Source organism: Amycolatopsis dongchuanensis (assembly GCF_039542405.1).
GTDB classification, from domain to species: Bacteria; Actinomycetota; Actinomycetes; order Mycobacteriales; family Pseudonocardiaceae; genus Amycolatopsis_E; species Amycolatopsis_E sacchari.
In genome coordinates, this window is sequence record NZ_BAABIB010000108.1 from 1 (window position 1) to 55,883 (window position 55,883).

Consider the following 55,883-nt stretch of genomic DNA (forward strand, 5'->3'; position numbering starts at 1 on the left):
CGACACACCCGGAAGCATCCCAGCCAACAACCGAAATCATTGTCAGACACGCCCTAGGTGGAGCCTGTCATCGACCACGGCCGCAAGGGTCTGCGCTAACCTGTAAGGCAGCCAAGCAGCCTTACACCTCGCGGGCAGGGGATTTCATGGCACCACCAGGCCGTTCGGGCCCGTCCGCCACGGTTCAGGCCACTCCCATCGCCCGGCTGCCGGTCGCCGAAGCGGTGGTCAACGCGATCAGGCAGGACATCGAGAGCGGGGCCTACGCGGTCGGGGACAAGCTGCAGTCCGAGGCGACGCTCGCCGCCCAGTACGGCGTGAGCCGTCCGGTCGTCCGCGAGGCGCTCCGGGCGTGTGCCGCACTCGGCCTCACCGAAACGAAAACCGGCAGGGGAACGTTCGTGGTCGCATCGTCGGTCGCCGGCGGGCTCCGGTTCGGGAAGTACTCGCTGCGCGACCTCGTGGAAGCGCGGCCTCACGTCGAAATCCCCGCCGCCGGCCTGGCCGCGCAACGCCGCTCAGCGGACGACCTCCGGCAGCTCGGGGCGCTCGTCACCGCGATGACGGCGGAAACCGGTACGGAAACCTGGGTCCTGCACGACGCGGATTTCCACGTGGCGATCGCTCGTGCCAGCGGCAACAAGGTTTTCGAGAGCATCGTCGTCGAGATGAGGGACGCGCTGGCCCGCCAGTCCGGAGCGCTGAGCGTGGTGCCGGACCGGCAACGCCGCTCGGACGAGGAACACCGCCGGATACTCGAAGCGATCCAACGCGGGGACGCCCGCGACGCCACTGCCGCCATGGCAGACCACCTGTCCGCCGTCGATGCCGCGCTCGACACGATCCTCAAGAGGAAGTAACGCCTTCGATGGCCTCTCCCAGCACCACCTCGGCGTCCTCCGGACGGCTGCGTACGCCGCGCCACGTGCCCGTCGCCGAGACGACACGCGGTGGATTGGTCGAATGCGTCCACTACGGCTCGGCGGTCGCGACCTCCCCGGACGGCACGCCCTCTCTGGCCATCGGCGACCCGGAAGCGCCCGTGTACCCGCGTTCGTCGCTGAAACCGTTGCAGGCGGTGGCGATGGCCCGCGCCGGGCTGTCCCTGCCGGCCGACCTCCTCGCGCTCAGCGCGTCGAGCCATTCGGGTGCCGCGGAGCACCAGGACGGCGCCGCCCGGATCCTCGCCAGGTACGGACTGGACGAGTCGGCGTTGGAGAACACCCCGGACCTGCCCTACGGTGCGGCCGAACGAGAGCGGTGGCTCAGCTCGGGCCACCCGCCGACCCGGCTCGCGCAGAACTGCTCGGGCAAACACGCCGCCATGGCCGCCACCTGCGTCGTCAACGGCTGGCCGGTGGCCGGTTACCTCGATCCCGCGCACCCGCTCCAGCGGCTCGTCGAGGACACCCTCACCGAACTCGTGGGAGAAGAGCCGTTCGCGGTGAGCACGGACGGATGCGGCACCCCGCTCTTCGCCTACTCGCTCACCGCGATGGCCCGCGCGTACGGGCGCTTGGCCGCGGCGGCCGCGGACACCCCCGAGGGCACCGTCGCCGCTGCGATGCGGGCGCACCCCGGGATGGTCGCGGGCGACCGGCGCGACGTCACCGTCCTCATGCGTGCCGTGCCCGGGCTGCTGGCCAAGGACGGAGCCGAAGCCGTCCAGGTCGTGGGGCTGCCCGACGGGCGCGGCGTGGCCGTCAAGATCGCCGACGGGGGCGACCGGGCGCGGATGCCGGTCACCGTCCGCGTGTTGCGAGAACTGGGTTTCGGCGCGCGATCGCTCGACGGGCTGGCCACCAGCCCTGTGCTCGGCGGGGGACGGCCGGTGGGACTCGTGCGTGCGGCAGAGGCCTGACTCACCTCCTGCGGACCAGCTCGCCTGCCGCGGTGATCGCGTCCTCGAAGGGCTCGTCCAGAACCGGTAGCAGCACGACGGACTCGCTGCCCGTCTCGTGCAGGGCGTCGACGGCGGCGGCGCAGCGTTCGAGCGGGCCGCTGATCGTGAGCCGGTCGAACCACTCGTCACGCAGTTCGTCCGTCCGGCCCGCGCGCATGAGGTCGAGGAGTTCCCCGCCGAACGGCAGCGGGCGCAGGTGCGGTTCGGTGCTGGGCGTGAGCGCCGCGACGAGGTCCTTGCGGACGCGTGCCCTGGCGCGGTCGGCGTCCTCGTCGAGGGCGAACCAGTTGTAGGTGACGATGGTGTGCTCCTCGCCGACGATCTCGCGCGTGGCGCGCACGTACTCCGGCGTCGCGGGCTCCGCGAGGATCGTGCCGTCGGCGCGTTTCCCGCCCACCGCAAGGGATTTCGGGCCGCGGACCCCCACCAGCAACGGCGGCGCGACCGCGGGCGGGAACTCCAGCCGCACGTCGTCGAGGTGCACGTGCCTGCCGTCCATCGAGACCCGCTCGCCCGCCAGCAGGCGCCGCACGGCGGTGAGGGTCTCGTCGAGCGCGGCCAGCGGGGACGACGGGTACGCGCCGATCTGCTTCATCCACGCGGGAACGCCGTGCCCGAAGCCGGGGAGCAGCCGCCCGGGGTGCAGCTCGGCGAGTGCGGCCAGCTCCATCGCCGCGATCGCCGGGTTGCGGGCGACGGTGGGCAGCACGCCGATGCCGACGGCGATGGACTCGGTCGCCGCGAGGACCGTGGCGGCGGTGGCGATCGCCCCGGCGTAGAAGCAGTCCTCGACGACCCACACCTCGTCGAGCCCGGCCCGCTCCGCCCGCTGCGCCAGGTCGACGAGCCGGGCGGGCGGGGCCTCCCGCGGGATGCGAATGCCGAGACGGGTCACGAAGTCCTCCTGGAGTGGTAGTTCACGCGGGCACGAGCCCGTCGCCGGGACCGGTGGTCCACGCGACGACCTCGCTGCCCCGTTCGACGAACGTGCCGGGGGCGGGCCGCTGCCTCAGCACGGGACGGTCCTCCGGCTCCGGCTCGATGACCTTCACCACCAGCCCCGCGCGCAGCCCGGCAGCGAAGGCCTTGGCGACGTGCAGGCCCAGCAGACCGGGCACCTCCACCAGTCCGCCCCCACGAGCCTGCTCGGCCTTCGCCCTGCCCCGTGCCATCACCCCGACGCTAGCAGGGCGCGCCAGGCATTTTGCGAAACCGGCAAAGATATTTGTCAAGGTCCTCCCGCCTCCGGATAGTGCGCGGTGGAAGGGAGTGACAGGCATGGAAGACAAGTACGACGTGGTGGTCATCGGCGGGGGAGCGGCCGGGCTGGCCGGGGCGCTGGCGCTCACCAGGGCGCGGCGCTCGGTGCTCGTGGTGGATTCGGGCGAACCGCGCAACGCCCCCGCCGGGCACATCCACAACTACCTCGGCCGCGAGGGCACCCCGCCCCGCGAACTGCTCACCATCGGCCGGGAGGAGGTCGCCGGGTACGGCGGCGAGTTCGCCGACGCGAAGGTGACCGCGGCGGAAGCGTTGTCGCACAACCACTTCCGCGTCACGCTCGACACCGGGCAGGCGGTGGTGGCACGCCGTCTGCTGATCACGACGGGGCTCGTCGACGAACTGCCCGCGATCCCCGGCGTCGCCGAGCGGTTCGGCGACGACGTGCTGCACTGCCCGTACTGCCACGGCTGGGAAGTCCGGGACCAGGCGGTCGGCGTCATCGCGTCCGGGCCGGCTGCGGTGCACCAGGCGTTGCTGTGGCGGCAGTGGACCCGGGACCTGGTGCTGTTCCGGCACACCGCGGCGGACTTCGGTGACGAAGCCCGCGAGCAGCTGGCCGCCCGCGACATCCGCGTGGTCGAGGGCGAGGTCGCCGCGGTCGAGACCAGCGATGACCGCCTGACCGGCGTCCGGCTGGCGACCGGTGAGGTCGTGCCGCGGCAGGCGGTCGTCGTCGGCACGCACATGACGGCCCGCTCCGAGCTGCTCGTGTCGCTGGGCCTGGAAACCGCGGAGCAGTCGGTCTTCGGCCAGGTCATGGGCACCTACGTCCCCGCGGACCCGACCGGGAAGACCGCCGTGCCGGGCGTGTGGGTCGCGGGCAACGTCACCAACCTCGGGGCACAGGTGATCGTGGCGGCCGGAGCCGGCCTCGGCGCGGGAGCGGCGATCAACAACGACCTGATGGTGGAGGACACCACCCGCGCGGTGGAGCAGCGCGCGGCCGCGGCGGTCGAACGGCAGGTCTCCGAGCTCGTCCTCGGCGACCGACGGCACGGGATGTGACGGCGGTGCACGACGACCAGCACTCCTGGGACGAGTGGTACCGCTCCGCCGACACGATCTGGAGCGGCCGCCCCAACCCGCAGCTCGTCGCCGAGGCGGCCGGGCTGCCGCCCGGCACGGCGCTGGACGCGGGCTGCGGCGAAGGCGGGGACGCGCTGTGGCTCGCGCGGCACGGCTGGCGGGTCACGGGCGCCGACATCGCGCCCGTCGCGCTCGAACGCGCCGCCACCCAGGCGAAGGTCGAGGGCCTCGACGTCGAGTGGGTGCACGCCGACCTGACCACGTGGACCCCGCCGTCGCGGTACGACCTGGTCACCACCCATTACCTGCACCTGCCGGGGGACGCGCTGGAGCGGGCGCTCACCCGGCTCGCCGCGGCGGTGGCGCCCGGCGGGACGCTGCTCGTGGTGGGGCACGACCACGAGCACATCGCCCGGCACCACCCCGACGTCGTGGACAGGTACTTCTCGCCCGAGTCGGTCGCGGCCCGGCTCGGCGACGGCTGGGAGATCCAGGTCGCCGAGACGAGACCCCGCACCACCACCGATCCGGGTGGGGAGGAGGTGACGGTGGGCGACGCCGTGCTCCGGGCACGGCGGGCGGACTGAGGAAAATCACCCCTTGCGGGAGTATCCGGGCGACGACCGGGAAGCCTGCGGTCACTTCACCGCCCGGACTCCCCAGGAGGATTTCGATGACCTCGTCAGTCAACGCCCGTACCCGGGCCCCCTCGCAGGTCGCCGCGGCCGTGGTGGGCGTGGTGTTCCTGCTCGTGGGCATCCTGGGGTTCATCCCCGGCGTGACCACGAACTACGACACGATGACGTTCGCGAGCCACCACTCGATGGCGATGCTGCTCGGCGTGTTCGCCGTGTCGGTCCTGCACAACATCGTGCACCTGCTGTTCGGGATCGCGGGCCTCGCGCTGGCCCGCACACCCGGCGGCGCCAGGAACTACCTCGTCGTCGGCGGGGTGATCTACCTGGTCCTGTGGATCTACGGCCTGGTGATCGACCACGACAGCGCCGCGAACTTCGTGCCGGTCAACACCGCCGACAACTGGCTGCACCTCGGCCTGGCCGTCGGGATGATCCTGCTCGGCCTGCTGCTGTCCCCACGACGGGCGGCCACCCGGGCCTGACGTGGCACAAGCGCCCGCTCCGGCCGGAGCGGGCGCGACCGCGTTCAGCGGTCCGTCCACTTCGGACTACGCAACGGGCCGTCGCTACCGGGCGGGCTCCCAGCCCGCCGCCGCGGGGTCGCCCACCGGGGGGCGCCGCTGGAACGGCACAGACTCCCAGCGCCGCACCCCGGCGCCCTGGCTGTAGGACAGGTGCCCGCCGAGCGCGCCGCCCGCCGACACGGCGAGCAGGCCCGCGAGGCTCCAGACCCGGTTCACGGTGCGGTCCTCCGACCGCCACGCGGCGAGGTAGCAGGCCGCGCCCACGGCGTTGCCGAGCGCGTGCAGCGCGCCGGTCCGCCGCTGCGTGGTGTCGAGCCCCGAGTAGTCGGCCAGTCCCAGCAGGACGGTCGGCGGGGTGGCCGCGAGCCCGAGCGCCTGCAGCCGCCGCGCCGTCTGCGGCTGGCCGAACCCGAAGTCGAACACGGCGGCGCTGACCCACGCGCCGATGGGCAGCGTCACGAGTAGCGGGTGCACGGGGTGACCGAGCCACGAGCCCCGCAGCGCGCCGTCGACCCGGGAGTTGCGCAGCAGCTTGCGGAGCCCCTTGGCGACGGCGCCGGCGGGCCGGTCCACCACGCGGGCCCGCTCGGCGGCACTGAGCAGTCGATGCAGGTTCATCGCCTCGAAGTACCCGCCCGCCCGCGTGGCGAATCCCCTCAGCGGTGCGGCAGCGCCACCGTCAGCGAGTACAGCCGGGTGATCTGGGCGGCGTTCTGGTTGTCGTCGCTCACCAGCAGCACCCGCAGCCGCCCGCCGGGCGCGGTGCCGAGGACGGCCATGCCCTCGATGTTGTCCAGCAGCGGGTTGAGCTGCGGCTGCTTGGCGGTCGCGCCGAGTGACGGGCAGTCCTCCAGGTCGGCCAGCGGGGTCTTGCGCACCAGCCGCACGTCCTGACCGGACAGTTCGTCCACGCCGCTGACATCGGTCGCGCCCCGCGGGTCGGCGAGGTAGAGGCGGATGGTGTTGCCGACACCGCTGGTGAAGCCGCGCTCCAGCACGAGCAGCCGCCCGTCGCCGGTGGCGGTCACCTCGGCGACGCCCAGGCCGACATCGACGCGGTAGGCGTACTGGGCGGCCAGCGCGAACTCGCCCCGCGTGCGCTGCCACGTCTGGAAGCGCACCAGGTCGGCCTGGTCGCCGGACAGCGGCTGCTCCATCGACGCCACCAGCGTCCGGCCGCCGGGCTGCAGTGTCAGCCCTTCGAACGTCGCGTTCGAGGTGGCACGCCCGGCCGGGGCCACGCGCAGCGCGTCCGGCACCGGGAGGCGGCCCAGCAGCCTGCCGTCGGGGGCGTACCGGCGCACCGACGGCTCGGTCTCGGACGTGACCAGACGGGTGCCGTCACGGTCGACGGCCAGGCCCTCGGAGTCCAGCGGCTGCCCGTTCTCGTCGGCGAGCGGTACGACGCTCTCCGGCTGCCGCGTCCGGCGGTCGAGCGTGAACAGCGCGGACCGGTCGGACAACGCGGCGAGGTCGCCGTCGCGGTCGACCGCGAGCGCGGACAGGTTGCCGACGAACGTGCCGTCGAAGGTCGTCTTGTCGAGTGCGTCGGAGAACGAGTCGATGTCCACCCAGCGCGAGCAGGAGTGCGCCGGCGTGGCGGCGGCGGCCTGCGGCGCGGCGAGGCCGCACGCCAGCAGCGCGCCGACGGCCAGTGACACAGCGGTACGGGAAGCCATGCCGCGGAATCTAGCGGCCCCCGGCGAACACGGGCCGAACGCGAGCCGACGGATTCAGACCGAGAGCCGGTTGTTGCCGTCGTGGTCCCGATCGGGCACCGCCGGGTCGTCGGTCCACCGGCCACCCTCGGACAGGTAGCGGAACGACACGACACTGCCCTCCGGCAACGTCACCGAGGCGGACTTGCGCCCGTTGGACCGGCGGCGCAGGACGTGGCTGCCCGGCCGCCAGTCGTTGAAGCAGCCCACGACGCTCGTCGTCCCCGGCGGCTGGTCCTTCTCCAGCGAGAAGGTCACCCGGACCTTGCCGAACGGCAGCCTCTTCAGCGTGATCATGTGGTCCTTCCCGGCAGCACGACGCGGAGCGCACACCCTAATGCCTCCGCGCCCGCCGCGACAGCCTCTCACCCGAACCGGGGTTCGTTTCCGTGCGCGTGGGAAGCAGGGAGAACGGGTAGGGTCACAACCCCGAAAGGAGTGGCGATGAGCGGTGGCCTCGGCGCGCTTTTCCCGGGGGACAGCAGGATGGCGGCCAGGATGCGGGACCACGCCTGGGAGTCCTCGCCGCTGGGACCTCCCGCGCGCTGGCCCACGAGCCTGCGCACGGCCGTGCGCATCTGCCTCACCTCGCGGTTCCCCATGGTCCTGTGGTGGGGCGAGGAGCTGCGGGTGTTCTACAACGACGCCTACGCGGCGCTGCTCGGCGCGAAGCACCCGGCGCTGGACCAGCCCGGTGAGCGGGTGTGGCACGAGATCTGGCACATCATCGGCCCGATGCTGCGCGGCGTGCTCGACACGGGTGAGGCCACCTGGTCCGAGGACCTCCTGCTGCCGATGAACCGGCACGGCTACCTGGAGGAGGCGTATTTCACCTACTCCTACAGCCCGCTGCACGACGACGACGGCACGGTGCGGGGTGTGTTCACCGCGGTCAGCGAGACCACCGGGCGGGTGATCGGCGAACGGCGCCTCGGCACGCTGCGGGACCTGGCGGCGCGGGCGGGCGGCGCCAGGACCGTGCCGGAGGCGTGCGCGCAGGTCGCCGACGTGCTGTCCGGCGCCACCGAGGACGTGCCGTTCGCCGAGATCCACCTGCGCGGCCCGGACGAGCGGCTGGAGCGGGCGGCGGTGAGCCCGGCGCCGGTGCGGCCACCGGAAGGCTGGCCGCTGGCGGAAGTGCTCGAGGACGGGGAGGCACGCGTCGTCACCGACGTCGCCGCCCGCTTCGGCGAGCTGCCGTCCGGCGGCTGGGCGCGGCCGCCCGCCGAGGCGGTGGTGCTGCCGCTGCCGGGGGAGACCGGCGCCGGCACGGTGGGCGTCATGGTGCTCGCGGCGAGCGCCCGGCGCCGGCTCGACGAGTCCTACCGCACCTTCCTCGGCCTCGTCGCGCAGCAGACCGCCGCGATGGTCAACTCGGCGGTGGCCTACCAGGAGCAGCAGCGTCGGGCCGAGGAGCTGGCCGCGCTCGACGAAGCCAAGACGCGCTTCTTCGCCAACGTCAGCCACGAGTTCCGCACCCCGCTGACCCTCATCCTCGGCCCGGCGAACGAGCTGCGTGAGCGGCTGACCGACGAGGGCCTCCGCGAGGAGGTCGAGGTGCTGCACCGCAACGGGCTGCGGCTGGGCAGGCTCGTGAACAACCTGCTCGACTTCTCCCGCATCGAGGCGGGCCGGATGCAGGCCCGGTACGAGCCGGTCGACCTGGCGCGCGAGACCGCCGAGCTGGCGAGCCTGTTCCGGGCGGCGGTGGAGAAGGCGGGCCTGGAGTTCGAGGTCGACTGCCGCCCGCTGTCCTCGCCCGTGTACGCCGACCGCGCCATGTGGGAGAAGGTCGTCCTCAACCTGCTGTCCAACGCCGTGAAGTACACCTTCGACGGCGCGATCCGGGTGGCGGTGCGCGAGGAGGCGGGCGAGGCCGTGGTGACGGTCTCGGACACCGGCGTCGGCATCGCGGCGAACGAGCTGCCCCGGCTGTTCGAGCGGTTCCACCGGATCCCCACCGCGCGGGCGCGTTCCAACGAGGGCAGCGGCATCGGGCTGGCGCTCGTGCGGGAACTGGTCCACCTGCACGGCGGCACGATCACCGCCGAGAGCGAACCCGGGGTGGGCACGACGTTCACCATCCGGCTGCGGCCGGGCTCGGCGCACCTGCCGGGCAACCAGGTGGTGACCACGCCCCAGACCGAGCTCTCCCCGCAGTCGGCGGAGGCGTTCGTCCAGGAGGCGCTGCGCTGGCTGCCCGGCGAGACCTCGGGAGACCGTGAGCCCCCGGACGAGCCCGCCGGGCAGGACAGCAGGCACGCGCGGGTCCTCATCGCGGACGACAACGCCGACATGCGCGAGTACCTGGTCCGCCTGCTGCGGCCGCACTACCGGGTGCGGGCCGTGGGCGACGGCGCGGCCGCGCTCGCCGCGGTCCGCGCCGATCCGCCGGACCTGCTCGTCAGCGACGTGATGATGCCGGGGATCGACGGGCTGGGGCTGCTCGCGGCGCTGCGTGCCGACCCGCGCACGGCGGGGGTGCCGGTGCTGCTGCTGTCCGCGCGTGCCGGGCAGGAGGCCGCGATCGAGGGGCTCGCCGCCGGCGCCGACGACTACCTGGTCAAGCCGTTCTCCGCCCGTGAGCTGCTCGCGCGCGTCCGGTCCACTGTGGAGCTGGCGCGGGTGCGCGGGCAGCACGCGCGCTGGCGCTCCGCGTTGATCGACTCCTTGCAGGAGGGGTTCTTCGTCGCCGACGAGGAGGGCACGGTCGTCGAGGTGAACGCGGCGTTCGGCGAACTGCTCGGCTACGGGCCCGAAGGCGTGCCCTACCCCGTCGAGCAGCCGTGGTGGCCCGACGCGGAGCAGGACCCCGGCGGGCACGCCGAAGTGCGCGGCACACTGGAGCGGATGCTCGCCGAGCCCTCGGGCAGCGCCGTGCTGCCGCTGCGGCACCGCGACGGGCACCGCGTGTGGACCGCGGTGAACTACAACGCGGTCCACGACGAGCAGTCCCGCCGCCGCGTGGTGGGCACCGTCCGCGACGTGACGGCCGAGCGGTACGCCGTGCAGCGGGAAAGCGCTCTCTCGGCGCTGAGCCAGCGCCTGGCGGGCGCGGCGGCCGAACCCGAGGTCGTGCAGCAGGCGCTGGAGTTCCTCCGCGCGCAGTGGGGTGCGCGGCGGGTGCTGGCGGTGACCTGGCGCACCGGCGCCGCGCCCTCTGCGGTGTCCACAGAGGACGGTGCCGCGTCGTGGGACGACCTGCCGGGGCCACTGCGCAAGACGGTCGAGGACCTGCGTGCGCTGCCTCCGCTGCACCCCGGGCACGCCACCGGCCCGAAGACGGCCCCCGGCGTGGGCACCACGGTGGACCACCCCGACGGGCAGCTGGCGATCTGGCTGGAACCCGACCCGGCGCGGCCGCTGGGTGAGCAGGACGAGACCTTGTTCGCGCTGCTGTGCGGCACGCTCGCGCAGGCACTGCGCCGCGCGTACGGCTCCGACCAGCAGCGGGCGGTCGCGCTCGCGTTGCAGCGCTCGGTGCTGGGCCCGGCGAAGCTGCCCGCCGGGTACGCCGTGCGCTACGAGCCCGCCACGCCGCCGCTGGAGGTGGGCGGCGACTGGTACGACGTCGTGCCGCTGCCCGACGGGCGCACCGGCATCGTCGTCGGCGACTGCGTGGGCCGGGGCCTGCCCGCGGCCGCGGTCATGGGGCAGCTGCGCAGCGCGTGCCGGGCCCTGCTGCTGGAGGACGGCGGGCCGCGCCACACGCTCACCGCGCTCGACCGGTTCGCCGACCAGCTGCCCGGCGCGTCCTGCACGACGGTGTTCTGCGGGGTGCTCGACCCGGAGGCCGGCACGCTCACCTACAGCAGCGCCGGGCACCTGCCCGGCATCCTCGTCGACGCGACGGGTGCCGTGCGGTGCCTGGAGGAGGCGGGCGGGGTGCCGCTCGCGGTCGGCATCGGGCGGCCGCGGCGCGAGGCGACGGCCGTCGTGCCGCCGGGCGCGGTGCTGCTGTACACCGACGGTCTCGTCGAGCGCCGCCGCCAGTCGCTCGACGAGGGCATCGACCGGGCCGGGGAGATCGCGAAAGCGGGGCGCTCCGCTGAGCTCGAAGACCTGGCGTCGCGGCTGATGAGCGAACTGCGGCCGGAATGCGGCTACGACGACGACGTCGCGCTGCTGCTGTACCGCAGGCCCGTGTCGGACTACGCGCAGACCTTCCCCGCCGAGCCGGAAAGCCTCGCGCTGATGCGTGCCGCCTTGCGGGAGTGGTGCGCCCGCAGCGGGCTGGACCCGCACCTGGTGCAGGACGTGGTCGTGGCCGTGGGCGAGGCGTGCACGAACTCGGTCGAGCACGCCTACCCGGACTCGGCCCGCGAGGTCGGGCTCAGCGCGAAGGTGGACGACGGCCTGCTGACCGTCGTCGTCACCGACAGCGGCCGGTGGCGGATCCCGCCGCCGGACAACCACGTGCTGCGCGGCCGGGGCCTCGACCTGATGCGGGCGCTGGCCAGCGCGGTCACCGTCGACACTTCCGAGGACGGCACGACCGTGACCCTGCAGTGGAGGACCAGGTAAATGCCCACCGCTTTCACGACTTCGCTGAGCGAAGCCCCCGACGGCGGCCGCGTGCTCACCCTCACCGGGGAGATCGACCTGACCAACGCGGAGGAGTTCCGCGCCGCGCTCGCCGCGGCCGTGCGGGGGACCGGTCCGGTCACGGTGGACCTGACCCGGATCGACTACCTGGACAGCTCGGCGCTGTCGACGTTGTTCGCCTGCACCGAGGACCACGACGTGCGGATCGTCGCGCCCTCGCTGCTGTCCAGGGTGCTGCGCGTGTCGGGGCTGACCGAGGTCGCCACGGTGACCATTGTGGACTGATCAGCCGTGCCTGCTCCGGCCGGGGACCTTGATGTCGTAGTGGGCGATCTTGCGGTAGATCGTCGCGCGGCTCATGCCCAGCAGTGACGCCGCCTTGGCGACGCTCGCGCCCGGCTGGGTCAGGCAGCGCACGATCTCGTCGCGCTCGACGGCCTCCATCCGCGTCAGCCGCCGCGTGCCGCCGGTGAACACCTCCGGCGCGAGGTGGCGCGTGTCGATCACGTCCGCGCGGGTCGCCGCCTGCCGCACGACGTCCCGCAGCTGCCGCACGTTCCCCGGCCACTGGTACGCCTGCAAGGCCCGCATCGCCGCCGGGGTGAACCGCGACCGCCCGGCGAAGGACCGCGCCAGCGGCTCCACGTCGTCCGGCCGGTACCGCAGCGCGGGCACTTCGACGACGGTGTCGGCGAGTTCGCCCAGCACGTCCGGAATCGCTGCCGGGTCCTCGGCGGTCAGCGTGAACGGCGCCGGCACCGCCGCGGGCACCGCGGACAGCGCGGCCGCCAGCTCCTCCGCCGCGGACACCGGCAGTGCGTCGACCCCGGAGATGATCACGCACGTGTCGGGCTTGCCGAGTTCGGGCGTCCACAGCGCCAGCCACGCGTCAGCGTCCTGCGGCGCGGGCGGGCGCGCGTTGAGCACCCGCTCCCGCGGCCGCACCGCGCGCCGGGCCGCCGAGGCGAGCACCGTCTTGCCCACGCCCGGTTCCCCGCTCACCACCACGACCCTGCCCCGCGCGATCGCGCCCTCCGCCTCGGCGAGCGCGTCCTGCCACGCCCCGGACAGCCGCGGCTCGGGCAGCCGGTCGCTGTAGACGCGGAACACCTCGCCACGCGGGGCGGGCCGGGCGGCGTGGCCGGAACCCCGCGCCATCATCAGCGCCGCGGTGTTGCCCGCCGCGGCCTGCGCCACCGCGAGCAGCAGCTCCTTCGACGACTGCGACCACGTGGTCAGGTTGACGCTGCCCAGCAACGCGCCCGTCGCCGGGTCGAGCACGGGAGCCGCGGCACACGTGTAACCCCACAGCCCGGAGCAGTAGTGCTGCTCGGCGCTGACGAGGGACGGCGCGCGGTCGGCGAGGGCGAGCCCGAGGCCGTTGGTGCCCGCGTTGCGCTCGGCGTAGGAGAACCCCGGCGCGAGGTGCACGCGGTCCAGTGAGCGCAGGATCGTGCTGTCGCCGCACAACCGGCTGAGCACGAAGCCCTCGCTGTCGGTGAGCATGAGGCTCACCGGCTCGTTGGCGAGCGTCGCGTGCAGGCCGCGCAGCACCTCGCTGCCGCACTCGTAGAACAGCGAGCCCTCGTCGACCGTGCCGGTGAACACGGGCTGCACCTCGTCGGGCGGGACGCCGTAACGCTCGCTGCGCTGCCAGGACGCGCGCAGCCTCGCCGGAACCGCCACGGGGCGTTCGTGAGCCACTTCCCGCACCTCCAAGCTCGCGTCGCTGCGGCCTGCTCCGCCACGGTACCCGGCGGGAGCCGTGGCCCCGGTCACCCACTTGTCTCAAATTGAGACGCCGCCCGCCCCCGCTCGCCGCGGCCGGTGCCTAGCGTCGCCGTCGAACGTGCCACAGCAGTCACGCGACTACGGAGGACCCGTGTACACCAAGGACGGCGAGCAGTACTTCATCGTGGACGCGCACATCGCCCTGTGGGACGCGCGGCCGGAGAACCAGCTGAACATCCACGGCAAGCAGTTCATCGACTGCTTCTACGACTACCACCGCAACCTCAGCCCGGAATCCGAGCTGTGGACGTACGAGGAGTACCTCTACTACGGCGGTGAGCGGCTGATGAAGGACCTCTTCGAGGACGGCTACGTCGACCACGCCGTGTTCCAGCCCGCCCGGCTCGGCGCCTTCTACCGCACGGGTTTCGGCCAGACCGAGGAGGCGTTCGCGCTCGCGCAGGCACATCCGGACAAGCTGACCTACAACCACTACTTCGACCCGCGGTTCGGCGAGGACGGGCTGCGGCAGCTGAGGCGTGACGCGGAACGCTTCGGGCTCAAGGGCGTCAAGCTGTACACCGCCGAGTGGCAGGGGAATTCGCGCGGCTACAAGCTCGACGACCCGTGGACCTACCGGTACCTGGAAGCCTGCCAGGAACTGGGCATCCGCAACATCCACGTGCACAAGGGGCCGACGATCCGGCCGCTGGACCGCGACGCGTTCGACGTCGCGGACGTGGACAAGGTCGCCACGGACTTCACGGACCTGAACTTCGTGGTCGAGCACTGCGGGCTGCCGCGGCTGGAGGACTTCTGCTGGATCGCCACCCAGGAGCCGAACGTGCACGCCGGGCTCGCGGTCGCGATCCCGTTCATCCACACCCGGCCGCGGTACTTCGCGCAGATCATCGGCGAACTGCTGTACTGGCTCGACGAGGACCGCATCCAGTTCTCCAGCGACTACGCGCTGTGGACGCCGCGGTGGCTGGTCGAACGGTTCGTGGACTTCCAGATCCCGGAGGACATGACCGAGTACGCGCCGCTGACCGTGGCGCAGAAGAAGAAGATCCTCGGGCTGAACGCGGCGAAGATGTACGACATCGAAGTGCCGGAAGCGTTGCGGCTGCCCGAGGTCGAGACTCAGGCGGTGTCGGTGGCATGAGTTCGCTTGTCGCCAAGGCGCGTGAGGCGCTGAATTCCGTCTACGACCCGGAGCTCGACGAGCCGATCACCGACCTCGGTTTCGTGCACTCGATCGAGCAAGCCGGGGACGAGCTGATCGTCCACTTGCGACTTCCGTCCTCGTTCTGCTCGCCGAACTTCGCCTACCTGATGGCGTCCGACGCGAAGGACGTGCTGGCGGAACTGGCGCCGCGCGTGACAGTGGTCCTCGACGACCACCACGACTCGGACCTGATCAACCGCGGTCTGGCCGCCGACGCGGGCTACCGCGGCACGTTCGGCGACGAGGCGGACACGAGCCTCGACGAGCTGCGGCTGACGTTCCGGCGCAAGGCGCACGCGGCGGCGATGGAGCGTGCGCTGACGCCGTTCGCCCGCGAGGGCGCGGAACTGCACGGGCTCGTCCTCGGTGACCTGCCGGACACCCCGGCGACGCACGCGCTGCTGCGCCGCCGGGAGGCGCTCGGGTTCGGCACCGGTCCCGCCGAGCCCGTGCTGGTCGACGACCGCGGGCACCCGTACCCGCGCGAGGAAATCCCGCTGCGCCTGAGGTTCGCCCGTTCCATCCGGATTTCGATCGAGGGCAACGCGCACTTCTGCCGGGGCCTGCTGCGCACCCGTTACGACATGAAGGAGCAAGCGTCATGAAAGCCATCCAGGTCGTCGGCTACCACGAGCCGCTGCGGGCGGCCGAGGTGCCCGAGCCCGAGGTGACCGGGCCCTTCGACGTCATCGTGAAGATCGGCGGCGCCGGGGTGTGCCGGACGGACCTGCACATCCTGGAAGGGCAGTGGGCGGAGAAGTCCGGAGTGGCGTTGCCCTACACGATCGGCCACGAGAACGCCGGGTGGGTGCACGCCGTCGGCAGCGCGGTCACCAACGTCGCGGAGGGGGACAAGGTGATCGTGCACCCGTTGATCACCTGCGGGCTGTGCCCGGCGTGCCGCCGCGGCGACGATGTCCACTGTGTACAGAGCCAGTTCCCCGGCATCGACACCCACGGCGGGTACGCGGAGTACCTGAAGACGTCGGCGCGGAGCGTGGTGAAGATCGACGACTCGCTGGAGCCCGCGGACGTCGCCGCGCTCGCCGACGCCGGGCTGACCGCCTACCACGCGGCGGCGAAGGCGGCCAGGACCCTGCCGCCCGGCTCGCGGTGCGTGGTGATCGGCGCGGGCGGGCTGGGGCACATCGGGATCCAGGTGCTGAAGGCGATCACGGCCGCGGAACTGGTGGTGGTGGACCGGAATCCGGAGGCGGTGAAGCTCGCCGTGGCGATCGGGGCGGACCACGGGGTCGTCGCGGACGGGGACCACGTCGAGGAGGTGCTGGACCTCACCGGCGGGCAGGGTGCGGAGGTGGTGCTCGACTTCGTCGGCGAGGGCGGCGCGACGCGGGACGGGGTGGCGATGCTGCGCCGGGCGGGCGACTACCACGTCGTCGGCTATGGCGAGAACCTCGACGTACCGACGATCGACATCATCTCGACGGAGATCAACTTCATCGGCAACCTGGTGGGCAGCTACCCCGACCTGTGCGAGCTGATGGTGCTCGCCGCGCGCGGCCAGGTGAAGCTGCACACGACGAAGTACCCGCTCGACCGCTTCCAGGACGCGATCGACGACCTGGACGCGGGCCGCATCCGCGGCAGGGCGATCCTCGTGCCCTAACCGCGGCCGCCGCCTGTGGGGCTGCCCAGGAGCGCGACGGCGGCGGCGATCACCTCGGCCGTGCTCACGCCGAGCAGTGCCGGATCGGGCTCGGCGGCGAACGGGTCGCCGCGGCGGTCGGCGTCCGCGGACAGCGCGCGGTGCCGGCCGTCCGCCGGCGGTCCCCAGTGCCGGGCCGAAACCGGGCCGAACAGCGTCACCGACGGCGTGCGGTACGCGTACGCCAGGTGCGCGATCCCCGTGTCCCCCGAGACGACCAGGCGTGCGGCGGCCACGAGTGCGGCCAAAGTGGACAGATCCGTGTCCCCGGCGAGCACGTCGTCGTGCGGCAAACCTGTTCTGGTCGCGAGTTCCATGGCCAGCTCGCGCTCCGCCGCCGAGCCCGTCAGCACCACCCGGCAGCCCTCGCCCCGCAGTTCCCGCACCACGTCGGCGTACCGCGACAACGGCCACCGCTTGCTCCCGTACGCCGCACCGGGGTGGACGAGCACGGCCCCGGGAGCGGGGCTGGGCACCGGCGGCGGTCGCAACAGGAAGTCGTCCGGGTCCGCCGGGATGCCGTGTGCGCGCAGCATCCGGCACCAGCGCTCGCGTTCGTGGATGTCGTCGAGCCACTCCGGCCCGGGCCAGCCATGCCCGGAATGCCCGATGCGGCGGCGTGGTTCCAGCGCGTCGAGCACCGCGGTGCTGTGCGGGCCCGTGCCGTGCAGGTTGACCGCGACGTCCGGGTGCGCGTAGCGCTCGTCGAGCGGCTTCATCCCGTGTGTCGGCAGCAGGGTGTCGACACACCCGGCGAGCTCGACGACGGGGCGCAGCCACTCGTTGGTGGCGAACACGAGCTCGTGCTCCGGCCACGCGCGCCGGACCGCCCGCAACGCGGGCACGACGACCAGGAAATCGCCCAGCTTGAGCGGGCGGAACGCGACGACGTGCTTCACGGAACGCTCGTTACCCGGGAAGCTCCTTCTCGAACCAGTGGTGCGCGTACGGCTCGTCGTTGAACGGCGCCACCTCCTCGTAGCCCGCCGCCCGGTACAGCCCCATCGCTTCGCGCAGCGCGCGGTTGGTCTCCAGCCGGGCCCGTCGCGCGCCACCCGCCGCGGCCCGTCGCTCCAGCTCGGCCAGCAGCCGCCGCCCGAGCCCCAGCCCCCGCACGGCCGACGAGACCCACATCCGCTTGAGGTACGCCGAGGCGCCATCGTCCTGGACCACGAAACCGCCGCAGCCCACGGGCTCGCCGTGCAGCGTGGCGACGAGGAACAGCCCGTCCGGCGGGGCCATCACCGTCTCGTCGGGGGTGAGGGACCTGGCGTGCTCGAACCCGTCGTCGAAGCGCTCGCCGATCTCCGCGAAGTACGCCGCCAGGCACTTCTGGGCCGCCGGCCCGCCCGGGTCGACGGCCGCGACTTCGACCGTGGAGGCGGTGAGCAGGCGTTCGACCTCGGCCATCGCGTCGACCAGCCGGGTGCGCTGCCGTTCGCTCAACGGGGCGAGTATCGAGGCCGCGAGTTCGTCCGACCGGGTGTCGAGCGCTTCGCGTTCGGCCCGGCCGCGCCGGGTCAGCCGCGCGGTGCGGGCGCGGCCGTCGCCGTCGCTGGGCCCGACCACCACCAGCCCGGCGTGCTCCAGCGCCCGCAACAGCCTGCTCAGGTAACCGGAGTCGAGGTCGAGCCGTTCCCGCAGGACCCGCACGTCACAGCCGTTCGGCCCGATTTCCCAGAGGACCCGGGCCTGGCCGAGCGGCCGGTCCCGTGACAGGTAGGCGTCGTTGAGGGCACCGACGCGTTGCGTCACCGTCCGGTTGAACCGGCGGACCACGGCGAGCTCGTCCATTTATCTGACCTTAGTCAGCTAGCGGGCGGAACTCCAGGGTCCTAGCATCGGAAAGCGGGTAACGGAAAGGAGCCGGGTGGATGCGGTTGTCGCTCGAAGGCAGGACGGCGCTGGTGACGGGATCGACGCAGGGGATCGGTGCGGCGATCGCGGCGGGCCTGGCCCGCGCCGGCGCGCGGGTCGCCGTCAACGGGCGCACCGAGGCGAGCGTGACGAAGGCCGCGGAGCAGCTGCGGGCCGAGGTGGAGGGCGCCGACGTCATCCCGCTGGCGGCGGACGTCGCGACCGAGGAGGGCGCCCGCGCCGTGACCGAGCGACTGTCCACTGTGGACATCCTCGTGAACAACCTGGGCATCTTCGGCGCCACCCCGCCGCTGGAGATCACCGACGAGGAGTGGCGGCGCTACTTCGAGGTGAACGTGCTCGCGGCCGTCCGGCTGACGCGCGCGTACCTGCCGGGCATGATGACGCGCGGCTGGGGCAGGATCCAGTACATCGCCAGTGATTCGGCCGTGGTGATCCCCGCCGAGATGATCCAGTACGGCGTGTCGAAGACGGCGCTGCTGGGCGTTTCCCGCGGTTTCGCGAAGGCGGCCGCGGGCAGCGGGGTCACGGTGAACGCGGTCATCGCGGGGCCCACGCACACCGGTGGGGTCGAGGAGTTCGTCTACCAGCTGGTCGACAGGAACCTCCCGTGGGACGAGGCACAGCGCGAGTTCATGCGGCGGCACCGGCCGCAGTCGCTGCTGCAGCGCCTGATAGAGCCCGAGGAGATCGCGAACATGGTGGTGTACCTGAGCTCCCCCCAAGCCTCGGCGACGACAGGCGCAGCAGTACGCGTCGACGGCGGGTACGTGGATTCCATCGTCCCGTGACCCGTGGGGGCCGCGCTCCCGGGGACTGTGGGCCGGTGGGGTGTCGCGCTCGCGCCGGGGTCCTGTGGCCCGGTGGGGTGTCGCGCCTCACCGGGGTCCTGTGGCCCGCAGCGGTGTGTCGTGCTCCCGCCGGTGTCCTGTGATCCGCGGGGGTGGTCGTGCTCCCGCCGGGGTCCTGTGATCCGCGGGGGTGGTCGTGCTCCCGCCGGGGTCCTGTGGCCCGGCGGGTGACGTGCCGCAGCGACGGTTCCGTGGCACCTGGCGAGGGCAGGCCCCGCTGACACGTCCGTAGCTTCCGGGGGCGCCCCGACACCAGCTCCATGCCCCTCGGCGGATGTGTCCTGCCCCCGCCGGGCCCGGCGGTCTGTCACGCCCCGCCTGGTCCCCGTGGCCGTGTCAGGACCCACCGTTCCGTGGCCCGCCCACGGGCGCCAGGACGCCGCCGATACCGTCCCGCCCACGCGGACTCCGGCCTGCGCGGAAGTAGCGTGGTTCCGTCGGGCTGCGGCGTGCGCCGGGAGGCCCGTGGCTCGGCCGGGCTGCGGCCTTCCGCCCGGATGGTCCCGTGGCCCGCCGCGGCCTCGGCCGAATGGCCCCGGGCCCCCGGCGGGCTCGGGCCTGCGCCGGGGTGGTCCGTGGCTCGGCTGGGCGGCAGCCTCCGCCCGGATGGCCCCCGCGCCCGCCGCGCTCCGGACCTGCGCCGAAATGGCCCCAGGTCCCCGGCGGGCTTGGGCCTGCGCCGGGGTGGTCCGTGGCTCGGCTGGGCGGCAGCCTCCGCCCGAATGGCCCCCGCGGCCCGCCGCGCTCCCGGCCGCCGCCGAACTGGCCCCACGCCCCCGGCGGGCTCCAACCTCACCGAGCCCCGCCTCGCGCCCCGGGCCGTGGTGCCACGCCAGCCCCACCGCCCGCGCACTACACAATGGTGTCACTCCCCGCCGTCACCCCGACGGGAGGCGTCAAGCCCCCGCCAAGACCAGGTCCGCCAGCTTGGCCAGCGCCTCGTCCAGGCGCTGCGCCACCTCCTCCGCCGGGTGGCCGCCGTGGTTGGCGGGCTGGTCACCGTGGAAGGACAGGTGCAGCGTCGCGTAGCTGCGGCCCTGCTCGGCGGAGGAGACCTGCAGCCAGCCGGTGTAGTCGCCGCTGCCGCGCCTGCCCCACTCCAGCCGCAGCTGGTCACGCCGGGCGGCGAGGATGCCGGGCGCTTCGCGGTCCCCGTCCGGGTCGTGCACGTCCACGTCGAGACCCGGCGGCTCGGCCGGGTGCACACTGATCGTGCCGGGCAGCCACCGGTTCAGCCGGTCGACGTCGGCGGCCACGGCGAACACCTGCTCTGCGGGCGCGGGCATCGCGCGCTCCCGTTCGAATTCGGCCATGCCTCCGACGTACCCACTCGCTGCCGGGCCTACGCCCGTTGGTCGGCGTTCAGGAGCTACTCCACCGCCGACACGTACACCCACTGCCCGTCCACGCGCGTGAACGTGCTGCGCTCGTGCATCGAGCCGGGCCGCCCGTCCTGCCGGTAGTGCGCGCGGAACTCCACTTCGCCCGCCGAGTCGAACAACCCGCCCGAAGCGGACAGCACGTCGAGCCGTGTCCACCGCAGGCCGGGGTCCAGCTCCAGCGTCGCCGGGCGCGTGCGCGGATGCCAAGTCCGCAACAGGTAATCCGTTTCGCCCGCGGCGAAAGCGCTGAACCGCGAGCGCATGAGCTGTTCGGCAGTGCTCGCGCTCGCCTCACCGCGGTGCAGCCTGCCGCAGCACGCCCCGTAGGTCTCCCCGGAACCACACGGGCAGCGCGTCTCGTCGTCGATCACGGGGCCATCCTACGGATTCCACAGTGGACGCGGGTGCGCGGATCCGGCCGAAACTCCCCGAAAACTTCCAGCTCCGCGCAATTCCAGCGGGCACGCGACCACCTTGCCTGACCACCGCTCATCAGCGAGAATGCGGAGTCAGCCCGATGCCGGCAGAAGCGGAAGATAGTGAACCCTGTGTCTTCACGGGCCCGCACCCCCACCGCCCGGAAACTGCAACTCGCCGCGCTGCTGCGCCATCTGCGGGAACGCGGCGGCATCACGCAGCGCGACGCGGGAGCGTCCGTCTGGCCGCGGTCCAGCGCGGGCAGCGTGCAGAACAAGATCGCCAGACTGGAGAGCGGTGACACCGGGATCGAGGTCGACGACCTGAACCGCCTGCTGTCCGTCTACGGCGTGGAGGACGGCGAAATCGCCGAACTCGCACTGCGGCTGCAGGCCGACACCTCCCAGCGCGGCCGCTGGTCCGGGTACCGTTCCATCTACTCCGAGCCGTACCGCCGCTACATCGACCTCGAAGAGGACGCGGCGCTCATCCGGCACGTCGCGACGGAGCAGATCCCCGAACTGCTCCAGTCCCGCGGCTACATGGAGGCCGAGTTCCCGCACGGAGCCGGGACGGCCAGCGCCACCCCGCACGCGATCAAGGCACGGCTCGCGCGGCAGGAGCAGGTGCTGTTCCGCGACGACCCGCCGCAGGTGCACGTCGTGCTCAGCGAGTCGTGCGTACGGCGTGTGCAGGGCAGCAAAGCCGTGATGCGCGACCAGATCGAGCACATCATCTCGTTGTCCAAGAAGTGGCCCAACGTGGTGATCCAGATCGTGCCGTTCCTGCCGCGGCCGCTGCGGTCCACGGCGATCCCGGAAACCGGAATCCTGGAGCGGTTCGTGCTGCTGCGCCTCGCCGCCCCGCCACTGCCCGGGCAGGAACCGGGTCACCTCGACTTCGCCTTCACGCGCAAGGGCAACGAGCTGGCGTGGAGCGACGAGGTGCGGCACTACGAGACGCTGTGGCGACGGGCCACCACCGCGGCGTTGCCCCCGGCCGAGACGCGCTTGTTCCTGCGTGACGCGCTATACAGCTTCGGTTGAAGTCTAGAGTGGACTCATGGACCGTTCCATTCTCGGCAGGCCGGGCCCTGACCCCGACGAAGTCGTCCGGTACGGGGCGAGTCCGGACCAGGCGGCCGACATCTGGCGCCCGCGCGAGGTCCGTCACCCCGCTCTTGTCCTGATCCACGGCGGTTTCTGGCGCCCGCGCTACGACCGCACGCACACCCGGCCGATGGCCGCGGCGTTGCGTGCCGAGGGGTGGCCGGTCGCGTCCCTGGAGTACCGGCGTGAGCCGGGAAACCCCGACGCCTGCACCGAGGACGTCAAGCGAGCGCTGGAGTTCCTGCCCGGCGAGCTGCCGGGGGAGGGTGTCGTGCTCGCAGGGCATTCCGCGGGCGGCCACCTCGCGCTGTGGGTCGCGGTGACATGCCCGCCCGCCGGGCTGCTGGGCACGGTCGCGCTCGCCCCGGTCGCCGACCTGCGGCAGGCGGACGACGCGAACCTGGGCGACGGCGCGGTGCGCGCGTTCCTCGGCGGCCCCGCCGAAACCCGTCCCGACCTCGACCCCGTCCGGCTCGACGAGCCCGCCGCACCCGTGGCGCTGGTTCACGGCACCGAAGACACCGGCGTACCGTCGTCAGTAAGTAAGTCCTATGTAGACTCCCATCCGCGCGTCCGACTGGTGCTGCTGCCGGGCATCGCGCACTTCGAGCTCATCGACCCGGAGAGCGCAGCGTGGCCTCGGGTGCTGCGCGAGCTCGAGGCGGCCGGAAGGCCAGCACGGCGCCCAGGCTGAGCAACGCCACCGCGACCATGTACAGCGAGACCGACAGCGAGGTGCCGGTCGCGTTGCGCAGCGCGGTCGCGATCAGCGGGGCGAACCCGCCGCCCAGCACCGCTCCCACCGCGTAGGAGAACGACGCGCCGCTGTACCGGTGGCGCGGCTCGAACAGCTCCGAGTACAGCGCCGACTGCGGCCCGTACGTCGCGCCGAGCCCGATGTTGAGCACGACGACCGCGACGACGAGCAACACGGGCTGGCGCGTGTCGACGAGCAGGAAGAACGGCACCGGCCACAGCACGAGCAGCACCGAACCCCACAGGTACACGGGCTTTCGCCCCACGCGGTCGGACCACGTCGCCGCCGCCACGATGCTCGCGAGCCACGTGACGCTGCCGATGATCACCACCACGAGCATCGTGGCGTTGCTCAGTTTCAGCACCGACGTTCCGTACGACAACAGGTACGCGAGGAACACGTACCCGATCGCGGTGTTGGCGATGAAACTCCCCGACGCCACCAGCACTTCGCGCGGCTTCTCCCGCAGCACCTCGACGATCGGGCGGCTCGCACGCGCCTGCTCCCGCTCCAGCGCGGCGAACACCGGGGTTTCCTCCAGCCGCAAGCGGATCACCAGTCCGACGGCGACCAGCAGGATGCTGAACAGGAACGGCAGCCGCCAGCCCCAGTCGCGGAACTGCTCCTGGCTGAGCGCGTTCGTGAGCACGAAGAACACCAGCTGCGCCAGTATCAGCCCGGCGGGCACGCCGATCTGGGAGAAGGAGCCGTACCGCCCGCGGTGCCGCTCCGGCGCGTGCTCGACGGCCATCAGGGCGGCGCCGCCCCATTCGCCGCCCGCGGACAGTCCCTGCAGCAGCCGCAGCACGAGCAGCAGCACCGGGGCGAGCACACCGGCCGTGCCGTAGGTAGGCAGCAGACCGACCCCGACCGTCGCGAAACCCATGAGCAGCAGGGAAAGCACGAGCATCGCCTTGCGCCCGACGCGGTCGCCGAAGTGGCCCCACACGATGCCGCCGACGGGCCGGGCGAGGAACCCGACCCCCAGCGTGGCGAACGCGGCCAGCGTGCCGGACGCGGGGGAGAGCGTGCTGAAGAACAGCTTGCCGAAGACGAGCGCCGTGGCCGTGCTGTAAATGAAGTAGTCGTACCACTCGATGGTCGTCCCGATCGCGCTCGCCACCGCGACGCGCCGCAGCTGGTTCATGCTCACCCCCCTCGTGTCACCACCGATGATGGCACGGATGAACCCCCGAGAAAATCTGTCTTTAGTTGGATTGAGTCCGGCCCGGATCAGGAGTTAGCTGAACGACCATGGCGACTTCGAGACGGAAGTTCCTCCGGGCGGCGGCACTGGTGGGGGTGACAGCGGCGGCGGCACCGCTGCCCGCGGTGGCGGGCGCGCAGCCGGGTTCCGCCGCGCCCGGCGGACCTGGCGCGGACACGACGTTCACGCCGGCCGACAAGCTCGGTTTCGGCACGGCGCGGTCGGCGAGCCCGGTGTGGTTCACGTTGCAGGGCGGGCGGCTTTCCGAGGTGTACCACCCGGATCTGAGCACGCCGGCCAGCCGTGAGACGCAGTGGATCGTGACCGATGGGCAGTCCTTCGTCGAGCGCGTGTCCGACGTCGCGCACCGCACCGAGCTGCCCGATCCCCGCGTTCCGGCGTACCGCCAGACCGCGACGGGCAGCGGCTGGACGTTGAGCACGCGGTACGTGACGGATCCCGAGCGGGCGAGTGTGCTGCTGGAGGTGGAGTTCCACGCCACCCGCCCGCTGCACGTGTTCGTGCTGCACGATCCGGCGCTGGGTGGCGAGGGTACGGCGGACAGCGCTTTCCCGCTCGGCGGCGCGCTCGTCGCGACGGATTCGGTCACGGCGAGCGCGGTGCTGGCCGCGGGCGGTTTCGCGGAGTCGACGGTGGGCTACGCCGGGGTCAACGACGGCTGGACGGAGCTGTCCGCCAACCGGGGCAGGCTCGCGCACCACTACGCGACGGCCGGGCCGGGCAACGTCGTGCAGCTCGGGCGCCTGCGCCTGGACGGCCGGGCGCGCACGCGGGAACTCGTCGCGCTCGGGTTCGGTGCGGCACCGGACGAGGCGGTGCGCGCGGCGCGGACGTCGTTGTCGCGGGGTTTTCCCGCTGTGTCGGCCGCGTACGCCGCGGGCTGGCGCCGGTACCTCGCGGGCCTGCCCGCCGCGCCGAAGGAGGCCGACGCGAGGTTGCACAGCGTCTCCGTGCTCGCGCTCGCGTGCAGCGAGGACAAGCGGAACCCGGGAGCGTTCATCGCTTCGCCGAGCATGCCGTGGGCCTTCGGCTTCGATCGGGCGGTGGCGCCGGAATACGGTTCGTACCACCTGGTGTGGCCGCGTGACCTGTACCAGATCGCGACGGGTCTGCTCGCCGCCGGTGACCGTGCCGCCGCCGAGCGCGCGCTGGACTACCTGCTGCGCATCCAGCAGCCGGACGGGCACTGGGCGCAGAACACGACGGTCGCGGGGGAGCCGTTCTGGACGTCCGTCCAGCTGGACGAGACGGCCGCGCCCATGCTGCTGGCGTGGCTGCTCGACCGGCACGACGGGCCGACGCTGGACAAGCTCGCCCGCGGCGGGGATTTCCTGTTGTCCTTCAGCAAGGACGGGCACCACTCGCCGTGGACGGAACAGGAGCGCTGGGAGGAGCAGAACGGGTATTCGCCGTCCACGATCGCGTCGGTGATCGCGGGGTTGGTGTGTCTGGCGGACCTGCTGGAACGGGCGGGCCGCGATGCCACACGCTACCTCTCGGCGGCCGACGAGTGGGCCGCCGCCGTGGACGGCTGGACGGTCACGCACACCGGCCCGTACTCGCCGCGGCCGTACTACACACGCCTGACGAAGGACGGCAACCCGGACGCGGGAACGACGTACAACCTGGGCAACAACAACCCCGGCGAGGTCGACCAGCGAGCGGTCGTGGACGCGGGTTTCCTGGAACTGGTGCGGCTCGGTATCAAGCGAGCGGACGACGTGATCGTGCGCAACTCCCTCGCGGTTGTCGACGCGCAGATCTCGACGCTCACGCCGTCGGGGCGGCACTGGCACCGCTACAGCAGCGACGGCTACGGGGAGCAGGCCGACGGCGGGCCGTGGGACGTGAACCGGCCAGATCTGCAGCGCACGTACGGCCGCCTGTGGCCGATCTTCGCCGGGGAGCGCGGGGAGTACGAATTGCTGCAGGGCCAACGCGCCGCCGCCGCAGGACGGCTCGCCGATATGGCGAAGTGCGCGGGCCCGACGGGGTTGTTGCCGGAGCAGGTGTGGGACACGAACTCGCCGTACCCGCGAGTGCGCCCAGGCACGCCCACAGCGTCGGCGACACCGCTGGCGTGGACCCACGCCCAGTACCTGCGCCTAGCGTGGTCCGTCCACAAGGGACGGCCGGTGGAGTACCCGGAGGTGGTGGCAAGACGATACCTCCGATGACCGTGATCGATGACCGATGCGACGGCGGCTCGGTGGGCTCGGATAGCGGGCGGCCGCGTAGCGTTCCTGGCGGGCTGGTCGTTCCTGGGAATGTCGCCGTCGGCACGGCCACGAACGCCGAGTGCCGCCACAGCAGCCGGGACGAGCTCGATGGCCAGTTGTGGCCGCATCTCTGACGCCAGTGCTTCCACAGCAGCCCGGACGGCTTGGCGGGCACGCTGCCGGTGCGGCCACGACCGGTCAGTGATGCCACGGCAGCTGGACCGGCTCGGCGGGCATCCGGCCGTCGGCGAGGTCGCGGACCAGCGCGGCGAGCCCGAAGGGGTAGACGGGCTCGGAAATCCCCGCCAATTCGTCGATCGGCCACCAGTGGTGCCCGACGAGGTAGCGGCTTTCGCCCGCTTCCCAGCCGCTGGTGTCGACGTCGTGCGCGTCGACGCGGTGGAAGAAGAAGTCGTCGCGGAAGATGCCCCGTGCCCAGTCGAACTCGGCGTAACCCGACGTGTGCGCGACGACCGGGCCGAGCTGGTCCGGTGTGCGGATAAGCCCGGTTTCCTCGCGCAGCTCCCGCGCCGCGGCTTCGGCCGGCGTCTCGCCCCGGTCCACGCCGCCACCGGGCGTGAGCCAGTAGTAGCCGCCGGACGGATCGCGGAAGTTCAGCAGGCCGTGGAACAACAACAGCCGGTCCCGCTCGTCGAGCAACAGCACGCGCGCCGAGCGCCGCCGGTAGCGTTCGATCATGCCGCCAGTCAAGCACGACGTACCCGGCAGCGCGGACAGGGTTGGCCAGGTGGGATCGACGGCCGGTAGTCGGGAAGGGGCTGCTGCCACCGGGCAGCCGACACCGCGGAATGGCGGTCGCCGGGCACGGCAGTCGGTTGGGCGGCACGGTCGGTGGGGGCTGCGGCCGGTTGCGGAGGAGGTCGGTGGGATTCGCGGTTGGTTGCGAGGCGATGGGGTTGCGGGGTGAGGGGGGCGGGGTCTGTGGCCGGTTGCTGCAGCGAGGCGGGTGGGATTCGCGGTTGGTTGCGCGGCGAGGCGGGTGGAGTTGCCGTCGGTAGGGGGCGATGGGCTTCTCGGCTGGTTGAGGGGCGCGGCCGGTGGACGGCGCTTGGTTGCGCTGGCGAGGCCGATGGGACCCGCCATCGGTTCGGGGCGAGCCCGGTCGCTGGCTCCGTTCGCTACGACCTCGCTGCCCCGCTCCGATTCCCGGTACGCCATCCCGCGCCCGCCACGGAACCGTTGCCCTGCTTCCAGCTGCCCTCCGCTGAAGCCTTGTCGCCCCGCCCTCCATGCCGTCCGAGCGCCGGCCACCGAACCGCTGACCCACACGAGCCCGCCACGTAACCGCTGGCCGTGCTTCCGGCCTCGCCGTGCCTATCCGAGCGCTGGCCCTCGCCCCGCCCGGCATGCCATCCGAACCCCGCCTCGCGATGCGATCCGCGCCCTCGCCACGGCATCCACGCCCGCTCCCAGCCCCGTCATGCCATCCAAGCGTCCGCCCCCACCCCGCCCCGGCCCCAGCCCCGCCCCGCCATGCCATCCGTCTGTCCGTCACGTAGCCCACCCCCGCCGCACCGAGAACTGAACCGATGTCACCTGCCTGGAGGTGTGCGGCCGCCGACCGCTGCTCTATGGTCTAGTCCACTGACGCCGGGAGGTGTGCCATGCCACGGAGGCTGGGCGTACTGCTGCTCGCCGCTTTGCTGTCCCTCTTGCTGGGCGGGGTCGCGAGTGCCGAGACGGACTACACGCAGAGCATCACGCAGCTCGACGCCGGCCGGGCGCAGATCTCGTTCACCCCCGTCACCCCGGCGGCCTACGTCGACGTGCACTACCTCGTCAACGGCACGGGCCAGCAGAACGTCCGGATGACCAACAACTCCGGCACGTGGCAGCACACCGTCAGCTCCCTGAGCAGCGGCACCACCCTCGAGTACTGGTTCACCTACGAAAAGAACGGCCCGCAGTACGACTCACCGCACTACACGTACACGCAGGGCTCCGGCACGACCTCCGTGGCGGCACCGGTCTTCAGCCCCGGCGGGGGCACCTTCGCCACGGCGCAAACCGTCACCCTGAGCGTCGCCACCGCCGGGGCGCAGATCCGGTACACAGTGGACGGTTCCACGCCTACCGCCTCCTCGCCGCTGTACAGCGCACCGCTGAGCATCGCGAAGACCACGACCGTGAAGGCCATCGGCGTGAAGAGCGGGCTCGCCGACTCCGCGGTCGTCACCGCGACCTACACGATCGGCCTGGCTTCGGCCACCTGCCCTGCGCAACCCGACGTCCCGAACTTCGGGTCGAACGTGCGCATCTTCGACCCGTCGATGTCGTCGGCGAGCATCCAGTCCCAGCTCGACGCGGACTTCAACGCGCTGAAGGACACCCAGACCGCCCAGTTCTCCAACGGCCGCGTCGCCCACCTGTTCAAGCCCGGCACGTACTCCGTGCACGACAACGTCGGCTACTACACCTCCGTCGCGGGCCTGGGGCAGAACCCGGGTGACGTGACCATCAACGGCGACGTCACCGTGGACGCCTTCAACGCCTCCGACGCCGGGAACGCGACGCAGAACTTCTGGCGCTCCGCCGAGAACCTCGCCATCAACCCGTCGAGCGGATCCGACCGGTGGGCCGTCGCGCAGGCCGCGCCGTTCCGCCGCATCGACGTGCGGGGCGGCCTGCAGCTGTACCCGGCGAGCTACGGCTGGGCCAGCGGCGGCTACGTCGCCGACACGCGCGTCTCCGGCCAGGCGGCCTCGGTTTCGCAACAGCAGTGGTACACGCGGGACAGCAGCCTCGGCAGCTGGTCCGGCGGCGTGTGGAACATGGTCTTCTCCGGCACGACGGGCGCACCGCCGACCACGTTCCCCAACCCGCCCGAAACCACCCTGGCCACCACACCGGTCTCCCGCGACGTGCCGTACCTCTACCTCGACGGCAGCGGCAAGTACCGCGTGTTCCTGCCTTCCCTGCGCACCAACGCCTCCGGACCGAGCTGGGCCAACGGCAGCACGCCGGGCACCTCGCTGCCGATGAGCCAGTTCTACGTCGTCAAACCGGGCGACACCGCCGCGTCGATCAACAACGCGCTCGCCTCGGGCTGCGACCTGTTCTTCACGCCCGGCGTCTACCACCTGAACCAGACGCTCAACGTGACCCGCGCGAACACCGTCGTCCTCGGCATCGGCTACCCGACGCTGGTGCCGGACAACGGGGTCGACGCCATGCACGTGTCCGATGTGGACGGAGTCCGGCTCAAGGGCCTGCTGTTCGACGCCGGCACCGTGAACTCGGCGGCGCTGCTGACGGTGGGCACGCAGGGTTCGGGCACGAGCCACGCCGGCAACCCGGTGAGCATCCAGGACGTGTTCTTCCGCATCGGCGGGCAGCTGGCCGGCAAGGCGACGACGAGCCTGGTGGTCAACAGCAACGACACGATCATCGACCACATCTGGGCGTGGCGGGCCGATCACGGGAACGCGGGCACCGTCGGCTGGACGGTCAACACGGCCGACACCGGCCTGCTCGTCAACGGCGCCAACGTGATCGCCACCGGCCTGTTCGTCGAGCACTACCAGAAGTACGAGGTCGTCTGGAACGGGCAGAACGGCAGGACCATCTTCTTCCAGAACGAAATGCCCTACGACGTGCCGAACCAGGCCTCGTGGAACAGCGGGGTGAACGGGTACGCGGCGTACAAGGTCGCACCCGGAGTCACCAGCCACGAGGCGTGGGGGCTGGGCAGCTACTGCTTCTTCAACACCAACCCGTCGGTCAACGCCTACCACGCGTTCGAGGTGCCGAACACCGCGGGCGTGCGGTTCCACAGCCTCGCCACGGTTTCGCTCAACTACCAGGGCACGATCACACACATCATCAACGACACGGGAGCGGTCACGCCCTCGGGGACGACGCCGAGCAACCTCGTGAGCTACCCCTGACGGCTCCAGATGCGGTGCGGGGTCCCTCCTCCGGGGTGGGGGCCGGGGGAGGGACCCCGCACCGGGGCGTCGCGGCGTGGCCGGCGCCTGATCCGGGATTTCCGGCCGCCCGGGGTTTTCCGCTCCGCCGGCCCGGGTAGGTTCGGGCGGACGCCGACAGGAGGAGGAACCATGGCGGACCTGCCGCTGGCCGACTACGACCAGATCCCGCTCGGCAACCTGCGCCACCGCATCCGTTCGCTCACCGAGCCGCAGCTGCGGGCCGTCGTCGAACACGAGTGCGCCCACGGCAACCGCGTCGCGGTGCTGGAGGTGCTGCGGGCCCGGCTCGCCGAGCTCGAGAGCGGTGCGCAGCCGTCACCCGGCCACCCCGAAAACGCTCCCGGCGCGAGCGCCACGCCCGGCGGTTCCCCCGTGAGCGAAGCGACCGCGGCCGAGGGCAGCACGCCGCTGCGCGAGGGTGTGGCGGGCCTGACCCCGAAGCGCGGCCGGCCCTGATCCTCAGGACGGGTCCGAGCGCTCCTGCGCCACGGCCGCCGGCCCGGTGAAGTGCGTGAGGGTGTTCGTGCGCTGCAGGAGCCTGTTCAGGCCCGGCTGCCGGTTGTCCAGGTGCAGCACGACGTCCGCGTCGCGCAGCTGCCGGTGGATCATCAGCAGCGTGGACAGGCCGTAGGAGTCGCAGAAGCTCAGCCGCGTGCAGTCCAGCCGCACCGCCCGCAGGCCGGGCGCCCCGCCGAGCCGCTCGGTGACCTCGTAGAGCAGCTGGTCCGCGTTGTCGTAGTCGAGGTCGCCGTCGACCGCGACACAGCCGGTGTGCGGATCGAGCAGGGTCCAGGTGCAGGTCAGCGGGCGAGGTGTGCTCATGCGGTCTTTCCGGGTCCGGGGACGGGATCGCCCGAGAGGTACCCACGGGCGCGCTCGATGAATCCGGTCGCGCGGGGGAAGTCGCGCAACTCCGCGCCGAGCAGGTCCAGCGCGGGCAGCAGCGACGCGGCGGGCACGCCTCGTGCGGACAGGATGCGCCCCGTCCACCCGAGGAACCCGGTGAACAGCTCGACGTCACCGGTGTAGAGGGCGGTCGCGAGGAAATCGACGAGGTGCGCGAGGTCCTCGGCCGCGTACTGGCGCTGCTGCTCGGTGTACGTCCGCATCGCCGGAATCCGCTGCTCCAGGCCGGTGTACACCGCCTTCACCAGCCGCGGGGCCGAGCGGCTCAGCAGCGTGTACTCCTGGTCCGCGAGGTGCGGCAGGTCGTCGATGGGCTGGTGCCCGGCACGCGGCTGCGGCAACGGTGCCCGCACCAGGCGGTCGGCCGCGGCCCGTGCATCCGACGCCCACGCCTCCGCACCCAGCAGCCGCGCGTACCGCCCGTCGGGGCCGAACGCCGCGCCGCCCGCGATCACCGGGACGCCCGCCGCCTGGCACGCGGTGATCGTCGCGTGCGCGGCCGGCAGCCGGGTCGGGATCGAACTGGACAGCGCCACCGCGTCCGGGCCGGTGCGGTGCAGGTGGGTGATCAGGTGCGGCGACGGCACCTGCGCGCCGAGGTAGTCCACGCGGAACCCGCGCAGCCGCAGCACTTCCGCGAGGAGCCGGGCGGGCAGCGCGTGCCACTCGCCGTCCACGCACGTCACCGTGACACGGCCCCGGGTCGCCGGAACCCGCTCGGCGGTGTGCGCGAGCGTGCCGATGACCCGTTCGTTGATCGCGGTGGCGGCGTGTTCCTGCGCGACGCTGAGCCGGTTCGCGGCCCATTCCTCGCCGACCTTGCGCTGCACGGCGGCGATCACGTCGAGCAGGACGGTCTCGGCGTCCAGCCCCGCTTCGAGCGCGGCCAGCACGACCTCGCCCGCCGCGTACTCGTCGCCGTCGTGCACCGCTTCCCACAGCCGTCCGGCGTGCACGACTTCGGGCGCCAGGGAGGTGGTCACGCCGTGTACCTGCCCCGTCCATGACCTCCCACGGCGGTCAGGTGCTGCCCCCGCGGGGCGGTGATCGCGAGCACCGCCATGTCGTCGTGCGAGTTGCGGCCGATCCACTGGGTCGCGAGCATCTGGACGCGCTCCACCACGGCCTCGGCGGGCATCCCGCCGCACTCGGTCAGCGCCCGGCGCAGCCGCTCCTCGCCGAACAGTTCGCCGCCGAGGGGACCGCCACGGGCCTCGGTGATCCCGTCCGTGTAGAGCAGGCACGTCTCGCCGGGACCCAGCGTCAGCTCGGCGGTGGTGGTCGTGATCTCGGGAAGCACGCCGACGAGGGTGCCCGCCGTCTCGGCCTCCTCGACCTGCCCGTTCGCGCGCACGACCAGCGGCGGCAGGTGCCCGGCGGCGGTGAGCCGCAGCCGCACCCCGGCGCCGTCCCGCGAGGCCGAAGCCAGCACCAGCGTGACGAAGCGGGTGCTGTGCGAGCTGAGCAGCGCGCCGTTGAGCAGGCTGAGCACCCGGTGGTGGTCACCGGCCATCGGCAGCAGGGCGTGCAGCGTGTTGCGGATCTTCCCGGTGAGCAGGGCGGCCTCCAGGCCCTTGCCGCACACGTCCCCGAGCACGGCGAGCGACTCGCCGTCGGACCCGGGGTGGACGTCGTAGAAGTCGCCGCCGACGTGCTCGCTGTCCTGCGACGGGCGGTAACCGCCGGCGAACTCGACGCCCGCGACGTGCTCCAGCGGCGGCGGCAGCAGGTCCCGCATGAGCGTCTCGGTGATCGACGCCTGCTGCGCGAACACGCGTGCCGCCGACATCGCGGCGCCGGAACGGGAGGCGAACAGCCGCGCGAAGATCTCCTCGTCCTCGCTGAACACGGGCTGCTCCGCCCGGCGCAGCAGGACCAGCGCGCCCGCGGGCACGCCGTGCCCGGGCAGCGGGGTCACCACGATCGCCCCGAGCTCACCGAAGTCCGGCGGGACCAGCCAGTCCGGCGCGGCGGCCGGGTCGATCCAGCGCGAGGGCACCGGCGGGAAGCCCTGCAGCGCCTCGCCGAGGCCGGGCAGCTCGTCGGGTTCGAACTCCAGCTGGGCGTGCACCGGCCGCTCGCCCCGGGCGCAGCGCGTCACGGGGTGGCGGGACCGCTGGGCGGGGGAGATCACGAGTGCGGCGTCCGCGAGGTGCTCGGCGGCGAGCCGGGCCGCGACCTCCATGCACCGCTCCAGGTTCAGCGACCCGAGCAGCGCCGTGGAGGCCTCGCTGAGGAACTCCGCGCGCGTCCGTTCGATCCGCAGCGCTTCGCGGGCCTGGCGGAGTTCGGTGTCCTCGACGAGCCACCAGGTGACGCAACCGTTCCCGTGTGGCGCGGCGTGCCCCTCGAAGCTGCGCTGGCCGACCAGCCCGGCGGCGGTGGCGGCTCCGGCCGCGTGTGCCGCGCCGAGCCACTCGGGCAGGGGGCCGGGCGGGAACAGCAGCCGGGCGCGCTCGTTGGCGGCGAGCGCCAGCCCGCCGCCGTCCACCACGACGGCTGGACAGGGCGCGGAATCCCAGCCGGGATCTCCTACGACGGGGGACGGACGAGCGAGACGCTCGGAATCAGTCAAACCACAGCGGCACGCGGGGCGGCCGCACTCCTTCCAGCGCTGGGGAGACGAGCGAGAACCCATCCAGCATCCCCCAGCGCGGGTACCGGTCGCAACCGGCCGCGCCGCGACCTGCGGGAAGTCGTGACCGGGCCCCGACGGCAGGGGAGACGGCGGGGCCCGGGCCCGAGCAGGAAGATTGGAAGGTCACCCGTCCCGGGCAAGCGAGACACTACTAGTAGATCGATCGGGTCTCTATCTACACGTTCGGGTGAGACAAAGAAAGGGAAGATCACTCGTTCTCACCTTGCGTGACTCAAGGTGACTTATCGCAGGTCACACGTACGCGGGCGCCGCCACCGGAGCCGCCGTGCGCTCCCGGACGTCGTCGAGCGACACGCCGGGAGCGGTGCGCACCAGGCGCAGTCCGGCCGGCGTGACGTCCAGGACGGCGAGATCGGTGATGATCCGGTCCACGACGCCGGCTCCGGTGAGCGGCAGCGTGCACTTCTCGACGATCTTGGGCGTGCCGTCCTTGGCCACGTGGTCGGTGAGCACCACGATCCGCTTCGTGCCCGCCACCAGGTCCATCGCCCCGCCCATGCCCTTGACCAGCGCGCCGGGCACCGTCCAGTTGGCGAGGTCCCCGTTCGCGGCGACCTGCAGGGCGCCGAGGATCGCCAGGTCGACGTGCCCACCGCGGATCATCGCGAACGACGTGGCGGAGTCGAAGAAACTGGCGCCCGGCACGACCGTCACGGTCTGCTTGCCCGCGTTGATCAGGTCGGGGTCCTCGTCGCCCTCGAAGGGGAACGGGCCCAGGCCGAGGATGCCGTTCTCGCTCTGCAGCGTCACGTGCACGTCGTCGGGGATGTGGTTGGCTACCAGCGTCGGGATGCCGATGCCGAGGTTGACGTAGTCGCCGTCGGACAGCTCGCGCGCGGCCAGCGCCGCCATCTCGTCCCTGCTCCAGCCCATGCTCACGCCTCCGCCCCGGCCCGCGGGCGGACCGTCAGCTTCTCGATCTCCTTGACCCGCTCGCGGGCCACCACCAGCCGGTCCACGAACACGCCGGGCGTGATCACCAGGTCCGGGTCCACGTAGCCGTCGAGCAGCACCTCCGTCTCCGCCACGCAGACCCGCCCGCACGTCGCGACCAGCGGGTTGAAGTTGCGCGAGGTCTTGCGGTAGACGAGGTTGCCCGCCCGGTCGGCGGTGTGGGCGTGCACCAGCGCGAGGTCCGCGACGATGCCCCGCTCCTGCACGTAGGTGCGGCCGTCGAACTCGGCGTGCGGCTTGCCCTCGGCGACCGGGGTGCCGACGCCGGTCGCGGTGTAGAACGCGGGGATGCCTGCCCCGCCCGCGCGCATCCGCTCGGCGAGCGTGCCCTGCGGGGCGAACTCGACCTCCAGTTCGCCGTCGAGGTACTGCTGCGCGAACAGCTTGTTCTCGCCCACGTACGAGGCGATCACCTTGCGGACCTGCCGGTTCTCCAGCAGCAGGCCGAGTCCCTTGCCGTCGACACCCATGTTGTTGGACACGATCGTCAGGTCGCGGACCCCCGAGTCGCGGACGGCCTCGATCAGGTCGTTCGGGTTACCGCTGAGCCCGAACCCGCCGACCGCGATGGTGATCCCGTCGGTGAGCACGTCCGCCAATGCGTCGGCCGCGCTGCCGTACTGCTTCGTTCGCTCGTTGGACACAGCGGCAGTGCAGCTCATCCTGGCCAGTGGGTCAAAGGATCTCTCGCCTGGTGAACGATTCGACGCCCGGTGTTCACTGAGTGAACGCTAAGCTGAGGTCGTGACGACGCCCGCGGGACAGCTCATCGGCCGCGCCGCCGCCGTGCTGCGCGCGCTGTCGAACGTGCCCGACGCCGGGGCCTCGACGTCCGAGCTGGCCCGCGCGACGGGGCTCGCGCGGCCCACCGTGCACCGGCTGCTCGTGTCGCTGGCGGAGGAGGGGTACGTCGACCGCGACCAGCGCAGCGGCCGGTGGTACCTCGGGCCCGAGCTGTACCTGCTGGGCGAGGTCGCGGCCCGGCGGTACGACGTGACGCGGCACGCGCGGGCGAGCGTGCACCGGCTCGCGGCGGCGACCGGTGAAAGCGCTTTCTTCTCGGCGCGGCGCGGGGAGGAGACGGTGTGCCTGCTCCGCGAGGACGGGGATTTCCCGATCCGCTCGTTCGTGCTGTACGAGGGCGCGCGGTTCCCGCTCGGGGTGGTGTCGGCGGGGCTCGTGGTGCTGGCGATGCTGCCCGACCGCGAGGTGGACGACTACCTGGCGCGCGTGGACCTCACCGGCCGGTGGGGCGAGGCGCATTCCGCGGCGGCGATCCGTGAGCGCATCACGCTGACGCGTGAACAGGGGTACGCCGTCAACCCGGGCTTGGTGGTGGAGGGCAGCTGGGGCATGGCGGCCGCGGTCTTTGGGCGCACGGGCGAGCCGGACTGGGCGCTGACCCTCACCGGCGTCGAATCCCGTTTCCGCGCCGACCGGCGACCGGAGCTGGGGGCGCTGCTGCTGAAGGAGGCCCACGCGTTGTCCCACCGCGTGACGGGTTAACCGAGCGCGAGCAGGGCGACGGCGGCGGAGGCGGCGCCCAGCCCGGCGACCTGCCCGCGGCCGAGCCGCTCCCGCAGCACCGTGATCCCCAGCAGCACCGGGATCGCCGGGTACAGCGACGAAAGCACCACCGCTACGACGACGAGCTGGTGCCGGGTCGCGGCGAGGTAGCAGACCAGTGCGAGCGCCGCCAGCCCGCCGGTGACGGCGGCGGGCAGGAGGTGCGACGGCCGGGGCCGGGTGGACAGCACGAGCGGCAGGATCGTCAGCACCGCGGCGACCCGGCCCGTCACCACGGGCCACGCGCCGGCACCCGGCCCGGCCTGCGCGAGCGCGAGGTACTGCAGCGCGATCCCGCCGCCCGCGAGCAGCCCGTCGGGAATCCCGCTGCCGCGCACGTCCCCGCCGGAGACGAGCCACAGCGCGGGAAGCGCGAGCACCACGCCGAGCCACGCGAGCGCGGACGGCCGCTCCCCGAGGAACGCCACGCCGACCAGTACGGGCAGCGCCACCCCGCCGACCGCGCTCAACGGCACGACCACGCTCATCGCGCCCCGGCCGAGGCCGCGGAAGAGGAACAGCATCCCGAGCCCGGTGCCGACGCCGGACAGCGCGCCCCAGCCCAGGTCCGCCGCCGTGGTGGCGGGCGCGGGCAGCACCGCGGTCGCGAGCAGCGCGACGCCCAGGCCGCCGAGCTGCCCGAGCAACGCGATGATGGCGAACGGCGCCCGGCGGGACAGCAGCCCGCCCGCGAAGTCGGAAAGCCCGTAGCTCACGGCGGACGCGAGGGCGAGGAGCGTGCCCACGATTCAGCCCTTCCAGTCGCGTTCGGTCTGCCGACGGGGCGCATGTCGCTGGTGGTGTAGCTGCGATCGCATTGGCGGCGCAGCAGGTCCAGCGGTGCGAGGAGGGTGCTCACGAGTCAGTCCTTCCGGTCGCGTTCGGTCTGGCCGGCGGGGCGCAGGTCCCTGGTGGTGTAGCTGGGGCGATCGCACAGGTGGCGCAGCAGGTCCTGGCGGGTGAGGAGGGGTGGCCACGGCTCAGTCCTTCCGGTCGTGTTCGGCCTGGCCGATCGGGCACAGGTCGCCGGTGGCACAGCAGGTCCAGCGGTGCGAGCCGTGTGCTCACGATTCAGCCGTTCCGGTCGCGTTCGGCCTGGCCGACCGGGCACACGTCGCCCGTCGTGCAGCTGCCGCGATCGCACAGGCGGCACAGCAGGTCCGCGCTGCCGATGTGCTCGTAGAGCCGTGTGAGGAGCTTGCCGAGCAACCCCGCCAGCGCCCGTTGCTCGGCCGGTTCGAGGGCGTCCAGCACCTCCCCGAGACCGCTGCCGCGCGTGGCCAGCAGCCGGTGCGCCGTCGCGGACCCGGTTCTCGTCAGGTGCACGGCGACCTCCCGGCCCTGGCCCGCGCGCCGCTCCAGCAAACCCGCCGCCTGCAGGGAAACCACCATCCGCGCCGCCGCGGACTGGCTGAGCCCCACCCGCCTGCCGAGTTCGGTCACGCTCAGCCCCGGCGCCGTCGCCAGCACCACGAGCGCCGCCGCGCCGCTCGCGCTCACCCCCGCCTCGCGCTGGGCCGCCGCGAGCACGACGTCGGACACCGCCAGTGCGGTCGCCCCGAGGAGGTTCGCCGTCCGCGATTCATGCATGAGTCATGCATAACAGCCCTGCCGGGTGGGCGCAAACCGGGAGCGCGGAGTTGGATGGCGGTATGAAGGCGATCAGTTACCGCGAGACCGGCGACCCGGAAGTCCTCCGCCTGACCGAGCGGCCCGTGCCCGAGCCGGGGCCGGGGGAAGTGCGCGTCCAGGTGAAGGTGTCCGGCGTCAACCCGACCGACTGGAAGAACCGCCGCGGCTCCCGTCCCGGGGAATCCCTGCCGTTCCCCGAGGTGGTGCCGAACCAGGACGGCGCCGGGATCGTGGACGCCGTCGGGCCGGACGTGACCGGGCTCGAGGCCGGGCAGCGGGTCTGGCTGTGGGAGGCCGCGTGGCAGCGCGCCGACGGCACGGCGCAGGAGTACGTCGTGCTGCCCGCCCGGCAGGCCGTGCCGCTGCCGGACTCCGCGTCGTTCGACCTCGGCGCCTCACTCGGCATCCCGGCGCTGACCGCCCACCGCGCGCTGACGGTCGGCGAGAGCGGACCGGACCGGCTGAGCCCCGGCGCGCTCACCGGGCGGTCGGTGCTCGTCGCGGGCGGGGCCGGAGCGGTCGGGCATGCGGCGATCGAGCTGGCGAGGTGGGCCGGGGCGCGGGTGATCACCACCGTCAGCAGCCCCGAAAAGGCGCGGCTGGCCTCCGCGGCCGGGGCCCATCACGTGGTGGACTACCGCACGGAGAACGCGGCCGAAGCGATCCGCGAACTGGTCCCGGACGGCGTCGACCTGGTGGTCGAGGTGGCACCGGGGCCGAACGCGGCGCTGAACCAGGCCGTCCTCGCCCCGAACGGCACCATCGCGGTGTACGCGAACAACGGCGGCGAGGAGCTGACGCTGACCATCCGCCCGCACATGGTGACGAACGCGCGCTACCAGTTCGTTTTGGTGTACACCGTGCCGTCGCAGGCGAAGGACCACGCGGTCGCGGACGTGAGCGCCGCCGTGGCGGACGGGGCGCTCCGCGTCGGCGAGGACGCGGGGCTGCCGCTGCACCGCTTCCCGCTGGCAAGCACCGCCGACGCCCACGCGGCCGTCGAGAAGGCGGTGGTGGGCAAGGTGCTCATCGACGTCGCCTGATCAGCGTGCGAGCACGACCCGGCCGCGGAACGCACCCCGCTCGTGCACGAGAGGCATGGACGTACACGCTGCTCGCCCGGACCCCGCGGGCCGGGTCACCGTTGCCGGGGGTGGCGGTGCTGACGACGATCCCGTTGTCCCGCACGAGTTCCGTCAGCGCGGCCAGCTCGGAATCGCTCGTGCGCACGAGGTTGACCAGTACGTCGACCGGTTCGATCCCGGCTTCCGTGAGCGGGGTCGCGGTGTAGTCCACGACCTCGTGCGCGCCGAGCGACCGCACCGCGCCCGCGCTGCGCGGGGAGGCCGTGGCGATCACCGTGGCGCCCGCCCGGACGGCGAACTCGATGGTGTATCCGCCCCCGGCGCCGTTGCTCAGAACCCGTTACCCTGACTGGACTTGGGCATGTTCGAACAGGGTCTGACACGTCGATCCCCGGGATGGCGGGGAGCTCGACGGGGAACGCGTCACGCAGGAAACCGGCGCGGATGACGCCGTCGACGGGGTTGAACGCGGTGCCCGCGACGCGCACGAGGACTTCTCCCGCACCAGGGCGCGGCCGCTCGACCTCGGCCTCGTGCAGGACGTCCGGACCGTACCAGCTTCGAGTTCGAAGCAAGTAGACTGCGGAGGTGGCCGAACCCCTCGAATCCGGACAACTCGCCGCCTACTTCGCCCTGACGGAGGTCGGCAGCCTGCTCCAGCACGCCGTCGAGGGGCAGCTGCGTGACTCCGGCGGCATCACGTACGTGCAGTTCCAGATCCTGATGCGGCTGTGGGAGGCGAACGGGCCGCTGCGGATGACCGACCTCGCGGACGGGATCGTGTACAGCCGCAGCGGCCTGACCTACCAGGCGGCCCAGCTGGAGAAGGCCGGGCTCGTCACGCGCGCCCCGTCACCCGACGACGAGCGCAGCACGGTCGTGGAGCTCACCGGCGAGGGCAGGGCGCTGGTGGGGCGGGTGCTGCCGGGGCACGTGGAGGTCGTGCGGCAGCTGCTGTTCACCCCGCTCGACGACGGGGACGTGCGCACGCTGGGCGCGGTCCTCGGCCGGGTCCGCGACCACATGCGGGCCGCCCCGCCGCGTTCCGCCCGCAGCCGCCGCAAGCGGAGCTGACCCGATCAGCGGGAACAGGTGGCCCCGGCGAGGATCACCACGGAGTGCTGCCGGTCCTGGCGCCCGCCGTCCGTCATGACGTAGCTCTGGACGTCGACACGCCACCCCGCGGCCACCGCCTCGTCGGCGCCGACCAGTTCACCGGGCCCGGCAGCCTCGAAGCACGGGTCCACAGTGGACCCCGGCGGCGGGGTGGAGTCGTCGAACTGGCCCACTTCCCGGTTCACGCCGACGAATCAGGACGTACCGCTGGACAGCGGGCCCTGGCGCGGCCTGGCTGGACCGAGATTCACGCCTCAGACGAGGAACCGGAACACCGGATCGCCGGGTGCGAGCTTCTCCGCGGAGATCGGGGAGGCAGCCAGCCGCGCGAGCAGCGGCGACAGGTCGGCGGGCGAACCCAGTTCGATGCCGACGAGTGCGGGCCCGAACTCGCGGTTGGTGCGCTTGACGTACTCGAACAACGTGATGTCGTCGTCCGGGCCGAGCACCTCGTCGAGGAACCGCCGCAGTGCACCGGGTTCCTGCGGGAACTCGACCAGGAAGTAGTGCTTCACCCCGCGCGAGACCAGCGCGCGTTCCATCACCTCGGCGTACCGGCTCACATCGTGGTTGCCGCCCGACACGACGGCGACGACGGTTTCACCAGGCGCCACAACACCTCCGGTGCGCAACACGGCCGGGGCGAGCGCTCCCGCGGGCTCGGCGATCACACCGTCCACATCGAACAGATCGAGCATTTCCTCGCACAGCACACCGGGATCGACCTCACGCAGCGCCACCGGGTGCTCCTCGAGCACCCCGTATGTGTGCGTGCCGACCTTGCGCACCGCCGCACCGTCGACGAACCCGTCCAGCTCCGCCAGCTCCACCGGACGGCCGGCGGCCACCGCGGCGGCCATGCTCGCCGCGCCCGCGGGCTCGACCCCGATCACGCGCGTCGACGGGTGGTGCTTCGCCAGCCACGCCGTCATCCCCGCGATCAGCCCGCCGCCGCCGACCGGCACGAGCACCACGTCCGGGGCGTGCCCGAGCTGCTCGACGATCTCCCTCGCGACGGTGCCCTGCCCCGCGATGATGTCCGGGTGGTCGAACGCGGGCACCATCAGCGCCCCGGTCCGCTCGGCCTGCTCGGTCGCGGCGGCGAAGGCGGCGTCGTAGGTGTCACCGCCGACGATGGTCTCGACCCGGTCGCCGCCGAGCAACGCGATCCGTGCCCGTTTCTGCCGGGGTGTGGTGCGGGGCAGGAAGATCCGCGCACGCAGGTCCAGCGCGCGGCACGCGAACGCGACGCCCTGCGCGTGGTTGCCCGCGCTGGCGCAGACCACCGGCCGGTCCCGCTGGTCGTCGTCGAGCTGCGCGAGCAGGTTGTAGGCGCCACGCAGCTTGTACGAGCGGACGACCTGCAGGTCCTCGCGCTTGAGCCACACCCGGGCCCCGGTGGCGGCGGACGCCCGTTCGTGGGGTTGCAGCGGCGTCCGCGCCACGACCCCGTGCAGCCGCTCGTACGCCGCGTCCACCGCTGCGGCCTCGACCCTCATCCCCGCTCCTCACGTCGACCTCCGCCAGGGTAGTGACGGGGGCGCGGCGCGCCCGGTGTGGGGATGGCCACGAGCGGGAAGGCGCGTCCGGGGGCACGACGTTGACGGGCCTGTGAGCCACCTGTTCGAGCCTTACCGCGTCCGCGACCTGACCGTGCCCAACCGCGTGTGGGTCTCGCCGATGTGCCAGTACTCGGCGACCGACGGCGTGCCCGGCGACTGGCACCTGGTGCACCTCGGCCAGTTCGCCGCCGGGGGTGCCGGGCTGGTCATGACCGAGGCGACGGCCGTCAGCGCGATCGGCCGGATCAGCCCGCAGGACACCGGCATCTACACCGGCGAGCAGGTCGCCGCGTGGCGCCGCATCACGAGGTTCCTGCACGAACAGGGCGCGGTGACCGCCATGCAGCTCGCCCACGCCGGGCGCAAGGGGTCCAGCCGCAGGCCGTGGGAGGGCACCGGGAGCGTGCCGCCCGAGGAGGGTGGCTGGACCGCCGTCGGCCCTGCCGGGGAGGCGTTCGGGAACTACGCCGCGCCGCGGCCGCTGACGACCGAGGAGGTCGCCCAGCTGCCCGCCGAGTTCGCGGCAGGGGCCCGGCGTGCGCTCGAAGCCGGGTTCGACGTGCTGGAGCTGCATTTCGCGCACGGCTACCTCGTGCACCAGTTCCTCTCGCCGCTGTCCAACACGCGCACCGACCGCTACGGCGGCGACTTCGACGGCCGGGTGCGGCTCGCGCTGGAGGTCGCCGAGGCCGTGCGCGCCGAGGTCGGCGAGGCCGTGCCGCTGTTCGCCCGCCTGTCGGCGACCGACTGGGTCGACGGCGGCTGGACGGTCGAGGAGTCGGTGCTGCTGGCGAAGCTGCTGCGGGAACGCGGCGTGGACCTGCTCGACGTCTCGACCGGCGGCAACCACCCGAGCCCGGCCATCCCGGTCGGCCCCGGCTACCAGGTGCCGTTCGCCGACCGGATCCGCGCGGAGACCGGCATCCCCGCCGCGGCCGTCGGCATGATCACCGAGCCCGCGCAGGCGGAGCAGATCGTGGCCTCCGGCGCGGCCGACGCGGTGTTCCTCGGCCGCGCCCTGCTGCGGGACCCGCACTGGCCCCTGCGTGCGGCGCACGAGCTCGGCGCGGAGGTGCGCTGGCCCGACCAGTACGCCCGCGCGAAGGCCTGGCACTGAACCGGGTGCGACGAGTCCGGCCGCACCCGGCAGGCCACGTGGTCAGCTGACGGCGCGCGCCAGCCGCTCACCGATCTCCCGGGTGCCACCGGGGCGTTCCGGGTCGCGGGAGGCGAGGTCCGCGCGGACGGCCGCCTCGATGCGCTGCGCCGCCTGCTGCTCGCCCAGGTGCTCCAGCATGAGCGCGACCGACAGCACCGCCGCCGTGGGGTCGGCCTTGTCCTGCCCCGCGATGTCCGGCGCCGAGCCGTGCACCGGCTCGAACATCGACGGCGTCAGCCGCTCCGGGTTGACGTTCGCGCTCGCGGCGAGGCCGATGCCGCCGCAGATGGCGCCCGCCAGGTCGGTCACGATGTCGCCGAAGAGGTTGTCCGTGACGATGACGTCGTAGCGCTCGGGGTGCGTCACCAGGTGGATCATCACCGCGTCGACGTGGTGGTAGTCCACCGTGACGTCGGGGAACTCCGCCGCCACCGCGTCGACCGTGCGCTGCCACAGACCGCCGGCGTGCTTGAGCACGTTCGTCTTGTGCACCAGCGTCACGCGCTTGCGCTCCCGGCTCTGCGCCCGCGCGAACGCCGCCCGCACCACGCGCTCCACCCCGAACGCGGTGTTGACGCTGACCTCCGTCGCCACCTCGTGCGGCGTGCCGCGGCGCAGCACGCCGCCGTTGCCGGTGTAGGGCCCTTCGGTCCCTTCCCGGTACACCACGAAATCGATTTCCTGGTCCCCGCTCAGCGGCGTCCGCACGCCGGGGTACAGCTTGGCCGGGCGGAGGTTGACGTAGTGGTCGAGCTCGAACCGCAGGCGCAGCAACAGATCGCGCTCCAGCACGCCCGGCGGTACGGACGGGTCGCCGATCGCGCCGAGTAGGATCGCGTCGTGGCCGCGGATCTCGTGCAGCACCGAATCGGGCAGGATCTCGCCCGTCCGCCGGTACCGCGCGGCGCCCAGGTCGTATTCGACCTTCTCCACACCGGGCAGGACGGCGTCCAGCACGCGCAGCGCCTCCGCCGTCACCTCGACACCGATACCGTCACCGGGAATCACACCGAGTTTCATGGCGCCACCCTAGGTTCCCCTTCCCATGATGCGATACAGGGGTCTCAGATCCCGGACTTGATCACCTCGAGCGCGCGGTTCCGCTCCTCAGGGGAATCGGGCACCGACAGGATCAGATCAGTTGTGCCCGCGTCCCGGTACCGCCGAATTCCCCGCAGTACCACCGATTCGTCCCCTACGAGCAGCGAATCGGCGGGGCCGGACAACCCGCCGCGGTCGAGCATCGCGCGGTAGGCGGGCAGTTCCCCCGCCATCCCGAACTTCCGCGCGACGCGCTCCCGCACGGCGTCGGGGTCCGACGTCACCGACACCATCGCCATCACGAGCACGCGCGCGCCGTCGCCCAGCCTCGGCACGAAGTAACTTTCGACGGTTTCCGGCCGGGTCCACGCCGCGATCGTGCCGTCGGCGAGGTCCCGCGCCACTTCGAGCATCCGCGGGCCCATCGCGGCCAGCAGCACCGAAGGCGGCTTCGCCCGCACCGTGATCTGCGTGTCCACGGTGAAGAACTCGCCCGAGAACCGCACGTGCTCACCGCGTAGCAGCGGGTGCAGCACCTCCAGGTACTCGCGGGTGTGCCGGGCCGGCGCGACGTAGGGCAGGCCGAGCCAGCCCGTGGTCACCAGCTCGTGCCCCGGTCCGACGCCGAGCGTGAGCCTGCCGCCGGTGAGCTCCTGCACGGTCAGCGCCTGCGTCGCCAGCATGACCGGGTGGTGCGGGTAGGTGGGCACGACGGCGGTGCCGACCTCCGAACCGCCGGGCAACGCGGGCAGCACGGTCAGCGGGTCCCAGCCGCCCGGCTGGGGGTTGGTCCACAGGCTGTCGGTGCCGAGGTCGAGTGCCGCCGCGGCGTCGGCGCGCAGCTGCTCGGCGGAGACGTCGCCGGACGCGATGAGGTGGGTTCCGATGCGCATGCCGCCAGTGCACTACCGGCCGGAGGTGCCGAGCCAGACCGGAAGTCCCCGGGCAGCGATCAGCTATCGTGATCGTCGCAGGCGGGGGAGGTCGGAGATGGAACTGCGGGCCCTGCGGTACTTCGTGACGGTCGCCGAGGAGCTGCACTTCGGGCGCGCGGCGGAGCGGTTGCACATCGTCCAGCCCGCGGTCAGCCAGCAGGTCGCGCGGCTGGAGCGGGAGCTGGGGGTGCGGCTGCTGAACCGGTCGTCCCGCACGGTGCGGCTCACCGACGCCGGGGAGCGCGTGCTCGAAGCCGCGCGTGAGGCGCTGCTCGCGGTCGAACGGGTGCGTGGCGCGGCGGTGGCTTCGAAGACCCTGCGGATCGGCACCGCGCCCGGGCTCGGCGCGCGGCTCGAACGCGGCGTGGAGGCCCTGCGGGCGTACCGTCCGGAGCTCGACGTGGTGCTGGTCGACCTGCCGGTCGCCGAGCGGGTCCAGGCGCTGCGCCGGGGGGAGCTGGACCTCGCGCTGTCCCGGGGAATGTTGTGCGGCCACGGAATCCGCGTGATCCCCGCGTGGTCTGAACCATTGCGGGTGGTGGTGTCCGCGCGGCATCCCCTGGCCGGGCGGGAAGCCGTGTCGCTGGCCGACTTCGCCGAGTTCGCGCTCCGCCTCCCGCCCCGGCAGGCGGACCCAGCGTTGCACGAAGCGGTCGTCGAGGCGTTGCGCGACGGCGGTTTCTCGCCGCGAGTGGGCCGTCCGGCCGGTACGGTGCAGGACATGCTGGTGGAGGTCGGCCTGGATCCCGGCAGCTGGGCGCTGCTGCCGGACGACCAGCTCGCGGGCGTCGTGTCGGACCGGATCAGGGTGCTCTCGCCCGAGCCGCCACTGGCCGTCACCGGCAGCATCCTCGCGCGTGACGACGACCTCACCGAATCGTGCGGCGAGACGGTCGCCGCCGCGTTCCGCTGACGTCCGGTGTGGACGGGAACGTGAAGGAGTTTTGTCGACATGGTGGGAAATTGCCGCCCAGGTGAGTGAAAACGGCGGCGATTGTCCTTCCCGGGACGCGTGCTCGTGCGCGGCGGCAGCGGGAAAACCGCAGTTTCCCGCACCCGTTACCGCGTTGCGGTGAACGCGTTGCGCTGGCTGGAGCAATCACCCGGTCGCGGAGCGCATTCGTTGGCACTGCGCAGTTTTGGAGGTTTGGTCCAACATCGAACCGGGTATCGCTGGGGGCGTCCCCATCGGAAACAGGACCGGAATCGGCCGGGGCGGAAAGCTCCGGCCGGTCCTCCTCCAGAAAGAGTGACCCATGATCGTTCTCGGTGTCATCCTGCTCATCGTCGGTCTGCTGACCGGGATCTCCATCCTCTGGACGATCGGCATCGTCCTCCTGGTCATCGGTGCGGTGCTCGCCATCCTCGGCGGCACGGGCCGCAAGGTCGGTGGCCGCGCGCACTGGTTCTGAGCCGCGGTGTGAAGGTGCCGGTCCCCGGGGGCAGGGGGCCGGCACCTTCGCGTGCGCGGGGGCGGCCACAGTGGACGGTCGCACAAGACTGGCCGAAAGGTGGAGGCGCGACGGCCGCGCCTTCGCCAGAATCGAGGCATGAGCGCGAAGGCGTGGTGGCCGCAGTGGGCAGGCCGGCGAGGGCCGGTGCTGGCCGAGGTCGCCGCGCTCGTCGCGTTCGTCGTGGTGGACGCCGTGTTCGCCGTGCGTGCCGCGCCGGCCACGGGGCCGCTCGCCGTGCCGGCGGGCGAGTTCGTGCCGGGGCTCGGGCCGGCGGCGGGCGTGCTGGCGGTGCTGCGGAGGCGGTTCCCCGGGCGCATCGCGTCGCTGACCGCGGGCGTGCTGGGGTTGTCCGTGCTCGGCACGGCGCTGAGCGCGGCGGCGACGGCGGCGGGGCAGGGCCTGTCCCCGCAGCCGGACACGGCCGAGACGCTGGCGGTGGTCCTGCTCGTGGGGGCGTGCTGCCACCGCCTGCCGCCGCGGTGGGCGGCCGCCTTCGCCGTGGCCGGCGGCCTGGTGGTGACGCTCGCGCCGGTGTTCCGGTTCGGGCTGTGGTCGACGGCGGCGCTGCTGGCGGTGCCCGCGGCGCTGGCGTGGGGGGCGGCGCTGGCGACCGGGCTCGTGCTGCGGGACGCGGACGCGCGGCGCCGCGGGGCGATCGGCGAGGTGCGGGCGGGGGAGCGGCTGCGGCTGGCCCGCGAGCTGCACGACCTCGTGGCGTTCCACATCACCGGCGTCGTCGTGCGGGTGCAGGCGGCCCGTCGCGTCGCGGAGCGGCAGGGACAGGACGCGGCGGCGCTGGCGCAGGTCGAGGAGGCGGGCGTGGAGGCGCTCGCGGCGATGCGCAGGCTGGTCGGCATGCTGCGCACGGAGGAGGCTGAGCTGTTCCGCCCGCCGGAGACGGTGCTGGCGGCGATCGACCAGGCCGTGCCCGGTGACGGCACGGTGGCGCTGCGTGTCGACGAGGACGTGGGGCGCGTGTCGGCCACGCCGGAGGTCGTGACGACCGCGCACCGGCTGCTCACCGAGGCCCTCACCAACGTCCGCCGCCACGCGCCGGGGGCGACCGAGGTGACGGTGACGGCCGAGGCCGAGGGGAACTGGCTGGTGCTGCGGGTGGACAACGACGGAGTCAAGGGGGCAACGAGGAGGGCCGGAGGGTACGGGTTGGTCGGAATGACCGAACGGGTTGCTGCGGTCGGCGGTACCGTGCAGGCGGGCGTGGCGGAAGGCCATCGCTGGCAGGTCGCGGCGCGGCTCCCGGTGCGTGTCGCGGCGGGGTGAGGTCGGAGGTGGGGGTTTGCCCCTGCGGGTACTGATCGCCGACGATCAGGCAATGGTCCGGACCGGTTTCCGGCTCATCGTGGAGGGCGAGCCCGACCTGCAGGTGGTCGGCGAAGCGGCCGACGGCAGGCAGGCCGTGCAGCTGGCCCGGCGGTTGCGGCCGGACGTGGTGCTGATGGACATCGCCATGCCGGGGATCGACGGCCTCCAGGCCACGCGCCTGCTCGCCGGTCCCGAGGTGCCCGACCCGCTGCACGTCGTGATGGTGACGACGTTCGGTCTGGACGAGAACGTGCACGCGGCGCTGCGTGCCGGCGCGGTCGGGTTCCTGCTGAAGGACGCCGGCCCCGCACTCCTGATCGAGGCCATCCACGCCGCCGCCCACGGCGAGTCACTCGTCTCGCCGTCGATCACCACGCGGCTGCTGGCGCACTTCAGCGAGCCCGCGCCCCCGGAGCACCGCAAGCCGGAAACCCCGCTGACGCAACGGGAACTGGACGTCGTCAAAGCCGTCGCCCGAGGCAAGACGAACGCCGAAATCTGCGACGCACTGGTGGTCTCCCTGTCGACGGTCAAAACCCACCTCGCCGCGGCCCAGCGCAAGCTACGAGCCCGCAACCGCACGGAAATCGCGATCTGGGCCTGGGAAACACATCTGGTGCGGTAGGCGGATTTCCTTGTGGGGGTTGGGTTTTTGTGGGGTGTCGGGGGCCGGTGTTGATGCCGGTTCGTCGTCTCCCTGGTCGGCCGCTTCGCTGCGCCTCGCCTAGCCTCGTGAGGCTGCCGGGATCGGCGGAGCCCAGGGATGCCTCGCTGGCTCGGCCGGGCCTCGTGAGATTTGCCGGGATCGGCGGAGCCCAGGGGCGCCTCGCTCGCTCGGCCGGGCCTTCCGCGGATCGGACAGCCCCACCTCACCGGCCAGCTTCGCCTGCACGACCGCGTGACTTCGCCGAGCTTCACGTCCCGATCCACCGCCCAGCCACACCTGCTCCACCCAGCCTCCCGAGAAGCAACCTGGCCGTGCAAACCGCTGCCGCTCGACCAAGCCCGCTACCCGAGTCACCCGCCAATTCGCCCAGCCAGGCCCATCCCCAGCCGACGAGCCCACCCTGCCGAGCCACCACACCTCGCTGAGCCGACAGCCCCACCCAAAACGCTCCCAGCCACCCACCCCACCCTCCAAAACCCCTACTTCACCCGAACCACGACCGTCCCCGCCACGAGATCCCCCAGCCGCTGCCGTCGTGGGGTGACCAACATCAGCACGATGCCGACCAGCCCCCACGCGAAACCGTCCACCATGAGCAGGAACTCGCGCGTCAGGTAGGCCCGCAGCCTCGGCGGCTCACCGGTCACCGTCTCGATCCGCAGCCCCAGCAGGCGCATCACCGGGGTCTGGCCGCCGTGCCGCAGCGGCCACCACGTGTTCAGCAGCCACAGCGCCACCTCGGCCAGCGCCCAGTAGCCCACGAACACCCCGATCAAGAAACCCTTCGTCGCGGGGCCGATCGACGTGAACCCGAAGATCCCGAACACCGCGGGCACGAACAGGGCGAACAGCACGAGCCCGCGGTCGAGGACGGCCTGCACGAACCGCAGCCCGACGACACCGACCGGAACACGAGGAGCCGTCACGACGGGACACCCGGCGGAAGACGGGCAGCCGTTCCGACGGCAGCGCCGGGCGGCACACAGGGAACCATCCTGAAGGTGGCACGGGGCAGCACGATCGCAATACGGAGCGGAACGCGAGCAGCCGTCACGATGGCGGCGCCGGGCGGTATACGGGGAGCCATCCTGAAGGTGGCGCGGGGCAGGACGCGGGAAGCCGTCACGATCCGGCACCGGCCGGTGCGCAGGGGGCCGTCCCGATGGGAAATCGGGCGGTACACGGCAAGCGGTTCCGGGGAACGCGGGGCCCGCCCTGATGGCGGCGCCGAGCAAGACGCAGGCCAATAGCCGGACAGCCGTCCCGATGGCGGCATCGGGCAACACGCGCGGCCTCTCTCGGTGGCGACAACCGCCGGGACCCGACCGCCCGCCGCAACGGCGACACCGCCCGGGACCCGACCGCCCGCCGCAACGGCACCACGCGCCGGAACCGGGCCGCCCGCCGCAACGGCACCACGCGCCGGAACCGGGCCGCCCGCCGCAACGGCACCACGCGCCGGAACCGGGCCGCCCGCCGCAACGGCACCGCCCGGAACCCGACCACCCACCCCAACGGCACCACCCGCCGACACCCGGCCAACCGCCTCGATGACAACACCACGTGGAACGCTGGCAACCGTCATGATGCGGGAGATTCTGCCGATCCCACCCGCCACCCACCAAGCCGGGACCGCGAATCTCGTTCGGACGGCCGAGGCCGCGGCACCGAGTTCGTCCTCGCGGCCGACTTCTCCGGGGCGCCCCCGCTCCCAGACTGGTCGCTGCCACTTCGGGAGGAAGGAAATCGGTGCGCAGCTCGAAAATACTCGGACCGGGTGTGCTCGCGGTGAGCCTCGCGCTCGTCGTGAACGCGACACCCGCGCTCGCGGACACAACGGAAGATCCCTATCTGCACCAGCAAGTTACATGGGGCCCATGCCTGTTCGAACCCACCGACGGCGCGAAACCGGCCGAATGCGCCCAGATCACCGTGCCCCGTGACTGGGCGAGACCGGGCACCGGCGCGGACCTCCACGTCACCATCAGCCGGGTCCGCGCCACCGGCACCGCGGACCAGCGGCGCGGCGTCATCCTGCTCAACCCCGGCGGCCCCGGCGGCCAGGGCAGCCCGCTGGCCGGGGAGATCGCCGGGCTGCAACCCGCGCTCAACCAGGCCTACGACCTCATCGGCATGGACCCGCGCGGCACCGGCGAGGCCGGCGGCACCACCCCCGAGCAGAAGGGCTTCCGCTGCGCCATCCCGGAGGACCAGCTGCCGCCGCAGGACGCGCTGCTCGACGCCCGCGACCGCTCCCGCGACAGCATCCGCCTCCACCAGCAGACCGCCAAGGCCGTCGCGCAGGCCTGCCAGGCCGACCCGATCGCGCCCTACATCACGACCTGGCAGACGGCCCACGACATGGACCTCATCCGGGCCCTGCTGGGCGAGCAGAAGCTGAACTACCTCGGCTACTCCTACGGCACCTGGCTCGGCGCGAAGTACGCGTCGCTGTTCCCCGCACACGCCGGGAAAATGGTGCTGGACTCCAGCATGAACTGGCAGGGCAGGCTCCAGGCCGGCTTCGAGGCCTTCCCGGTGATCGACCAGCGCCAGTTCGACGACGTCTACCTGCCGTGGGTCGCCCGCCAGTTCCCCGAGCAGGTCGGCAGCACCGCGGCGGAGGCGAAGCAGACGTGGGAACAGGTTCGCGCGTACTACGCGACACAGGGCATGGCGCCGGACAACTACGACGGGATCTTCGTCGGCAACGGCAGCGAGATCCAATGGCTGCTGTCGGCAATCGTGTTCGTCGTCGGCGCTCAGGCCCTGCACGGCCAGCCGCAGGGCCTCACCTCGGTCCCGGCCGCCCTGCGCGCCCAGCTGGACGCGCGTTCCCAGGCGGCGTTCGACGTGCCCGCCGCTCAGCTGACCGCGGCGCGGGTCGTCGCGAAAGGACTGGGCACGGTTTCGACGAACGGCACCAGGATCGCCGTCGCGTGCGGGGACCAGGCGAACCACTCCGCCGCGTGGTACAAGGCGTTGTCGGACACGCAGGGCCCCCGGTACCCGCTGTTCGGCTGGGCCTACGGCCTGACCGAGCCGTGCGGGTTCTGGCACGGCCTGCCGGAGCACCCGCTGCCCACGCTGCCGCGTGAAGTCGCGCCGGACGTGCTGGTCGTGCAGGGCGAGTTCGACCCCCAGACCGGCTACGAGCAGGCCGCTTCGGCGGTGCGCGCGGCGCCAGGGGTGACGATGGTGTCCGTCGACGACTCGCCCTTCCACGGTCAGTACGCGGTCAGCGGGAACCCGTGCGTGGACGGGATGGTCAACGTGTTCCTGCTGAACAACTCCCGCCCCGGCAACAGCACCTGCCCTGGCGTCCCGCTGCTGGGCGAGGACGAGGTGTACCCGGTGGCGGGCCCGGTCCGGTCCGGGCCGCACGCCGCGACGGCCGCGGCCGGGGTGCTCAGCACGCTGCAGCAGGCGGTCCAGGAGCTGATCAGCAGCGTCAACGCCGGACGCTGAGGCGAGGAGGACCCGGTGGCCGCCCGGTGCGGTCACCGGGTCCCGTCGTGAACCGGAAGCGGCCGCACGTCGTGTAGCAGTGCGACACCGGCCGCTACGGAAGGATCCGCGTTGTGTCCCTGCTGACGCGCACGCCCGAGCCCACCACGGAACCGTCCACGGCGCGCCGGGTGACCAGAGTCGTGCTCACGGTGCTGGCCTGCCTGCTCGTGTTGTTCGCGCTGATCGTGCCGGACCGGCTGGACCGGTTCTCGCTGTGGGCGTTCCTGCGCCTCCCCGGTGAGGCGATCGCGGGCGTGGCGCTCGTGCTGGTGCTGCCCCCGCGGGCCCGCCGCGTCGTCGCGGCCGTGCTCGGCGCCGGGCTCGGCCTCGTGCTACTGGTGAAGCTGCTCAACCTCGGCTTCTTCGTGGCGTTCGACCGGCCGTTCAACCTCGTCTTCGACTGGGGTTTCCTGCCGCCCGCGCTCGAACTGGCCACCGGCGACGCCGGGCGGCTCGGGGAACTGGCCGCGTTCGCCGGGGTGGGGCTGCTCGCCGTCGCCGTGGTCGCGTTGATGGCGCTCGCCGCGGTGCGGTTGGGCCGCATCACGGCCGGGCATCGCCGCACGGCGGGCCGGACCGCGGCGGTACTCGGACTGGTGTGGATCGTGTGCGCGGTGTTCGGGCTGCAGGTGGAGCAGGGCGAGCCGGTCGCGGCCCGCACCGCGGCTTCCCTGGCGTACCACGACGTGCGGCAGGTGAGCGTGGACCTGAAGGACCGGCACGCGTTCGCGCAGGAGGTCGCCGCGGACGCCTTTCGCGGCACGCCGCCGCAGCAGCTGCTGACCGGCCTGCGCGGGAAGGACGTGCTGTTCACCTTCGTGGAGAGCTACGGCCGGGTCGCGGTGCAGGACTCCGACATCGCCCCGGGTGTCAACGCCGTCCTCGACGCCGGGACCGACGCGCTGCGGGCGGCCGGGTTCGACTCGCGCAGCGCCTTCCTCACCTCCTCGACCACCGGCGGCGGCAGCTGGCTCGCGCACGCGACCCTGCAGTCCGGCACCTGGGTGAACAACCAGCAGCGGTACGACAACCTCGTCGACGGTGACCGGCTGACGCTGGCGTCCGCGTTCGGCCGCGCGGGGTGGCGCACGGTGGCCGACGTGCCGTCGAACATCCGCGACTGGACCGAGGCGAAGTTCTACGGCTACCAACAGGTCTACGACGCGCGCAACGTCGGCTACCGCGGCCCCGCCTTCTCCTACGCGACGATGCCCGACGAGTACACGATGGAGAAGTTCCAGCAGCTGGAGCTGGCGAAACCGGACCACCCGCCGCTGATGGCCGAGATCGACCTCGTGTCCAGCCACTGGCCGTGGGCGCCGCTGCCGAGGACGGTCGGCTGGCCCGCGGTGGGCGACGGTTCGGTGTACGGGCCGATGCCGTCGCAGGGCAAGCAGATCCCGGACGTGTGGTCGTCGCCGGAGAACGTGCGCGCCGCTTACGGGGATTCGATCCAGTACTCGCTGAACACGCTGATTTCGTGGGTCCGCACCTACGGCGACGACAACCTGGTGCTGGTCTTCCTCGGTGACCACCAGCCCAACACGTCGGTCACCGGCAGCGAGCAGGCCAGCCGGGACGTGCCGATCACGATCGTCGCGAAGGACCCCGCCGTGCTGAACCGGATCTCGGACTGGGGCTGGCAGCCGGGGCTGCGCCCGGACCGCACAGCCCCGGTCTGGCCGATGAGCGCCTTCCGCGACCGGTTCCTCTCCGCGTTCGGTGACCGGCTAGCCGCGCACTGAGTCCACATAGGACATCAGGGCGCGTAGCCGGTCGGCGGGCCAGGGGAGCGGCGCGGCCAGTTCGTCGCCGTGGTCCTGCCACAGCTGCCGCGCCGCGGTCTTGGTCTGCTCGGTTTCGTGGAACGGCGCCGCCAGCTCGTCCCACTGGCGCACCAGGTCGCGCACGTGCGGATCGTCGGCCGGGGTGCCCGCCTCGACGTCCCCCAGCAGCTCGCCGACCAGTTCCGCCCAGCGGGATTTGGCCTCTTCGATCCGCTCCGGGCCCAGCTCCGCCCTGCGGCGGGCGAGTTGTTCGCGCTGTGCCTCGGTGAAGTGGCTTTCGAACATCGACAGAACCTCCAGGAATCGTCCGGCGTCGAAGGGCGCGTCGTCGAGGCGGTCGAGCAGCCCGGCGACGTGCCCGGTGAGGTGGCGCAGGCGCTCGGCCTGCTCTTCCAGCGCACGCAGCTGGGCGGTCAGCAGGGGGCGCAGTGCCGACGCGTCGTCGGGCGCTGCGGCCAGCGCGGCCGCGATCTCCTCCAGCGACAGGCCGAGGGAGCGCAGTGTCCGCACCCGGTACAGCCGCCGCACGTCCTCGCGGGTGTACCGCCGGTGACCGGCCGCCGTGCGCTCACTCGCCGTCACCAGCCCGATCTCGTCGTAGTGGTGCAACGTCCGCACCGTCACCCCGGCGGCTCGCGCCAGTTCACCGACCGTCCAACTGTTTTCGTGCACAGGGCGACGCTAGAACCTCCCGTCGCGTGAGGAGCAAGCGTTGAGGTTATGACAGTTGTCATATACGCTGCCGCTCGTGCGGATCGGATTTCTCGGGCTCGGCCTGATGGGCGAGCCGATGGCGCTCAACCTGGCCGCGGCGGACGTGCCGCTCGTGGTGTGGAACCGCACGCCCGCGAAGGCGGAGGTGCTGCGGGCGGCGGGTGCCGAGGTGGCGAACACCCCGGCCGGGGTGTTCGAGCGCGCGGACGTCGTGCTCGTGATGCTCGCCGACGACACGGTGATGGACGCCGTGCTGGAGCGCGGCACTCCCGCCTTCCGTGCGTACGTCGCCGGGCACACAATCGTCCACATGGGAACGACTTCGCCCGCGTACTCGCGCGGGTTGGAGGCGGATGTGCTCGCCGCCGGAGGCCGTTACGTCGAAGCTCCCGTTTCCGGTTCACGCAAACCCGCGCAGGACGGGGAACTCGTTGCCATGCTGGCGGGTGAGGACGACGTGGTCGAGGCGGTACGCCCGCTGCTGGCCCCGATGTGCCGGGAAACCGTGCTGTGTGGCGCCGTGCCCGGTGCGCTGCTGACGAAACTGGCGGTGAACCTGTTCCTGATCACCATGGTCACCGGGCTCGCCGAGTCGCTGCATTTCGCGCGGCAGCACGGTCTCGACCTGGACCGGGTGCTGGCGGTGCTCGAAGCCGGGCCGATGGCGAGCGCCGTTTCGCGGCTCAAGGGCCGCAAGCTCGCGGGTGAGGATTTCTCGCCGCAGGCGTCGATCGCGAACGTGCTGGAGAACAACCGGCTCATCGCCGAGGCCGCCCGCGAGTCAGGGGTGGCCGCGCCGCTGCTGGACGTCTGCCACGAGCTGTACCGGGAGGCGCTCGAGCTGGGCCACGACCGCGACGACATGGCGGCCGTGGTGCGGGCGATCGAGGCGAGGACGGGCGAGCGCGCCGGAATTGTCGGTGGTCGCCGTTAGCCTGCGGGCATGTTGGATCATCTCGGTGTTCAGGCGGCCGACGTCGAAAAGTCGCTCGCGTTCTGCGTCCGTGTCTTCGCGCCCATCGGCATGCGGGAGGCCGTGCGCATCCCCGCCGGTGATGTGACGGTGGTCGGCCTCGCGGCCGGCGAAAGCCCGCCGGAGTTCTGGCTCAGCTCGGCCGGCCGCGAGGAGGCGCGCGAACTGCACGTCGCCTTCCGCGCGCCCGACCGCGCCGCCGTGGACGCGGTGCACGAGGCCGCGCTCGCGGAGGGGGTGGAGGTGCTGCACGCGCCCCGGGAGTGGCCCGAGTACCACCCGGGGTACTACGCCGTGTTCCTCCGTGACCCGGACGGGCACAACGTGGAGGCCGTGCACCACGGGTAGTTCACTCCCCGACGGTGATTTCCACCTGGTCGGGGTAGAAGGCGACGTGCGAGGCGATCGCTTCGACGGCGGGGTACGGCTGTTCGTACGTCCACACCGCGTCGGTGAGCTCCTCGGTTTCGCCGGTGTCCGGCCGTGTCACCACGAGGCTGTAGTAGCTCGCGTCGCCCTTGTACGGGCAGTACGTCTGCTTCGTGCTCGGGCGCAGCACGGCCGGATCGACGTCGGAAAGGGGGATGTAGCGCACCGCGGGGTACACCGACTCCTTCAGCGTCAGTGCGGCCGTGGTGTCGGCGATGACCCGCCCGCCCGCGCGCACGACGACGCGTGCGGGTTCGGGCTCCACCGTGATCGGGTGCAGCTTGCCCGGAGTCTTGTGCGGACGGTTCATCGGTTACCCCTTCAGCGGACGGTGCGGATGAAGATGTGTGCGGCCAT

Annotated in this window: 55 protein-coding genes; 28 read left to right on the plus strand and 27 right to left on the minus strand. The window is 72.4% G+C overall.

Annotated features, from left to right (window positions below; all coding sequences use genetic code 11):
* Positions 1-146 precede the first annotated feature (146 nt).
* Both ABFX51_RS27940 and ABFX51_RS27945 read left to right on the plus strand, forming a co-directional pair.
* On the plus strand, positions 147-860 hold the full coding sequence (locus ABFX51_RS27940; protein ID WP_346055423.1) for a FadR/GntR family transcriptional regulator: 714 nt from the start codon (positions 147-149) through the stop codon (positions 858-860).
* Positions 861-868: 8 nt separating this feature from the next.
* A complete protein-coding gene (locus tag ABFX51_RS27945) occupies positions 869-1,861 on the plus strand; it encodes an asparaginase (protein WP_346055425.1) in 993 nt (330 codons plus the stop codon).
* Between the two features lies 1 nt (position 1,862).
* Here ABFX51_RS27945 and ABFX51_RS27950 read toward each other — a convergent pair whose 3' ends face one another.
* Together ABFX51_RS27950 and ABFX51_RS27955 are read right to left on the minus strand one after the other, a co-directional pair.
* On the minus strand, positions 1,863-2,798 hold the full coding sequence (locus ABFX51_RS27950) for an LLM class flavin-dependent oxidoreductase (protein ID WP_346055426.1): 936 nt from the start codon (positions 2,796-2,798) through the stop codon (positions 1,863-1,865).
* Between the two features lie 22 nt (positions 2,799-2,820).
* Complete coding sequence (locus ABFX51_RS27955) at positions 2,821-3,075, minus strand: PASTA domain-containing protein (RefSeq protein ID WP_143249841.1); 255 nt, start codon at positions 3,073-3,075, stop codon at positions 2,821-2,823.
* A 106-nt stretch (positions 3,076-3,181) separates the two neighbouring features.
* Between ABFX51_RS27955 and ABFX51_RS27960 the strand changes: the two genes are divergently transcribed.
* From ABFX51_RS27960 to ABFX51_RS27970, 3 genes are all read left to right on the plus strand, one after another.
* Entirely contained in the window at positions 3,182-4,192 is a 1,011-nt protein-coding gene (locus tag ABFX51_RS27960) for an NAD(P)/FAD-dependent oxidoreductase (protein ID WP_346055427.1), read from the plus strand.
* Positions 4,193-4,197: 5 nt separating this feature from the next.
* Entirely contained in the window at positions 4,198-4,800 is a 603-nt protein-coding gene (locus tag ABFX51_RS27965) for a class I SAM-dependent methyltransferase (RefSeq protein WP_346055428.1), read from the plus strand.
* 86 nt (positions 4,801-4,886) lie between these two features.
* Positions 4,887-5,333, plus strand: a complete 447-nt coding sequence (locus tag ABFX51_RS27970) for a DUF4383 domain-containing protein (protein ID WP_091505707.1) — start codon at positions 4,887-4,889, stop codon at positions 5,331-5,333.
* An 84-nt stretch (positions 5,334-5,417) separates the two neighbouring features.
* Here ABFX51_RS27970 and ABFX51_RS27975 read toward each other — a convergent pair whose 3' ends face one another.
* From ABFX51_RS27975 to ABFX51_RS27985, 3 genes are read right to left on the minus strand one after another with little or no spacing between them, the layout of a single operon-like run.
* A complete protein-coding gene (locus tag ABFX51_RS27975; RefSeq protein ID WP_346055429.1) occupies positions 5,418-5,993 on the minus strand; it encodes a DUF2231 domain-containing protein in 576 nt (191 codons plus the stop codon).
* Between the two features lie 38 nt (positions 5,994-6,031).
* Entirely contained in the window at positions 6,032-7,054 is a 1,023-nt protein-coding gene (locus ABFX51_RS27980; RefSeq protein WP_346055430.1) for an esterase-like activity of phytase family protein, read from the minus strand.
* A gap of 54 nt (positions 7,055-7,108) precedes the next feature.
* On the minus strand, positions 7,109-7,390 hold the full coding sequence (locus ABFX51_RS27985) for an isoamylase early set domain-containing protein (RefSeq protein WP_091505712.1): 282 nt from the start codon (positions 7,388-7,390) through the stop codon (positions 7,109-7,111).
* 147 nt (positions 7,391-7,537) lie between these two features.
* Between ABFX51_RS27985 and ABFX51_RS27990 the strand changes: the two genes are divergently transcribed.
* Complete coding sequence (locus ABFX51_RS27990; protein WP_346055431.1) at positions 7,538-11,617, plus strand: SpoIIE family protein phosphatase; 4,080 nt, start codon at positions 7,538-7,540, stop codon at positions 11,615-11,617.
* Complete coding sequence (locus ABFX51_RS27995) at positions 11,618-11,923, plus strand: STAS domain-containing protein (protein ID WP_346055432.1); 306 nt, start codon at positions 11,618-11,620, stop codon at positions 11,921-11,923.
* Here ABFX51_RS27995 and ABFX51_RS28000 read toward each other — a convergent pair whose 3' ends face one another.
* On the minus strand, positions 11,924-13,342 hold the full coding sequence (locus ABFX51_RS28000) for an AAA-type ATPase lid domain-containing protein (RefSeq protein WP_346055433.1): 1,419 nt from the start codon (positions 13,340-13,342) through the stop codon (positions 11,924-11,926).
* Positions 13,343-13,520: 178 nt separating this feature from the next.
* On the opposite strand from ABFX51_RS28000, the gene ABFX51_RS28005 reads away from it, so the two are divergent.
* The 3 genes from ABFX51_RS28005 to ABFX51_RS28015 are packed head-to-tail and all read left to right on the plus strand — an operon-like array spanning position 13,521 to position 16,224.
* A complete protein-coding gene (locus tag ABFX51_RS28005; RefSeq protein WP_346055434.1) occupies positions 13,521-14,534 on the plus strand; it encodes an amidohydrolase family protein in 1,014 nt (337 codons plus the stop codon).
* A complete protein-coding gene (locus ABFX51_RS28010; RefSeq protein ID WP_346055435.1) occupies positions 14,531-15,202 on the plus strand; it encodes an iron-sulfur cluster assembly protein in 672 nt (223 codons plus the stop codon). The genes ABFX51_RS28005 and ABFX51_RS28010 overlap by 4 nt, the downstream gene beginning before the upstream one ends.
* Entirely contained in the window at positions 15,199-16,224 is a 1,026-nt protein-coding gene (locus tag ABFX51_RS28015) for an NAD(P)-dependent alcohol dehydrogenase (protein ID WP_091505722.1), read from the plus strand. Before ABFX51_RS28010 ends, ABFX51_RS28015 begins: the two co-directional genes overlap by 4 nt.
* Here ABFX51_RS28015 and ABFX51_RS28020 read toward each other — a convergent pair.
* Both ABFX51_RS28020 and ABFX51_RS28025 read right to left on the minus strand, forming a co-directional pair.
* Entirely contained in the window at positions 16,221-17,162 is a 942-nt protein-coding gene (locus ABFX51_RS28020) for a glycosyltransferase family 9 protein (RefSeq protein WP_346055436.1), read from the minus strand. The two genes, ABFX51_RS28015 and ABFX51_RS28020, sit on opposite strands and share 4 nt — an antisense overlap.
* A 10-nt stretch (positions 17,163-17,172) precedes the next feature.
* A complete protein-coding gene (locus ABFX51_RS28025) occupies positions 17,173-18,057 on the minus strand; it encodes a GNAT family N-acetyltransferase (RefSeq protein ID WP_346055437.1) in 885 nt (294 codons plus the stop codon).
* An 80-nt stretch (positions 18,058-18,137) separates the two neighbouring features.
* On the opposite strand from ABFX51_RS28025, the gene ABFX51_RS28030 reads away from it, so the two are divergent.
* Complete coding sequence (locus ABFX51_RS28030) at positions 18,138-18,932, plus strand: SDR family NAD(P)-dependent oxidoreductase (RefSeq protein ID WP_091505726.1); 795 nt, start codon at positions 18,138-18,140, stop codon at positions 18,930-18,932.
* 956 nt (positions 18,933-19,888) lie between these two features.
* On the opposite strand, the gene ABFX51_RS28035 is transcribed toward ABFX51_RS28030, so the two are convergent.
* On the minus strand, positions 19,889-20,305 hold the full coding sequence (locus tag ABFX51_RS28035; RefSeq protein ID WP_346055438.1) for an SRPBCC family protein: 417 nt from the start codon (positions 20,303-20,305) through the stop codon (positions 19,889-19,891).
* A 56-nt stretch (positions 20,306-20,361) separates the two neighbouring features.
* Positions 20,362-20,745, minus strand: coding sequence for a YchJ family protein (locus ABFX51_RS28040; protein WP_346055439.1), 384 nt, complete (start codon positions 20,743-20,745; stop codon positions 20,362-20,364).
* 177 nt (positions 20,746-20,922) lie between these two features.
* Here ABFX51_RS28040 and ABFX51_RS28045 point away from each other — a divergent pair, with 177 nt between their 5' ends.
* Both ABFX51_RS28045 and ABFX51_RS28050 read left to right on the plus strand, forming a co-directional pair.
* Positions 20,923-21,837 carry a helix-turn-helix domain-containing protein gene (locus ABFX51_RS28045; RefSeq protein WP_346055440.1) on the plus strand — a complete coding sequence of 305 codons (915 nt, stop codon included), beginning with the start codon at positions 20,923-20,925 and terminating at the stop codon, positions 21,835-21,837.
* A gap of 16 nt (positions 21,838-21,853) precedes the next feature.
* Positions 21,854-22,594 (plus strand): alpha/beta hydrolase, encoded by a 741-nt coding sequence (locus ABFX51_RS28050; RefSeq protein WP_346055441.1) that lies wholly within the window; start codon positions 21,854-21,856, stop codon positions 22,592-22,594.
* Here ABFX51_RS28050 and ABFX51_RS28055 read toward each other — a convergent pair.
* On the minus strand, positions 22,512-23,804 hold the full coding sequence (locus ABFX51_RS28055; protein ID WP_346055442.1) for an MFS transporter: 1,293 nt from the start codon (positions 23,802-23,804) through the stop codon (positions 22,512-22,514). The genes ABFX51_RS28050 and ABFX51_RS28055 overlap by 83 nt on opposite strands.
* A 107-nt stretch (positions 23,805-23,911) precedes the next feature.
* Between ABFX51_RS28055 and ABFX51_RS28060 the strand changes: the two genes are divergently transcribed.
* Positions 23,912-26,062, plus strand: coding sequence for a glycoside hydrolase family 15 protein (locus tag ABFX51_RS28060; RefSeq protein WP_346055443.1), 2,151 nt, complete (start codon positions 23,912-23,914; stop codon positions 26,060-26,062).
* A gap of 240 nt (positions 26,063-26,302) precedes the next feature.
* Here ABFX51_RS28060 and ABFX51_RS28065 read toward each other — a convergent pair whose 3' ends face one another.
* Positions 26,303-26,803, minus strand: coding sequence for an NUDIX hydrolase (locus ABFX51_RS28065; protein WP_091505737.1), 501 nt, complete (start codon positions 26,801-26,803; stop codon positions 26,303-26,305).
* Between the two features lie 926 nt (positions 26,804-27,729).
* Between ABFX51_RS28065 and ABFX51_RS28070 the strand changes: the two genes are divergently transcribed.
* Positions 27,730-30,012 carry a chitobiase/beta-hexosaminidase C-terminal domain-containing protein gene (locus ABFX51_RS28070; RefSeq protein WP_091505738.1) on the plus strand — a complete coding sequence of 761 codons (2,283 nt, stop codon included), beginning with the start codon at positions 27,730-27,732 and terminating at the stop codon, positions 30,010-30,012.
* Between the two features lie 171 nt (positions 30,013-30,183).
* A complete protein-coding gene (locus ABFX51_RS28075; RefSeq protein ID WP_091505740.1) occupies positions 30,184-30,510 on the plus strand; it encodes a DUF8129 domain-containing protein in 327 nt (108 codons plus the stop codon).
* 3 nt (positions 30,511-30,513) lie between these two features.
* Here the strand turns inward: ABFX51_RS28075 and ABFX51_RS28080 are convergent, their stop codons facing one another.
* The 5 genes from ABFX51_RS28080 to ABFX51_RS28100 form a co-directional block, all read right to left on the minus strand.
* Positions 30,514-30,876 (minus strand): STAS domain-containing protein, encoded by a 363-nt coding sequence (locus tag ABFX51_RS28080; protein WP_091505742.1) that lies wholly within the window; start codon positions 30,874-30,876, stop codon positions 30,514-30,516.
* A complete protein-coding gene (locus ABFX51_RS28085) occupies positions 30,873-31,943 on the minus strand; it encodes a cobalamin B12-binding domain-containing protein (RefSeq protein WP_091505743.1) in 1,071 nt (356 codons plus the stop codon). The genes ABFX51_RS28080 and ABFX51_RS28085 overlap by 4 nt, the downstream gene beginning before the upstream one ends.
* On the minus strand, positions 31,940-33,535 hold the full coding sequence (locus ABFX51_RS28090; RefSeq protein ID WP_245782991.1) for a PP2C family protein-serine/threonine phosphatase: 1,596 nt from the start codon (positions 33,533-33,535) through the stop codon (positions 31,940-31,942). The genes ABFX51_RS28085 and ABFX51_RS28090 overlap by 4 nt, the downstream gene beginning before the upstream one ends.
* Before the next feature lie 315 nt (positions 33,536-33,850).
* Positions 33,851-34,492 carry a CoA transferase subunit B gene (locus tag ABFX51_RS28095; RefSeq protein WP_346055444.1) on the minus strand — a complete coding sequence of 214 codons (642 nt, stop codon included), beginning with the start codon at positions 34,490-34,492 and terminating at the stop codon, positions 33,851-33,853.
* Positions 34,493-34,494: 2 nt separating this feature from the next.
* Positions 34,495-35,217, minus strand: a complete 723-nt coding sequence (locus tag ABFX51_RS28100; RefSeq protein WP_245782992.1) for a CoA transferase subunit A — start codon at positions 35,215-35,217, stop codon at positions 34,495-34,497.
* A 100-nt stretch (positions 35,218-35,317) separates the two neighbouring features.
* Between ABFX51_RS28100 and ABFX51_RS28105 the strand changes: the two genes are divergently transcribed.
* Entirely contained in the window at positions 35,318-36,079 is a 762-nt protein-coding gene (locus ABFX51_RS28105) for an IclR family transcriptional regulator (protein WP_346055445.1), read from the plus strand.
* On the opposite strand, the gene ABFX51_RS28110 is transcribed toward ABFX51_RS28105, so the two are convergent.
* Together ABFX51_RS28110 and ABFX51_RS28115 are read right to left on the minus strand one after the other, a co-directional pair.
* Positions 36,076-36,885: an EamA family transporter gene (locus ABFX51_RS28110; protein WP_091505751.1), complete on the minus strand. Its 810-nt coding sequence runs from the start codon at positions 36,883-36,885 to the stop codon at positions 36,076-36,078. The two genes, ABFX51_RS28105 and ABFX51_RS28110, sit on opposite strands and share 4 nt — an antisense overlap.
* Positions 36,886-37,210: 325 nt before the next feature.
* Complete coding sequence (locus tag ABFX51_RS28115) at positions 37,211-37,729, minus strand: MarR family transcriptional regulator (protein WP_346055446.1); 519 nt, start codon at positions 37,727-37,729, stop codon at positions 37,211-37,213.
* Positions 37,730-37,791: 62 nt separating this feature from the next.
* Here ABFX51_RS28115 and ABFX51_RS28120 point away from each other — a divergent pair, with 62 nt between their 5' ends.
* Positions 37,792-38,814, plus strand: coding sequence for an NADPH:quinone reductase (locus tag ABFX51_RS28120; RefSeq protein WP_346055447.1), 1,023 nt, complete (start codon positions 37,792-37,794; stop codon positions 38,812-38,814).
* Here the strand turns inward: ABFX51_RS28120 and ABFX51_RS28125 are convergent.
* Complete coding sequence (locus ABFX51_RS28125; protein ID WP_346055449.1) at positions 38,798-39,130, minus strand: zinc-binding dehydrogenase; 333 nt, start codon at positions 39,128-39,130, stop codon at positions 38,798-38,800. The two genes, ABFX51_RS28120 and ABFX51_RS28125, sit on opposite strands and share 17 nt — an antisense overlap.
* A gap of 314 nt (positions 39,131-39,444) precedes the next feature.
* Between ABFX51_RS28125 and ABFX51_RS28130 the strand changes: the two genes are divergently transcribed.
* Positions 39,445-39,930: a MarR family winged helix-turn-helix transcriptional regulator gene (locus ABFX51_RS28130; RefSeq protein ID WP_091505758.1), complete on the plus strand. Its 486-nt coding sequence runs from the start codon at positions 39,445-39,447 to the stop codon at positions 39,928-39,930.
* Positions 39,931-39,935: 5 nt separating this feature from the next.
* Here ABFX51_RS28130 and ABFX51_RS28135 read toward each other — a convergent pair whose 3' ends face one another.
* Both ABFX51_RS28135 and ilvA read right to left on the minus strand, forming a co-directional pair.
* Positions 39,936-40,157: a hypothetical protein gene (locus ABFX51_RS28135; RefSeq protein ID WP_346055450.1), complete on the minus strand. Its 222-nt coding sequence runs from the start codon at positions 40,155-40,157 to the stop codon at positions 39,936-39,938.
* A 69-nt stretch (positions 40,158-40,226) separates the two neighbouring features.
* Positions 40,227-41,471, minus strand: coding sequence for a threonine ammonia-lyase IlvA (ilvA, locus tag ABFX51_RS28140; protein ID WP_346055451.1), 1,245 nt, complete (start codon positions 41,469-41,471; stop codon positions 40,227-40,229).
* A gap of 112 nt (positions 41,472-41,583) precedes the next feature.
* Here ilvA and ABFX51_RS28145 point away from each other — a divergent pair, with 112 nt between their 5' ends.
* A complete protein-coding gene (locus ABFX51_RS28145) occupies positions 41,584-42,651 on the plus strand; it encodes an NADH:flavin oxidoreductase/NADH oxidase (protein WP_346055452.1) in 1,068 nt (355 codons plus the stop codon).
* A 42-nt stretch (positions 42,652-42,693) separates the two neighbouring features.
* On the opposite strand, the gene ABFX51_RS28150 is transcribed toward ABFX51_RS28145, so the two are convergent.
* Together ABFX51_RS28150 and ABFX51_RS28155 are read right to left on the minus strand one after the other, a co-directional pair.
* Entirely contained in the window at positions 42,694-43,713 is a 1,020-nt protein-coding gene (locus ABFX51_RS28150) for a 3-isopropylmalate dehydrogenase (RefSeq protein WP_091505762.1), read from the minus strand.
* 44 nt (positions 43,714-43,757) lie between these two features.
* The gene (locus ABFX51_RS28155) at positions 43,758-44,627 is read right to left on the minus strand and encodes a TIGR03564 family F420-dependent LLM class oxidoreductase (protein ID WP_346055453.1); all 870 of its coding nucleotides are present in this window, start codon (positions 44,625-44,627) and stop codon (positions 43,758-43,760) included.
* 97 nt (positions 44,628-44,724) lie between these two features.
* Between ABFX51_RS28155 and ABFX51_RS28160 the strand changes: the two genes are divergently transcribed.
* The 4 genes from ABFX51_RS28160 to ABFX51_RS28175 all read left to right on the plus strand — a co-directional run bounded on the left by ABFX51_RS28160 (position 44,725) and on the right by ABFX51_RS28175 (position 48,071).
* Positions 44,725-45,582 carry a LysR family transcriptional regulator gene (locus ABFX51_RS28160; RefSeq protein WP_346055454.1) on the plus strand — a complete coding sequence of 286 codons (858 nt, stop codon included), beginning with the start codon at positions 44,725-44,727 and terminating at the stop codon, positions 45,580-45,582.
* A gap of 343 nt (positions 45,583-45,925) precedes the next feature.
* Entirely contained in the window at positions 45,926-46,081 is a 156-nt protein-coding gene (locus ABFX51_RS28165) for a hypothetical protein (RefSeq protein WP_091505768.1), read from the plus strand.
* 138 nt (positions 46,082-46,219) lie between these two features.
* Positions 46,220-47,404, plus strand: coding sequence for a sensor histidine kinase (locus ABFX51_RS28170; protein ID WP_346055455.1), 1,185 nt, complete (start codon positions 46,220-46,222; stop codon positions 47,402-47,404).
* A 16-nt stretch (positions 47,405-47,420) separates the two neighbouring features.
* On the plus strand, positions 47,421-48,071 hold the full coding sequence (locus tag ABFX51_RS28175) for a response regulator (RefSeq protein WP_091505771.1): 651 nt from the start codon (positions 47,421-47,423) through the stop codon (positions 48,069-48,071).
* A gap of 521 nt (positions 48,072-48,592) precedes the next feature.
* Here ABFX51_RS28175 and ABFX51_RS28180 read toward each other — a convergent pair.
* Positions 48,593-49,039, minus strand: a complete 447-nt coding sequence (locus ABFX51_RS28180) for an RDD family protein (protein WP_346055456.1) — start codon at positions 49,037-49,039, stop codon at positions 48,593-48,595.
* A gap of 823 nt (positions 49,040-49,862) precedes the next feature.
* On the opposite strand from ABFX51_RS28180, the gene ABFX51_RS28185 reads away from it, so the two are divergent.
* Entirely contained in the window at positions 49,863-51,581 is a 1,719-nt protein-coding gene (locus ABFX51_RS28185; protein ID WP_346055457.1) for an alpha/beta hydrolase, read from the plus strand.
* A 113-nt stretch (positions 51,582-51,694) separates the two neighbouring features.
* The gene (locus tag ABFX51_RS28190) at positions 51,695-53,368 is read left to right on the plus strand and encodes an alkaline phosphatase family protein (protein ID WP_346055458.1); all 1,674 of its coding nucleotides are present in this window, start codon (positions 51,695-51,697) and stop codon (positions 53,366-53,368) included.
* On the opposite strand, the gene ABFX51_RS28195 is transcribed toward ABFX51_RS28190, so the two are convergent.
* Positions 53,354-54,082, minus strand: coding sequence for a MerR family transcriptional regulator (locus ABFX51_RS28195; RefSeq protein WP_346055460.1), 729 nt, complete (start codon positions 54,080-54,082; stop codon positions 53,354-53,356). The genes ABFX51_RS28190 and ABFX51_RS28195 overlap by 15 nt on opposite strands.
* Before the next feature lie 76 nt (positions 54,083-54,158).
* Here ABFX51_RS28195 and ABFX51_RS28200 point away from each other — a divergent pair, with 76 nt between their 5' ends.
* Positions 54,159-55,058: an NAD(P)-dependent oxidoreductase gene (locus tag ABFX51_RS28200; RefSeq protein ID WP_346055461.1), complete on the plus strand. Its 900-nt coding sequence runs from the start codon at positions 54,159-54,161 to the stop codon at positions 55,056-55,058.
* 9 nt (positions 55,059-55,067) lie between these two features.
* Complete coding sequence (locus ABFX51_RS28205) at positions 55,068-55,445, plus strand: VOC family protein (protein ID WP_346055462.1); 378 nt, start codon at positions 55,068-55,070, stop codon at positions 55,443-55,445.
* Position 55,446: 1 nt separating this feature from the next.
* On the opposite strand, the gene ABFX51_RS28210 is transcribed toward ABFX51_RS28205, so the two are convergent.
* A complete protein-coding gene (locus tag ABFX51_RS28210; protein ID WP_091505778.1) occupies positions 55,447-55,836 on the minus strand; it encodes a DUF427 domain-containing protein in 390 nt (129 codons plus the stop codon).
* Positions 55,837-55,883: the final 47 nt, after the last annotated feature.

Bases quoted from the DNA above. Each gene is read 5' to 3' on its own strand.
- ABFX51_RS27940 (WP_346055423.1), top strand. From the start codon at position 147: ATGGCACCACCAGGCCGTTCGGGCCCGTCCGCCACGGTTCAGGCCACT.
- ABFX51_RS27945 (WP_346055425.1), top strand. From the start codon at position 869: ATGGCCTCTCCCAGCACCACCTCGGCGTCCTCCGGACGGCTGCGTACG.
- ABFX51_RS27955 (WP_143249841.1), bottom strand. From the start codon at position 3,075: ATGGCACGGGGCAGGGCGAAGGCCGAGCAGGCTCGTGGGGGCGGACTG.
- ABFX51_RS27960 (WP_346055427.1), top strand. From the start codon at position 3,182: ATGGAAGACAAGTACGACGTGGTGGTCATCGGCGGGGGAGCGGCCGGG.
- ABFX51_RS27970 (WP_091505707.1), top strand. From the start codon at position 4,887: ATGACCTCGTCAGTCAACGCCCGTACCCGGGCCCCCTCGCAGGTCGCC.
- ABFX51_RS27975 (WP_346055429.1), bottom strand. From the start codon at position 5,993: ATGAACCTGCATCGACTGCTCAGTGCCGCCGAGCGGGCCCGCGTGGTG.
- ABFX51_RS27980 (WP_346055430.1), bottom strand. From the start codon at position 7,054: ATGGCTTCCCGTACCGCTGTGTCACTGGCCGTCGGCGCGCTGCTGGCG.
- ABFX51_RS27985 (WP_091505712.1), bottom strand. From the start codon at position 7,390: ATGATCACGCTGAAGAGGCTGCCGTTCGGCAAGGTCCGGGTGACCTTC.
- ABFX51_RS27990 (WP_346055431.1), top strand. From the start codon at position 7,538: ATGAGCGGTGGCCTCGGCGCGCTTTTCCCGGGGGACAGCAGGATGGCG.
- ABFX51_RS27995 (WP_346055432.1), top strand. From the start codon at position 11,618: ATGCCCACCGCTTTCACGACTTCGCTGAGCGAAGCCCCCGACGGCGGC.
- ABFX51_RS28010 (WP_346055435.1), top strand. From the start codon at position 14,531: ATGAGTTCGCTTGTCGCCAAGGCGCGTGAGGCGCTGAATTCCGTCTAC.
- ABFX51_RS28015 (WP_091505722.1), top strand. From the start codon at position 15,199: ATGAAAGCCATCCAGGTCGTCGGCTACCACGAGCCGCTGCGGGCGGCC.
- ABFX51_RS28025 (WP_346055437.1), bottom strand. From the start codon at position 18,057: ATGGACGAGCTCGCCGTGGTCCGCCGGTTCAACCGGACGGTGACGCAA.
- ABFX51_RS28030 (WP_091505726.1), top strand. From the start codon at position 18,138: ATGCGGTTGTCGCTCGAAGGCAGGACGGCGCTGGTGACGGGATCGACG.
- ABFX51_RS28035 (WP_346055438.1), bottom strand. From the start codon at position 20,305: ATGGCCGAATTCGAACGGGAGCGCGCGATGCCCGCGCCCGCAGAGCAG.
- ABFX51_RS28050 (WP_346055441.1), top strand. From the start codon at position 21,854: ATGGACCGTTCCATTCTCGGCAGGCCGGGCCCTGACCCCGACGAAGTC.
- ABFX51_RS28055 (WP_346055442.1), bottom strand. From the start codon at position 23,804: ATGAACCAGCTGCGGCGCGTCGCGGTGGCGAGCGCGATCGGGACGACC.
- ABFX51_RS28060 (WP_346055443.1), top strand. From the start codon at position 23,912: ATGGCGACTTCGAGACGGAAGTTCCTCCGGGCGGCGGCACTGGTGGGG.
- ABFX51_RS28065 (WP_091505737.1), bottom strand. From the start codon at position 26,803: ATGATCGAACGCTACCGGCGGCGCTCGGCGCGCGTGCTGTTGCTCGAC.
- ABFX51_RS28070 (WP_091505738.1), top strand. From the start codon at position 27,730: ATGCCACGGAGGCTGGGCGTACTGCTGCTCGCCGCTTTGCTGTCCCTC.
- ABFX51_RS28075 (WP_091505740.1), top strand. From the start codon at position 30,184: ATGGCGGACCTGCCGCTGGCCGACTACGACCAGATCCCGCTCGGCAAC.
- ABFX51_RS28080 (WP_091505742.1), bottom strand. From the start codon at position 30,876: ATGAGCACACCTCGCCCGCTGACCTGCACCTGGACCCTGCTCGATCCG.
- ABFX51_RS28095 (WP_346055444.1), bottom strand. From the start codon at position 34,492: ATGGGCTGGAGCAGGGACGAGATGGCGGCGCTGGCCGCGCGCGAGCTG.
- ABFX51_RS28115 (WP_346055446.1), bottom strand. From the start codon at position 37,729: ATGCATGAATCGCGGACGGCGAACCTCCTCGGGGCGACCGCACTGGCG.
- ABFX51_RS28120 (WP_346055447.1), top strand. From the start codon at position 37,792: ATGAAGGCGATCAGTTACCGCGAGACCGGCGACCCGGAAGTCCTCCGC.
- ilvA (WP_346055451.1), bottom strand. From the start codon at position 41,471: ATGAGGGTCGAGGCCGCAGCGGTGGACGCGGCGTACGAGCGGCTGCAC.
- ABFX51_RS28150 (WP_091505762.1), bottom strand. From the start codon at position 43,713: ATGAAACTCGGTGTGATTCCCGGTGACGGTATCGGTGTCGAGGTGACG.
- ABFX51_RS28155 (WP_346055453.1), bottom strand. From the start codon at position 44,627: ATGCGCATCGGAACCCACCTCATCGCGTCCGGCGACGTCTCCGCCGAG.
- ABFX51_RS28160 (WP_346055454.1), top strand. From the start codon at position 44,725: ATGGAACTGCGGGCCCTGCGGTACTTCGTGACGGTCGCCGAGGAGCTG.
- ABFX51_RS28165 (WP_091505768.1), top strand. From the start codon at position 45,926: ATGATCGTTCTCGGTGTCATCCTGCTCATCGTCGGTCTGCTGACCGGG.
- ABFX51_RS28170 (WP_346055455.1), top strand. From the start codon at position 46,220: ATGAGCGCGAAGGCGTGGTGGCCGCAGTGGGCAGGCCGGCGAGGGCCG.
- ABFX51_RS28205 (WP_346055462.1), top strand. From the start codon at position 55,068: ATGTTGGATCATCTCGGTGTTCAGGCGGCCGACGTCGAAAAGTCGCTC.
- ABFX51_RS28210 (WP_091505778.1), bottom strand. From the start codon at position 55,836: ATGAACCGTCCGCACAAGACTCCGGGCAAGCTGCACCCGATCACGGTG.